The organism is Kitasatospora sp. NPDC057692, assembly GCF_042799475.1.
In the GTDB taxonomy this organism is placed as follows: domain Bacteria; phylum Actinomycetota; class Actinomycetes; order Streptomycetales; family Streptomycetaceae; genus Kitasatospora.
In genome coordinates this window covers 1-55,698 of the sequence record NZ_JBHVIV010000062.1, presented here as the reverse complement: position 1 = coordinate 55,698, position 55,698 = coordinate 1, and the positions used below count along the sequence as shown (strand labels likewise).

General features: G+C 73.1%; 52 protein-coding genes, 1 tRNA gene and 1 pseudogene. 43 read left to right on the top strand and 11 right to left on the bottom strand.

Features of this window, described 5'->3' with window-relative positions; translation table 11 throughout:
• The 9 genes from ACFVFS_RS28950 to ACFVFS_RS28910 form a co-directional block, all read left to right on the top strand.
• Positions 1-96, top strand: a 96-nt coding sequence (locus ACFVFS_RS28950) for an acyl-CoA dehydrogenase family protein (RefSeq protein ID WP_360021341.1), incomplete at its 5' end; no start/stop codon positions are given.
• A gap of 78 nt (positions 97-174) precedes the next feature.
• Positions 175-933: a TetR family transcriptional regulator gene (locus ACFVFS_RS28945; RefSeq protein ID WP_380627660.1), complete on the top strand. Its 759-nt coding sequence runs from the start codon at positions 175-177 to the stop codon at positions 931-933.
• Between the two features lie 165 nt (positions 934-1,098).
• On the top strand, positions 1,099-2,619 hold the full coding sequence (locus tag ACFVFS_RS28940) for a chloride channel protein (RefSeq protein WP_380627659.1): 1,521 nt from the start codon (positions 1,099-1,101) through the stop codon (positions 2,617-2,619).
• A gap of 379 nt (positions 2,620-2,998) precedes the next feature.
• Positions 2,999-4,258, top strand: coding sequence for an ATP-binding protein (locus ACFVFS_RS28935; RefSeq protein WP_380627658.1), 1,260 nt, complete (start codon positions 2,999-3,001; stop codon positions 4,256-4,258).
• Positions 4,255-4,656: a roadblock/LC7 domain-containing protein gene (locus ACFVFS_RS28930; RefSeq protein ID WP_380627657.1), complete on the top strand. Its 402-nt coding sequence runs from the start codon at positions 4,255-4,257 to the stop codon at positions 4,654-4,656. Before ACFVFS_RS28935 ends, ACFVFS_RS28930 begins: the two co-directional genes overlap by 4 nt.
• On the top strand, positions 4,653-5,036 hold the full coding sequence (locus ACFVFS_RS28925) for a DUF742 domain-containing protein (protein WP_380627656.1): 384 nt from the start codon (positions 4,653-4,655) through the stop codon (positions 5,034-5,036). Before ACFVFS_RS28930 ends, ACFVFS_RS28925 begins: the two co-directional genes overlap by 4 nt.
• Positions 5,011-5,604 carry an ATP/GTP-binding protein gene (locus tag ACFVFS_RS28920; protein WP_380627655.1) on the top strand — a complete coding sequence of 198 codons (594 nt, stop codon included), beginning with the start codon at positions 5,011-5,013 and terminating at the stop codon, positions 5,602-5,604. Before ACFVFS_RS28925 ends, ACFVFS_RS28920 begins: the two co-directional genes overlap by 26 nt.
• Positions 5,605-5,612: 8 nt before the next feature.
• The gene (locus ACFVFS_RS28915; RefSeq protein WP_380627654.1) at positions 5,613-6,935 is read left to right on the top strand and encodes a cytochrome P450; all 1,323 of its coding nucleotides are present in this window, start codon (positions 5,613-5,615) and stop codon (positions 6,933-6,935) included.
• Positions 6,902-8,020 (top strand): tryptophan dimethylallyltransferase family protein, encoded by a 1,119-nt coding sequence (locus tag ACFVFS_RS28910; protein WP_380627653.1) that lies wholly within the window; start codon positions 6,902-6,904, stop codon positions 8,018-8,020. Before ACFVFS_RS28915 ends, ACFVFS_RS28910 begins: the two co-directional genes overlap by 34 nt.
• A gap of 18 nt (positions 8,021-8,038) precedes the next feature.
• Here the strand turns inward: ACFVFS_RS28910 and ACFVFS_RS28905 are convergent, their stop codons facing one another.
• Positions 8,039-9,340: a flavin-containing monooxygenase gene (locus tag ACFVFS_RS28905; RefSeq protein WP_380627652.1), complete on the bottom strand. Its 1,302-nt coding sequence runs from the start codon at positions 9,338-9,340 to the stop codon at positions 8,039-8,041.
• A gap of 258 nt (positions 9,341-9,598) precedes the next feature.
• Positions 9,599-9,683 (bottom strand) — tRNA-Leu (locus ACFVFS_RS28900).
• Positions 9,684-9,936: 253 nt separating this feature from the next.
• Here ACFVFS_RS28900 and ACFVFS_RS28895 point away from each other — a divergent pair.
• The 3 genes from ACFVFS_RS28895 (at position 9,937) to ACFVFS_RS28885 (ending at position 12,911) form a co-directional block, all read left to right on the top strand.
• Entirely contained in the window at positions 9,937-11,280 is a 1,344-nt protein-coding gene (locus tag ACFVFS_RS28895) for a M20/M25/M40 family metallo-hydrolase (protein WP_380627651.1), read from the top strand.
• A gap of 186 nt (positions 11,281-11,466) precedes the next feature.
• Positions 11,467-11,706: a chaplin gene (locus ACFVFS_RS28890; protein WP_380627650.1), complete on the top strand. Its 240-nt coding sequence runs from the start codon at positions 11,467-11,469 to the stop codon at positions 11,704-11,706.
• A gap of 242 nt (positions 11,707-11,948) precedes the next feature.
• Complete coding sequence (locus tag ACFVFS_RS28885; protein WP_380627649.1) at positions 11,949-12,911, top strand: chaplin; 963 nt, start codon at positions 11,949-11,951, stop codon at positions 12,909-12,911.
• A 69-nt stretch (positions 12,912-12,980) separates the two neighbouring features.
• Here the strand turns inward: ACFVFS_RS28885 and ACFVFS_RS28880 are convergent, their stop codons facing one another.
• Positions 12,981-13,190, bottom strand: a complete 210-nt coding sequence (locus ACFVFS_RS28880) for a DUF5703 family protein (RefSeq protein WP_037846781.1) — start codon at positions 13,188-13,190, stop codon at positions 12,981-12,983.
• Between the two features lie 331 nt (positions 13,191-13,521).
• On the opposite strand from ACFVFS_RS28880, the gene ACFVFS_RS28875 reads away from it, so the two are divergent.
• Positions 13,522-14,130, top strand: coding sequence for a hypothetical protein (locus tag ACFVFS_RS28875; protein WP_380627648.1), 609 nt, complete (start codon positions 13,522-13,524; stop codon positions 14,128-14,130).
• Positions 14,131-14,456: 326 nt separating this feature from the next.
• Here ACFVFS_RS28875 and ACFVFS_RS28870 read toward each other — a convergent pair whose 3' ends face one another.
• The gene (locus ACFVFS_RS28870) at positions 14,457-16,592 is read right to left on the bottom strand and encodes a helix-hairpin-helix domain-containing protein (RefSeq protein WP_380627647.1); all 2,136 of its coding nucleotides are present in this window, start codon (positions 16,590-16,592) and stop codon (positions 14,457-14,459) included.
• A gap of 154 nt (positions 16,593-16,746) precedes the next feature.
• Complete coding sequence (locus tag ACFVFS_RS28865; RefSeq protein ID WP_380627646.1) at positions 16,747-17,727, bottom strand: aldo/keto reductase; 981 nt, start codon at positions 17,725-17,727, stop codon at positions 16,747-16,749.
• Positions 17,728-18,015: 288 nt separating this feature from the next.
• Here ACFVFS_RS28865 and ACFVFS_RS28860 point away from each other — a divergent pair, with 288 nt between their 5' ends.
• The gene (locus tag ACFVFS_RS28860; RefSeq protein WP_380627645.1) at positions 18,016-19,074 is read left to right on the top strand and encodes an LLM class F420-dependent oxidoreductase; all 1,059 of its coding nucleotides are present in this window, start codon (positions 18,016-18,018) and stop codon (positions 19,072-19,074) included.
• A 91-nt stretch (positions 19,075-19,165) separates the two neighbouring features.
• Here ACFVFS_RS28860 and ACFVFS_RS28855 read toward each other — a convergent pair whose 3' ends face one another.
• Positions 19,166-20,158, bottom strand: coding sequence for a magnesium and cobalt transport protein CorA (locus ACFVFS_RS28855; protein WP_380627644.1), 993 nt, complete (start codon positions 20,156-20,158; stop codon positions 19,166-19,168).
• Positions 20,159-20,286: 128 nt separating this feature from the next.
• On the opposite strand from ACFVFS_RS28855, the gene ACFVFS_RS28850 reads away from it, so the two are divergent.
• From ACFVFS_RS28850 to mshC, 6 genes are all read left to right on the top strand, one after another.
• Complete coding sequence (locus ACFVFS_RS28850; protein WP_380627643.1) at positions 20,287-20,994, top strand: histidine phosphatase family protein; 708 nt, start codon at positions 20,287-20,289, stop codon at positions 20,992-20,994.
• Between the two features lie 195 nt (positions 20,995-21,189).
• A complete protein-coding gene (locus ACFVFS_RS28845; protein WP_380627642.1) occupies positions 21,190-21,759 on the top strand; it encodes a DUF3090 domain-containing protein in 570 nt (189 codons plus the stop codon).
• A 92-nt stretch (positions 21,760-21,851) separates the two neighbouring features.
• Entirely contained in the window at positions 21,852-22,628 is a 777-nt protein-coding gene (locus tag ACFVFS_RS28840; RefSeq protein WP_380627663.1) for an SCO1664 family protein, read from the top strand.
• A gap of 123 nt (positions 22,629-22,751) precedes the next feature.
• A complete protein-coding gene (locus ACFVFS_RS28835; RefSeq protein WP_380627641.1) occupies positions 22,752-23,669 on the top strand; it encodes a helix-turn-helix domain-containing protein in 918 nt (305 codons plus the stop codon).
• Between the two features lie 147 nt (positions 23,670-23,816).
• Positions 23,817-24,689: a carbohydrate-binding protein gene (locus ACFVFS_RS28830; protein ID WP_380627640.1), complete on the top strand. Its 873-nt coding sequence runs from the start codon at positions 23,817-23,819 to the stop codon at positions 24,687-24,689.
• A 242-nt stretch (positions 24,690-24,931) separates the two neighbouring features.
• Positions 24,932-26,161 (top strand): cysteine--1-D-myo-inosityl 2-amino-2-deoxy-alpha-D-glucopyranoside ligase, encoded by a 1,230-nt coding sequence (gene mshC, locus ACFVFS_RS28825; RefSeq protein WP_380627639.1) that lies wholly within the window; start codon positions 24,932-24,934, stop codon positions 26,159-26,161.
• 84 nt (positions 26,162-26,245) lie between these two features.
• Here mshC and ACFVFS_RS28820 read toward each other — a convergent pair whose 3' ends face one another.
• Entirely contained in the window at positions 26,246-27,196 is a 951-nt protein-coding gene (locus tag ACFVFS_RS28820) for a PAC2 family protein (RefSeq protein WP_380627638.1), read from the bottom strand.
• Between the two features lie 318 nt (positions 27,197-27,514).
• On the opposite strand from ACFVFS_RS28820, the gene ACFVFS_RS28815 reads away from it, so the two are divergent.
• Positions 27,515-28,042, top strand: coding sequence for an SRPBCC domain-containing protein (locus tag ACFVFS_RS28815; protein ID WP_380627637.1), 528 nt, complete (start codon positions 27,515-27,517; stop codon positions 28,040-28,042).
• Between the two features lie 45 nt (positions 28,043-28,087).
• Here ACFVFS_RS28815 and ACFVFS_RS28810 read toward each other — a convergent pair whose 3' ends face one another.
• On the bottom strand, positions 28,088-29,188 hold the full coding sequence (locus ACFVFS_RS28810) for a glycoside hydrolase family 18 protein (RefSeq protein ID WP_380627636.1): 1,101 nt from the start codon (positions 29,186-29,188) through the stop codon (positions 28,088-28,090).
• Positions 29,189-29,333: 145 nt separating this feature from the next.
• Here ACFVFS_RS28810 and metH point away from each other — a divergent pair, with 145 nt between their 5' ends.
• From metH to ACFVFS_RS28795, 3 genes are all read left to right on the top strand, one after another.
• Entirely contained in the window at positions 29,334-32,843 is a 3,510-nt protein-coding gene (gene metH, locus ACFVFS_RS28805) for a methionine synthase (protein ID WP_380627635.1), read from the top strand.
• A gap of 140 nt (positions 32,844-32,983) precedes the next feature.
• Complete coding sequence (locus ACFVFS_RS28800; protein ID WP_380627634.1) at positions 32,984-33,685, top strand: HAD family hydrolase; 702 nt, start codon at positions 32,984-32,986, stop codon at positions 33,683-33,685.
• A 290-nt stretch (positions 33,686-33,975) separates the two neighbouring features.
• Entirely contained in the window at positions 33,976-35,577 is a 1,602-nt protein-coding gene (locus ACFVFS_RS28795; RefSeq protein ID WP_380627633.1) for an ABC transporter substrate-binding protein, read from the top strand.
• Between the two features lie 95 nt (positions 35,578-35,672).
• Here ACFVFS_RS28795 and ACFVFS_RS28790 read toward each other — a convergent pair whose 3' ends face one another.
• Entirely contained in the window at positions 35,673-36,344 is a 672-nt protein-coding gene (locus ACFVFS_RS28790) for a response regulator transcription factor (RefSeq protein ID WP_030299918.1), read from the bottom strand.
• A gap of 1 nt (position 36,345) precedes the next feature.
• Complete coding sequence (locus ACFVFS_RS28785; RefSeq protein ID WP_380627632.1) at positions 36,346-37,254, bottom strand: RecB family exonuclease; 909 nt, start codon at positions 37,252-37,254, stop codon at positions 36,346-36,348.
• A gap of 181 nt (positions 37,255-37,435) precedes the next feature.
• Here ACFVFS_RS28785 and ACFVFS_RS28780 point away from each other — a divergent pair, with 181 nt between their 5' ends.
• The 3 genes from ACFVFS_RS28780 to ACFVFS_RS28770 all read left to right on the top strand — a co-directional run bounded on the left by ACFVFS_RS28780 (position 37,436) and on the right by ACFVFS_RS28770 (position 40,401).
• Positions 37,436-38,656 carry a site-2 protease family protein gene (locus ACFVFS_RS28780; protein WP_380627631.1) on the top strand — a complete coding sequence of 407 codons (1,221 nt, stop codon included), beginning with the start codon at positions 37,436-37,438 and terminating at the stop codon, positions 38,654-38,656.
• A gap of 49 nt (positions 38,657-38,705) precedes the next feature.
• Positions 38,706-39,665: a tRNA (adenine-N1)-methyltransferase gene (locus tag ACFVFS_RS28775; protein ID WP_380627630.1), complete on the top strand. Its 960-nt coding sequence runs from the start codon at positions 38,706-38,708 to the stop codon at positions 39,663-39,665.
• Between the two features lie 94 nt (positions 39,666-39,759).
• Positions 39,760-40,401 (top strand): hypothetical protein, encoded by a 642-nt coding sequence (locus ACFVFS_RS28770; protein WP_380627629.1) that lies wholly within the window; start codon positions 39,760-39,762, stop codon positions 40,399-40,401.
• A 14-nt stretch (positions 40,402-40,415) separates the two neighbouring features.
• Here ACFVFS_RS28770 and ACFVFS_RS28765 read toward each other — a convergent pair whose 3' ends face one another.
• A complete protein-coding gene (locus tag ACFVFS_RS28765; RefSeq protein WP_344321798.1) occupies positions 40,416-40,718 on the bottom strand; it encodes a ferredoxin in 303 nt (100 codons plus the stop codon).
• A gap of 287 nt (positions 40,719-41,005) precedes the next feature.
• On the opposite strand from ACFVFS_RS28765, the gene arc reads away from it, so the two are divergent.
• From arc to tatC, 16 genes and pseudogenes are all read left to right on the top strand, one after another.
• Positions 41,006-42,772 (top strand): proteasome ATPase, encoded by a 1,767-nt coding sequence (arc, locus tag ACFVFS_RS28760; RefSeq protein ID WP_380627628.1) that lies wholly within the window; start codon positions 41,006-41,008, stop codon positions 42,770-42,772.
• Positions 42,773-42,987: 215 nt separating this feature from the next.
• Positions 42,988-44,499: a depupylase/deamidase Dop gene (dop, locus tag ACFVFS_RS28755; RefSeq protein WP_380627627.1), complete on the top strand. Its 1,512-nt coding sequence runs from the start codon at positions 42,988-42,990 to the stop codon at positions 44,497-44,499.
• Between the two features lie 182 nt (positions 44,500-44,681).
• A complete protein-coding gene (locus ACFVFS_RS28750; protein WP_344321819.1) occupies positions 44,682-44,900 on the top strand; it encodes a ubiquitin-like protein Pup in 219 nt (72 codons plus the stop codon).
• A gap of 155 nt (positions 44,901-45,055) precedes the next feature.
• Positions 45,056-45,133: pseudogene (locus tag ACFVFS_RS28745) on the top strand (recombination endonuclease VII); the annotation flags it as partial.
• Positions 45,130-45,924 (top strand): proteasome subunit beta, encoded by a 795-nt coding sequence (gene prcB / locus ACFVFS_RS28740; protein ID WP_380627662.1) that lies wholly within the window; start codon positions 45,130-45,132, stop codon positions 45,922-45,924. The pseudogene ACFVFS_RS28745 and the gene prcB, both read left to right, overlap by 4 nt.
• Positions 45,925-45,956: 32 nt before the next feature.
• Entirely contained in the window at positions 45,957-46,742 is a 786-nt protein-coding gene (prcA, locus tag ACFVFS_RS28735; protein WP_380627626.1) for a proteasome subunit alpha, read from the top strand.
• A 126-nt stretch (positions 46,743-46,868) separates the two neighbouring features.
• Complete coding sequence (pafA, locus tag ACFVFS_RS28730) at positions 46,869-48,230, top strand: Pup--protein ligase (protein WP_380627625.1); 1,362 nt, start codon at positions 46,869-46,871, stop codon at positions 48,228-48,230.
• Positions 48,231-48,384: 154 nt separating this feature from the next.
• A complete protein-coding gene (locus ACFVFS_RS28725) occupies positions 48,385-49,377 on the top strand; it encodes an FKBP-type peptidyl-prolyl cis-trans isomerase (RefSeq protein ID WP_380627624.1) in 993 nt (330 codons plus the stop codon).
• A gap of 302 nt (positions 49,378-49,679) precedes the next feature.
• Positions 49,680-50,993, top strand: a complete 1,314-nt coding sequence (locus ACFVFS_RS28720; protein WP_380627623.1) for an FKBP-type peptidyl-prolyl cis-trans isomerase — start codon at positions 49,680-49,682, stop codon at positions 50,991-50,993.
• 161 nt (positions 50,994-51,154) lie between these two features.
• Positions 51,155-51,520, top strand: a complete 366-nt coding sequence (locus ACFVFS_RS28715; RefSeq protein WP_350570767.1) for an FKBP-type peptidyl-prolyl cis-trans isomerase — start codon at positions 51,155-51,157, stop codon at positions 51,518-51,520.
• A gap of 171 nt (positions 51,521-51,691) precedes the next feature.
• Entirely contained in the window at positions 51,692-52,672 is a 981-nt protein-coding gene (locus ACFVFS_RS28710) for a helix-turn-helix transcriptional regulator (RefSeq protein WP_380627622.1), read from the top strand.
• A gap of 100 nt (positions 52,673-52,772) precedes the next feature.
• Positions 52,773-53,729 (top strand): helix-turn-helix transcriptional regulator, encoded by a 957-nt coding sequence (locus tag ACFVFS_RS28705; protein ID WP_380627621.1) that lies wholly within the window; start codon positions 52,773-52,775, stop codon positions 53,727-53,729.
• A 3-nt stretch (positions 53,730-53,732) separates the two neighbouring features.
• A complete protein-coding gene (locus ACFVFS_RS28700; protein ID WP_380627620.1) occupies positions 53,733-53,963 on the top strand; it encodes a hypothetical protein in 231 nt (76 codons plus the stop codon).
• Between the two features lie 29 nt (positions 53,964-53,992).
• On the top strand, positions 53,993-54,169 hold the full coding sequence (locus tag ACFVFS_RS28695; RefSeq protein ID WP_380627619.1) for a hypothetical protein: 177 nt from the start codon (positions 53,993-53,995) through the stop codon (positions 54,167-54,169).
• Positions 54,170-54,389: 220 nt separating this feature from the next.
• A complete protein-coding gene (gene tatA, locus ACFVFS_RS28690) occupies positions 54,390-54,674 on the top strand; it encodes a Sec-independent protein translocase subunit TatA (protein WP_380627618.1) in 285 nt (94 codons plus the stop codon).
• Positions 54,675-54,795: 121 nt separating this feature from the next.
• A complete protein-coding gene (tatC, locus tag ACFVFS_RS28685) occupies positions 54,796-55,686 on the top strand; it encodes a twin-arginine translocase subunit TatC (protein WP_380627661.1) in 891 nt (296 codons plus the stop codon).
• Positions 55,687-55,698 lie beyond the last annotated feature (12 nt).

Here is a 55,698-nt window from a genome sequence, read left to right as displayed (position 1 = left end):
CCGCTGGAGCGGATGATGCGGGACGCGAAGATCACGCAGATCTACGAGGGCACCAACCAGATCCAGCGCATCGTGATGGCCCGCAACCTGCCGTAGTCCGCCGCCGCCCCGGGCACCCGGGCCGGCCGTCCGCGGCCCGGTCCGGGTGTTCGAGGCCGATGCTATGTTCCGGGAATGAGCGAGAAGGAAGAACAGGACCAGCCCATGAACGACGGGCACCCGAAGCCCGCGATGCGCGAGGCCCTGGTTGCCGCCGCCTTCGAGCTCTTCCTGGAACGCGGCTTCGAGCAGACCACGATCGACGACATCGTCTCGCTCGCCGGAGTCGGCCGGCGCTCCTTCTTCCGCTACTTCCCGGCCAAGGAGGACGTGGTCTTCCCCGACCACGAACGCGGCCTCGCCGACATGACGGAGTTCCTCGAATCCGGCAGCGGGGAGGAGGACCCGGTCCGGCACGCCGGCGACGCCGCCCGGCTCGTCCTGCGGATGTACGCCGAGCAGCCGTCCTTCTCCGTCCAGCGCTACCGGCTCACCCGCAAGGTCCCCGGCCTGCGCGCGTACGAGCTGTCGGTCGTCTGGCGCTACGAGCACACCCTCGCGCACTACCTGCGCGGGCGCTTCGCCGGGCGCCCGGACGGGCCGCTGCGGGCCGACGTGGTCGCCGCCGCGGTGGTCGCGGCGCACAACCACGCCCTGCGCGCCTGGCTGCGGTCGGGCGGCGAGAGCGACTGGGTGGCCGAGGTGGACCGGGCGATGTCCTTCGTCACCGACACCTGGGGCGAGCGCCCCGGTGGCGGCGCGTCCGAGGGCGCCGGGCCGGGGGAGCAGGACGACGTCGTGGTGCTGGTCGCCAGCCGCCGGGCGCCGCTGTGGCGGATGGTGCAGGGCATCGAGAGCGCCCTCGGGGACTCCCGGCAGATCCGCCAGGACTGACCCGCACGCGTCCCGCCGCCGGACGCCCCGCCCGCACTCACCCCGAAGGCGCAATCGGGGCGCGGCCCACCGGCGGTTACGTGCGGGCCCCCCGGGCGCGGGCGAGACTCGGTCGCAGGACGCGGCCGGAGCGGGACCGGCGCGGGAACGCGACGGAGGCGGACGATGCCCGAGCCGAGCGCTGGTCCGAGCGGCGGCGGCGACCCGACGCCGACGGCCGGGCCCGTCCCGACGACCGGGTCCGCCCCCGGGACGGAGCCCGCCCCCGAGCCGGAGCCCGCCCCGACGACCGGCGCCGGCCCCGTCGCGGGAGCGGCCCCCGGGCAGGCGCCCGCCCCGGGCCTGCGCCAGGTCCTGCTGACCAAGGGCTACCTGGGCCTGCTGCTGGTCTCCGCCCTGGTCGGCGTCCCGGTCTCGCTGGCCGCCTTCTGGTTCGTCGGCCTGGAGCACGAACTCCAGCACTGGGTCTGGGAGAGCCTGCCCGACGCCCTCGGCCACGACCGCGCGCCCTGGTGGTGGCCGCTGCCCGCGCTGCTGCTGGCCGGCCTGCTGCTGGCCCCGATCGTCACCCGGCTGCCCGGCCGCGGCGGCCATGTCCCGGTGGACGGCATGGGCGGTCCGCCGACCCCGCCGAAGGCCGTGCCGGGAGTCGTCCTCGCCGCCCTCGCCTGCCTGCCGCTCGGCGTGGTGCTCGGCCCGGAGGCGCCGCTGATGGCGATGGGCGGCGGGCTGGCGCTGCTCGCCGTCCGCCCGGCCCGCCGGGCGGCCCGCCCGCAGCTGGCCCCGGTGCTCGGCGCGGCGGGTTCGACGGCGGCGATCTCCACCATCTTCGGCAGTCCGCTGGTGGCCGCCGTGCTGATGATCGAGGCGGCCGGCCTCGGCGGGCCGCAGCTCCTGCTGCTGATCATGCCGTGCCTGCTGGCCAGCGGCGTCGGCGCACTGGTCTTCACCGGCTTCGGCCACTGGACCGGGCTGTCGATCGGTGCGCTCTCACTGCCCTCGGTGCCGCACAGCGGGGTCCCGGACGCGGGCGACTTCCTGTGGGGCGTGCCGGTCGCCGCCGCCGTCACCGCGGTCTGCGTGGCGGCGCAGACGCTGGGCCGCCGGGTCAAGGTGTTCACCACCGGCGATCCCGCGCGCGCCGCGGCGCCCCCGACCGCGCGGCGGATCGCGGTGCGCACCGTGCTGTGCGCCGTCGCGGTCGGTGCCTGCATCGCCGCGTACGCGCTGCTGACCGGCCGTTCGCCGCAGGAGGCGGCGCTCTCCGGCCAGGCGACGCTGGGGACGCTCGCCGCGGACCCGGCGGCCTGGTCGGTGTTCGCGCTGCTGATGCTGACGCTCTGCAAGGCGGCGGCCTGGGGTGTCGCTCTGGGCAGCCTGCGCGGCGGTCCGATCTTCCCGGCGGTGCTGATCGGCGCCGCCCTCGGGCTGGCCTGCGCCCCGCTGCCGGGCCTCGGCACGGCGTCGGGCCTGGCGGTCGGCCTCGCCGCGTCCGCCACGGCGGTCACCCGGCTGCCGGTCACCAGCACGGTGCTGGCGACGGTCCTGCTCGGGGCCGAGGCGCCCAATCTGCTCCCGTTGCTGCTGGTGACCGCGGTGACGGCGTTCGTCGTCGGCGAGCTGGTGCGCGGCCTCAGCGAACGGCGGGCCTCCCGCCGGCCGGCCCCGGCGGTCACGCCCCGCTGAACCCGCTGAACCCCCTGAACCCTACGATCGTCCCGTCGCGCTGAACCCGAGCGCGGGCGTGCCGCGTTCCATCAGCAGCGGGAGCAGGGCGTTTGCCCGCGGTGACATGGTCTGGTCGAATGGGCGCCGCAGCGCTCGGCGCGCGGTGTTCGTTGCGGAGCGAACTGAGCGCACGTCAACTAGACGGCCCTGGTAGCGGGCTGCGGAGGGGCGTTTCATCCGATGATATGATCACGGCGCTTGCCGGGGGGATCGGGCGGGTGTGAGACGGAATGTTCACCGGACAGTCCGGGCGGCGACCCCGACGCGGACGTCCGCCGGTCCACCCCGCTTTGACGGTAATTCAGCAGCTGGCCTCCACTCTCCCGAAGAGAGTCCTATGACGCATTCCCTGCAGAATCCCATTCTTTGGGCTCTTCTCGTTGTCCTCCTCGGCGCAATCGCCGTCATTGTCCTCCAGCGCCGGGCGGCAGCCTCGGTACGTGAGGAGGCCGAGGGGCTCAGAGCCCACTACGCCGCCTTGGAGAGCGACTTCGCGCAATCCGTCGAGGCGGCTCACGTGCGTGCCGACGAGGAGACCAAAACCGTCCTCAAGTCCGCCATGCGAACCCTTCAGGGCCTCGCCGCCGAACAGCAGCTGGTCGTGTCCCGGCTGCAGACCAAGTACGGCGACTCGGTCATCCTTGAGGACCTCCTGGAGATCGACCACACGAATTCGCAGTTCGGGCGGCGTGCCCAGTCGATCGCGGTCCTGTGCGACGGCTGGCTCGGCCGGCAGCGCGAGGTGGCGTCGATCTACGACGTGGTCCGCAGCGCGCAGGGCCGCATCCGGCACTTCCGGCGGGTGGAGATTCTCTCCCAGGTCAATTACGGAATCACCAGCCGGGCCGTCGAACCGGTGGCGCTGGCGCTCGCCGAACTCCTCGACAATGCTACCAGTTATTCCAGCCCCGACACGATGGTGGAAATCAATATCCGCACCGTGCCGAAGGGTATTTGCATCGTCGTCGACGACGCCGGTATCGGCATGAACGACGAGGAGCGCACCCGGGCGGAAAAGCTGCTGTCGAGCGAGCGGGTCTCCGGCGTCTCCTCGCTCGGAAATCCGCCGCAGTTCGGTTTCGCGGTGGCCGGTGTCCTCAGTGAGCGCTTCGGCTTCGAGACCTCGGTGGATTCCTCCTCGCCCTACGGCGGTGTCCGCGCGGTGCTCCTCCTGCCGCACGAACTCCTCACCGCCATGCCGGAGCAGAAGCCGGCCCCGGCCGACCCCGTCGGCGGCGAGGCGGTCCGCAACCCGTTCGAGGCCGCTCCGGTGGCGGCCGCGACCGGAGCCGACGGCCTGCCGAAGCGGCGCCGCAAGCGGCCGATGTCCGTCGTGCCGGCCGAGCCGGTCCCGGTCGGCGCCCAGGCTCCCGTCGCCCAGGACTTCGGTGCTCAGGGGCTGGGTGCCCAGGGCTTCGGCGCGCCGGCCCCCGGTGCTCCGGCCCCGGCGGCACCGGCCCGCTCCGGCGCGGAGACGGCGGCGATCATGGGCGCCTTCCAGCGGGGCACCCAGTCCGGCCGGGCGACGAATCCGGCCGCCGCCGAAACGACGAGCAGCCCAACCGCTGCGAGCAGTGAAGGACATGAGTACCCGTGAACAACGATCTGTCATGGATGCTTGACAGCGCCCTGGAGATCCCCGGCGCCCTGCACGCGGTCCTGATATCCGCCGACGGCCTGCTGATGGCCCGGACGAAGGAGATCGGCAAGGACGACGCGGACCGGGTCGCCGCCGGGATGAGCGGGGTGCAGTCGCTGAGCCGTTCGCTCGCGTTCTTCTGCAACGGCTCGCAGCAGCAGTGGCGGCAGACCCTGGTCGAGTTCGACGGCGGGTGGGTCTTCCTCATCTCGGCCGGCCAGGGCGCCTACCTCGGTGTCTCGGCCTCCCCGGACGTCGACATGGCGGACATCACCTTCCGGATGCAGCAGCTCGTCGGCCAGCTCGGCAAGGCGCTCATGGCGCCCCCGCGCGAGAGCCTGGGCGCGCGCCCATGACCACCCCCGGTGAGCAGGCGCACGACGCCGCCCCGCCCCTGGTGAGACCGTACGTCATCACCAAGGGGCGGGGGCTGCCCGACGACGAGCAGCTCTCCCTGGTCACCCTGGTCACGGCGGCGGGCGACGAACAGCAGCGTCCGACCCGCCGGCTCTCCCCCGAGGAGCAGGGCCTGCTCGAGTTATGTGCCGCGGGCTACCTCACGGTGGCCGAGATCGCCGGACACACCCGGCTGCCCCTGGGCGTGGTGAGGATCCTCCTCTCCGCCCTCACCGAGGGCGGCTACCTTCTCGTCCGCCCGCCCGTCGCGCGTGCCGTCCAGGTGGACACGCGAATCCTCCAGGAGGTGCTGAATGGACTTGAGGCCAAGTTTGGATGAGCGGGCCTACGTTCGCGACGGAGCCAATCAGACCGCCGTGAAGATCCTGGTCGTCGGGCACTTCGCGGTGGGCAAGACCACCTTCATCGGCTCGATCTCCGAGATCACCCCGCTCTCCACCGAGGAGACCATGACGCGGGCCGGGGAGGCGGTCGACGACCTCAAGGGGGTCCGGAGCAAGACCACCACGACGGTCGCCATGGACTTCGGCCGCCTGACCCTGAGCGACCGCGTCGTGCTGTACCTGTTCGGCACCCCCGGGCAGTTGCGCTTCGTGCAGATGTGGGAGGACATGGCACGCGGCGCGCTCGGCGCGCTGGTGCTGGTCGACCCCGACCGACTGGCGGACTCCTTCGCCGTGATCGACTTGATCGAGCAGTACGGGCTCGACTACGCGATCGCCGTCAACCGCTTCGACGGCACGCCGGTCTACCAGGAGGCCGCCCTGCGGGAGGCGTTGGACCTGTTGGACGACACCCCCGTGGTCACCTGCGACGCCCGCGACGAGAAGTCCTCCGCCGACGCATTGATCAGACTGGTCCGTCACTTGCTGGACCGTGTCCACTAGGAGCAGACATGGACGCTGAGTCCACCACCCTCGTACCCCCGCCGGGGTGCCCCGCCCACGGCACCGGCGAGCGGATACCCCTGTACGGGTCGCAGTTCGCCGCCGACCCGCAGGCCTACTACGCCTACATGCGCCACTTCGGCGCGACCACCCCGGTCGAACTCGCCCCGGGCGTCGAGGCCACCCTCGTCACCGACTACACCTCCGCGCTGCAGCTGCTGCAGGACCCGGCCTCGTTCCGGAAGGACTCCCGCCGCTGGCGGGACCTCAACGAGGGCCGGATCCCCGCCGACAGCCCGGTCCTGCCGCTGCTGGCCTACCGGCCCAACTGCATGTTCAGCGACGGGGTCGAGCACCTGCGGCTGCGCCAGGCCGTCACCGACAGCCTCGCCCGGATCGACACCCGCCGGCTCACCCAGCGGATCGGGCAGATCTCCGACTACCTCATCGCCCAGTTCAGCTCCCGCGGCTCGGCCGACCTGGTCGGTGAGTACGCCAAGCAGCTGCCGCTGTTCGTCTTCAACGAGCTCTTCGGCTGCCCGGCCGACATCGGCGACCGGGTGATGTTCGGGATCTCCGGCATGTTCGACGGCGTCAACGCCGCCCGGGCGGCCGACGTCCTGCTGCAGGCCGCCGCCGACCTGGTGATCCTCAAGCGGAGCAGGCCCGGCGACGACGTCACCTCGTGGCTGATGCAGCACGAGGCGGGCCTGGACAACGAGGAGATGGTCCACCAGCTGGCCCTGCTCCTGGGCGCGGGCGCCGAGCCGCTGCGCAACCTCATCGGCAACACCCTGCACCGGCTGCTCACCCAGGACCAGTACGCCCACAAGGGCGGGCTGATCGCCGAGGCGCTGGACGACACGCTGTGGGGCAACCCGCCGCTGACCAACTACGCGCCGCACTACGCCGCGGCCGACATGGAGTTCGCCGGGGCGAAGCTGGAGGCCGGTGAGCTGGTGCTGGTCAGCATCGCGGCCGCCAACGCCGGCGGAGCCGGCAGCAACCGGGCCCACCTGGCCTGGAGCGCGGGCCCGCACGCCTGCCCCTCCAAGGAGCCCGCCCGGCACATCACCGTGACGGCCATCGAGAACCTGTTCAACCGGCTGCCCGACATCGAACTCGCGGTGCCGGCGGACAGCCTGACCTGGCGTCCGGGCCCGTTCAGCCGGGCGCTCTCGGCGCTGCCCACCCGGTTCACCCCGGTCCAGGAGGCGCCCCGGCCCGCCGCCGCGGCCCGACCCGCCGCACCCGCCCGGGAGGAGCACGCCGGGGCACCCCGCAAGGAGCGCGGACTGTGGAGCTCCTTCCTGAGCTGGCTGGCCAAGTGACCGGCGACCCGGAAAGACGGGGCGTCCCGACACTCGGGGAGTTCACCGCGGGTCAGCTGTGGCGGCTGTGCGAGGTCGCGGGCCTCGGACCGGAGGACGCGCGGACCTACGCGGACGTCCTCACGTGGGCGTTGGGACCGGAGGCCGGACGGCGGCTCGACCTGCCGCCGTCCGGCCGGACCTTCCTGTCCGACGACCACACGCCGGTGGAGTACTCGCTCGCCTTCCGGCCGGACGGCCCGCCCGACCTGCGGGTGCTGCTGGAACCCGGTTGCGGTGCCGGCACGCTGGAGGAGAACGGCCGCGCCGGACTGGAGGCCGTCCACGCCATGTCCCGGCGGTGGGGGTTCGCCACCGCCTGTCTGGACAAGCTGGAGGAGCTGTTCCTGCCGCCCTCCCCGCAGGGCCCGCTGGCCCTGTGGTGCGCGCTGGAACTGCGCCCCGGCGGCGTCCCCCGGGTCAAGGTGTACCTGAACCCGGCCGCCCGCGGCGCCGCCCGGGCCGGTGCGACGGTGCGCGAGGCGCTGGACCGGATCGGCCACCACTGGGCGTTCGAGGGCCTGCCCGAGGGGGACGGCCACCCGTTCCTCGCCCTGGACCTCGGCGACTGGGAACTGCCCCGGGTCAAGGTCTACGTCCGCCACTCCGGCCTGCCGGCCGCCGCGGCCGGCGAGCTGTCCCGGATGCCCGACGGGCCGCCGGCGGCCCTGCTCCGGGAGTTCGCCGCCACGGCGGCCGGGACCGGGCGTGCGGACGCCCGGCTCTCGGGCCTGCCCGTCCTGTCCTGCCACGCCTTCACCGACCCCGCGGCCGACCTGCCGAGCGGCTTCACCCTGCACGTCCCGGTGCGTGACTACGTCCGGCACGACGGCGAGGCCCTGGACCGGGCGGTGGACCTGCTCTCCCGGCACGGCATGGACCCGGACCCGCTCGTGCGGGCCCTGTCCGCGCTCACCGAGCGGCGGCCGCAGGACGGCGTCGGGCTGATCGCCTACCTGGCGCTCGCCCACCAGCGCGACTGTCCGCCCCGGATCACCGCGTACCTCTCCGCGGAGGCCTACACCGTCCGGCCGCCGACCGGCTGACCGCCGCTCGGGCAGGGGCTACGACGTGCGGAGGTCGCGCACGTACGGCGCCACGTCGATCTGGATCGAGGGGCCCAGCCCCTGCCCGTAGCGCGCGGCGACGCCGGCCAGGTAGTCGTCGATCTCCTTGCGCATGACGTCCTCGGCGGGAAGCCCCTCCTCGCCGCCGACGAGCCGCGCGACCCAGTCCGCCTGGGCCTCCAGGGCGCGGGTGATGGCCCCCACCGGGCGGATCAGGCCGACGAAGTACAGCCCCGGCCGCTCGGGCACCACGATCCGCCGGTACAGCTCCACCCGGCCGCTCGGGCCGACCGGGCAGTCGGCGGGCAGGTACGGGTAGGACATCCGGTAGCCGGTGCACCAGACGACCGCGTCGGCCTCCACCGCCGAGCCGTCGGTGAACCGGACCAGGTCGCCGCGGAAGGACTCGATCTCCGGTTTCGGGGTCACCGCGCCGTGCCGGATCCGGCTGAGGATCTCGTCCGAGATCGTCACGGCGGAGGAGAAGATCGGGTGGTCGGGCTCGGGCAGGCCGTAGTCCGCCAGCCGGCCCCGGGCGACCAGCAGGGCCTGCTCGATGTACTCGCGCCGCTCGGCCAGCGACATGCTCGTGAACCACGGCAGCTCGGCTATCACGTCGCACGATATGCCGTAGAGCTGTTTCGGGACGACGTGCAGCCCCCGGCGGACCGACAGCACGGTGCGCGCGGCGTGCCGGGAGAGGTCCGAGGCGACGTCCACGGCGGAGGCGCCGAGGCCCACCACGACCACCCGCTGCCCGCGGAACTCGCGGCCCTCCTGGTAGTCGACGGCGTGCAGCATGCGGCCGGTGAACGACTCGGAGCCCTCCGGTACCGGGTCCGGCAGCAGCGGCTCCGCGTTGGCGCCCGAGGCGACGACCACCCGGGCGAACCGCCGGGTGGTGGTGACCCCGTGCGCGTCCCGGCTGCCGACCAGCCAGGACCCGTCGAAGTCCGGCCGGACCGACAGCACCTCGGTGCCGAACTCGATGCGCGGCGACAGGCCCGCCCACTCGGCGAAGGCCCGCAGGTAGGCGGCCATCTCGTCGTGCCGGGGATAGGTCGGATAGGCGTCCGGCATCGGGAAGTCGGCGTAGCCGGTCAGTTCCTTGGCGGTGTTCAGGTGCAGGGACCGGTAGCCCGGCCCGCGCTCACCGGCGGCGGGCCCGCGCCAGATCCCGCCGACCTCCGGAGCCCTCTCCAGGCAGACGAAGTCGATGCCCCGCACCGCGAGCGCGTGCGCGGCGGCCAGGCCCGACAGCCCCGCGCCGATGACGCAGACCCGCTCGGCTCCACGCACGTCAACGGCATACGACCCACCCGGGAAGTTCCCCACGGAACACCCGCCCTTCCCCTAAACCGGCATGGACACCCCCGTTGGCACCACCCCTCGGCGGGGCGGCGCCGACAAAGTAAACCTCAGGTCACGGCGGGCGAACAGTGACCAACGGCGTACAAAAGGTGCGCCGACGGGAAACAGTCAGGGCAAAAGCGGACGGAAACGGGCGGAAGGGCAACACGAAAAGCGGGCCAGGATTTCTCCTGGCCCGCTCAGCGGTGTCCGAGGGGGGACTTGAACCCCCACGCCCGATAAAGGGCACTAGCACCTCAAGCTAGCGCGTCTGCCATTCCGCCACCCGGACGGGGTGTTGTCCTCGCGGCTTCCTTCTGTTCGTCGGCCGCGCTGACAGATGTAACTGTAGCAGTGATCGGCTTCCGGCCCCAAAACGGCTCCGGACGGGGGACCGCAGGTTGCGGCGGTGTGTCGGCCCGTTTCGTGGGGGTGGATCCGGGTCGGGGGCTGGGAGAGGATGGTCGGACGTGCTCGTGCGACCCGGGTGGAGGTCCCGGGGGTGGCGCTGGGGCGCCGGTGCGGGCTGGAGACGAGGAGTGACCGTGAGCGAGCGGAGCGAGTCGGCGGAGCGTGCGGCGGCGCCGGGGGTGACGGGCGAGTCCGAGGTCGCCGACCTCTGTCGCGACCTGATCCGGATCGACACCAGCAACTACGGCGACGGCTCCGGTCCGGGGGAGCGCAAGGCGGCCGAGTACGTCGCCGAACAGCTCGCCGAGTTCGGCCTCGAACCGCAGATCATCGAGTCGGCCAAGGGGCGGGCGTCCACCGTGGTCCGGATCGAGGGCGAGGACCGCTCGCGTCCGGGCCTGCTGATCCACGGGCACACCGACGTCGTGCCGGCCAACGCCGCGGACTGGACGTACGACCCGTTCTCCGGCGAGATCGCCGACGGCTGCGTCTGGGGACGCGGCGCAGTCGACATGAAGGACATGGACGCGATGACCCTCGCGGTCGTCCGCGACCGGCTGCGCACCGGCCGCAAGCCCCCGCGCGACCTGGTGCTGGCCTTCCTGGCCGACGAGGAGGCGGGCGGCACCTACGGCGCCCGGTACCTGGTGGACAAGCACCCGGGCCTCTTCGAGGGCGTGACCGAGGCGATCGGCGAGGTCGGCGGCTTCTCCTTCACCGTCAACGACCGCACCCGGCTCTACCTGGTGGAGACGGCCGAGAAGGGCATGCACTGGATGCGGCTCACGGTCGAGGGCCGGGCCGGGCACGGCTCGATGGAGAACGACGACAACGCCATCACCGAGCTGTGCGAGGCGGTCGCCCGCCTCGGGCGCCACCAGTTCCCGCTGCGGATCACCAAGACCGTGCGGGCCTTCCTGGACGAGCTGTCGGACGCGCTCGGCGTCGAGCTCGACCCGGAGAACATGGACGAGACGCTGCGGGTGCTCGGCGGCATCGCCAAGATGATCGGCACCACGCTGCGCAACACCGCCCAGCCGACCATGCTCGGCGCCGGCTACAAGGTCAACGTGATCCCCGGCCAGGCCACCGCGCACGTGGACGGCCGCTTCCTGCCCGGCTACGAGGAGGAGTTCCTGGCCGAGCTGGACAGTGTGCTCGGCCCGCGCGTGAAGCGCGAGAGCCTGCACTCGGACAAGGCGATCGAGACGAGCTTCGACGGCGCCCTGGTCGAGGCGATGCAGACCGCGCTGCGCGCCGAGGACCCGATCGCCCGCGCCGTGCCGTACTGCCTCTCCGGCGGGACGGACGCCAAGTCGTTCCAAGACCTCGGGATCCGCTGCTTCGGCTTCGCCCCGCTGCAGCTGCCGCCGGAGCTGGACTTCGCCGGGATGTTCCACGGCGTGGACGAGCGGGTGCCGGTGGACGGCCTGAAGTTCGGTGTGCGGGTGCTGGACCGGTTCATCGACGCCTGCTGAGCGCCCGGCGACGGCCCGCTCCCGGACGGTCCGGGAGCGGGCCGTCGCCGTTCCGACAGATCGATTTCCTGTTCGTCGTATCACCGGTCTGGGTGAAGGCGGGCTTCCCTCCGTACCCCGTTCGCCGCAACGTCGTTGCTTCCTCCGAGGGCCCGGAACCGATATCCGGGTGTTCATACAGGAGGAATGATGAAGGTCAAGAAGATCGCCGCCGTGACCGCCGCCGCCGGCGGCCTGGTGCTCGCCGTTTCGGGTGTCGCCTCCGCCCACAGCGGCGCCGAGGGCGTGGCCGCCGGCTCCCCGGGCGTCCTCTCCGGCAACCAGATCCAGATCCCGGTGCACATCCCGGTCAACGCGTGCGGCAACACCGTCAGCGTGATCGGCGTGCTGAACCCGACGTTCGGCAACACCTGCTTCAACGTCTGAGCCCAGATCGGTCGTTGGGCCGGCCCCCGGGCGGCGTGCGCGCCGTACCGGGGGCGCCTGTTTTTCCGGCGCGCCCTGCGCCCGGTCCATGGGCCCACTCGAAAGGGTGAATGGGGGATCCGTCGGCCAACCTCCCGGCGGATTCCTTCGTTTTCTCCCATGCAGCCGAGGACCTCTCCACCCAATCGGTAATTCCGACTTTCGGAGGGTCGTCACGTCGTCTCAAAATGTCAGGGGAAAATATGAGGAACGCAGCCAAGAAGGGGCTCCTCACGGCCGTGGCCACCGGCAGTGTGCTGGCCTCGACCGCCGGTTACGCCTACGCGGGCGCCGGCGCGGAGGGTGTCGCGGCAGGCTCGCCGGGTGTCGCCTCCGGCAACTCGGTGCAGGTGCCGATCGAGGTGCCGATCAACGCCTGCGGTAACACGGTCGACGTGATCGGCTTGCTGAACCCGTCCTACGGCAACACCTGTGCCAACGCCTCCGGGCGTCCCGGCGGCGGCGCCCACACGGGCGGCGCGCACACCGGCGGCGGCCAGTCGGGCGGTGCCCACACCGGTGGCGGCCAGCCGGGCGGAAGCCAGGCCGGAGGCGGCCAGGCCGGTGGAGGCCAGTCGGGCGCGGGCCAGTCGGGCGCCGGTCAGGCGGGTTCGGCCGCGTCGGGTGCGGCCGCGGCGGCCGCCGCCACCTCGGGGGCCGCGGCCGCCGGCACGGCGACCGGCTCACCCGGCGTGATCTCCGGCAACAGCGTCCAGGCCCCGGTGCACGTCCCGGTCAACGCCTGCGGCAACTCCGTGGACGTGGTCGGCGCGCTCAACCCGGCGTACGGCAACACCTGTGTCAACGCGGCCGCGCCGGCACCCGCCAAGCCCGCCGCGCCGGAGGAGGACTGCCCGGAGGAGCACGCCCCGCACAGCGCGCCGCCGCCCGTCGTCACCCCGCCGGTCACCCAGAGCGCGGCGGAGTCCGTGCAGGGCGCCCCGCGAGCGGGCGGTCCGGCCGAGGCCGCTCCCGTCGCGCAGAACGCCGGCCCGGCCGAGGTGAGCCAGGCCGCCGCGCGCACCGGCGGCCCGGCCGTCGCGGAGGCCGGCCACCAGCTGGCCGCCACCGGCGCCGGCAACACCGAGCTGCTCGGCGCGGCCGGCCTGGCCCTGCTGCTCGGCGGCGGCGTCCTCTACCGCCGCACCCGCGCCGGCGCCCGCTGAGCCCCTGGGCACGGCGGACATCCCGGAAGTACCGGACGCGCGGCGGGCCGACCCGCCGCGCGTCCGCGGTCACCAGCTCCGGACCTGCCGGATGATGCGCCGGCGCAGCAGCACCGTGCGGCTGCCGTCCGGGAACAGGCGGAGCCTGTCCAGTTCCCAGTGCCCGTACTCGGCGTGATCGGTGAGCAGTTGGCGTGCCGCGTTGCGGGACGTCCCGCGCGGCATGCGCAGCGACTGGTACTCGTACTCCGGCTGGCGGACCGGCTTCGGTGGGGTCAAAACGCTCCTCCTGGGGGACGCCTGCGGGCAAGCCTACGGCCTGCCTCCGACAACGGGCCCGGGGTTTTCCGGCCGCCCCGGCCCGAACCGCACTGACAGCGCATCAGTTCCGTTGCTCCTGCGGACGGCATACCCCCGGCGTGCCGCGCGAAGCGGTACCCGGACGGCCCGCGCGGACCGGGCGGGCGGGCGCCGGGCGCGCGGGGCCGGGCGGCACCCCGGGGGACAGACCCACGCGGAACGGACATCGCGGGGGAAGTTGCGGTGAAATCGCGGGTGTAGGTGACAACCGCTGTGCGTACCGGCACCGAGGGGAGATAGCGTCTGCTCCATGTCTGATGCCGCGCAGCCCACCATTGCCGAGGTACGCGCCGCCGCCGAGGCGGTCAAGGCCGCCATCGACCGTCATCTGGAAGCGGTGTCAAGCCACAGCGCAGCGGACGACGCCGCTGTGTCCACCGCCTACGAGCAGCTCGCGACGGCGGCCATCGCGTACGACCAACTCCTGTACGAGGTCTACGACGAGGTGACCCCCTTCGAGGTCCCCGGCGACGAGGGCCCGGGCGGGTACCACGGCCCGGAACAGCCCGAGGCGATCAGCGTGCTGATCCGCCGCGACTACCACGTCGTCGACCCGAAGCGGCTGCGCGCCCAGGCCGAGCGGCTGGACGATTCGCTGACCCCGGGCGGGGGCTCGGACGGCGGCGGGGTGAACGCCGCGATCGGCGTGCTGTTCGGCGAGTTCGAGCCGGACGAGATCGCCGCCCGCAGCGAGGAGTTCGGGCTGGAGGAGGCCGACTCCACGCTCTGGGTGGCGGCCACCGAGCCGAGCGAGCCGGGGGAGTGGCTGCCGGAGCCCTTCGAGCATGCGGATCCGCAGCTGCTGATCTGCCGGTTCGACGTGAGCGAGGTCTACGACGACGAGGACCCCGACGACTGACCCCGGCAGGGCCGCGCCGCCCGGGCCCCGCGCGACCCGCGCGCGGGGCCCGGGCGGTTCAGCCGGCGGCGGAGGCGGGGCGGAACGGGTGCTTCAGGCGCATGATTTCGGACGTTCCTCTCGGGGGACGACGGGCGCGGCGGTGCGCGCGGCGGGCGTCCTCCACCCTCCGCCGGGCCCCGGTCATGCGTCCAAGGCCTGCTTTCTACCGCAACCATGAGTTCTGTTCATGGCGGTCGGCCCGGAACGGCCGGAGGGCCCCCTCGGATCCGAGGGGGCCCTCCGGCCGTTCCGGCGTGCGTCGTGCGGCGCCGACCGCCGGGTCGTCAGGAGGACTCGGCCGCGTTCTCCGCGAGGATCGCCCGCAGCCGGGTGGTGCGCGGCGCGGCCGGGCGCTCGGCGACGGCCTGCGGCAGCGCCGGGCCGGCGGCGTGGACCACCGAGAGGTGGCGCTCGCCGCGGCCGAACGCCGTGTACACCCACTGCCGGGTGAGCGCCGTGCCCGCGTCCTCCGGCAGCACCACCACCGCGCCCGGCCAGCGGCGGCCGACGGCCTGGTGGACGGTCAGCGCCCAGCCGTGCCGCAGCTTCCCTGCCTCGGCGGGCGGGACGGTGCGGCGGGTTCCGTCCGCGTACTCCAGGTGCAGTCCGGTGGCGTCGCCGTCGACCACGCGGGCCGTCCGGGTGTGGCCGGGCGCGGGGGAGTCGACCACCCGGTCGCCCGGGTCGAAGCCGCCGAACCGGCCCGGGCCCGGGTTGAGCCGGGCCTTGGCGGCGGCGTTCAGCGCCCGGGTGCCGGCCCCGCCGCCGTGCCCGGGGGTGAGCAGCACGACCTGCTCGGAGGGGATGCCGAGGGCGCGCGGGATGGAGTCGGTGAGCAGCTGGATGGCGCGGTGGACGGCCTCCCCGGAGTCCTTGGCGGTCAGGATGACCACCTCCTTGTCGGGCGCCTCGACCGGCTGGAGCTCGCCGATCCCGACGCCGGAGACCAGCTCGCCGATCGGGCCGAAGTCGGGCGTGCGGGAGGCGACGGCCGGGCAGACCTTGGCGGCCAGCAGGTCGGCGAAGAACCGGCCGGGGCCGGCCGACCAGAGCTGGCCCGGGTCGCCGCTGAGCACCAGTCGGGTGCCGTCCGCCAGCGACTCCAGCAGGGTGGCGGCCAGTTCGACGTCCAGCAGCGGGGCGTCCAGCACGATCAGCAGGTCGAGCGCGAGCGTGCCGTCGCCGTCCCGGCCGGGGCCGGCCGTCCCGGCCAGCAGCTCGGCCAGCGCGGCGACCGGCGCGGGCGCGTCGGCGGGGGCGTCGGCGAGCGGAGCGAGCGCGGTGAAGGCGGCCCGGCCCTGGTCGGTCCAGGTGGCGGCCCAGGCCCGCAGGCCGAGGCCGGTGGCGGCGGCCAGCAGGGCGGCCGGTTCGGCGCGGGCGGCCTCGCCGCCGGTGTGCAGGACGAGCGCGCTCTCGGCGACGGCCCGGACCAGGGCGGTCGCGGAGGAGGACGGGGCGGCTGCCGCCGCGGCCTCCCAGGCGGTCGGCCCGGGCGCGGCGGGGGCCTCCTCGGCGGTCTCGGAGTCCTCGTCGGCCTCGGCCTCGGCGCCGCCGCCCTCGGCCTCCGCCGGGTCCCCGGTCGCGTCCTCCGCCGCGTCCTCCGCCGGGTCCTCGCCGGGGACGAAGGTGGACACCAGCCGGACCAGGCCCTCGGCGAGGCTCTCCTCGGCCAGCGCCAGCCGCTCCAGGGCGAGCAGGGTGCGGGTCGGCGGCTCGTCGTCCTCGCCGCCGCCCGCCGCGTGCGCCTCGGCACCGGTGAGCTCCTCCTGGAACGGCATCGCGTGGCCGTCGACCACGACGGCCTGCACGGCGGCCGCGCAGTCCGGCACACCGAGGCGCTCCAGCCCGGTGGTCAGCTCGCCGATCTCCACGGCCGAGTGGCCGCGCAGCGCGGCCTGCTCCAGCAGCCAGCCGACCAGCGCCTGGGCCCGCCGCTGGTCGCCGGGGCCGGCCTGCGGGCCGAGCAGGCCGCGGGCGAAGCCGTCCGCGTGCTCGGGACGGACGCCGGGCAGGGTGAGCACGGCCCACGGGTTCTCGCGCAGCTGCTCGGCTGCGCCGTCGCCGAAGGCCGCCACGGCGGCCGCGGCCAGCTGGGCCGGGGCGCCGCCCGCCGTCAGCACCTCGGTGGCGGCCTTGAGCGCCCGGGCCCGCTGCTCGTCGGTCACCGGCCGGTCGGACCGGGCCGCGGGGGCCTCGCCCCCGGCCGCCGGGCCCTCCTCGCTCCCGGCGGACCGGCCGACCGAGCGCACCCGCTCCGCCAGCGCCGCGACCGCCGCCGCCCGGTCCGCGCCCGCCGGGCCGTCCGACCCGTGCCGCTCCGGCGACCCCTGCCCGGGAACGGCGCCCGCGCCGCCGGCCGCACCGCCGCCGCCCGGGCCCGCCGAGGTCTCCTCGGGAGCGCCGTTCTCCGCGTCAGTCATCGTCCGCTCCACAAAAGCTCAACTCCACATGCTGGGCGCCGCCCGCCCCGTGCTGGGGCGGTCGGCCGGGTCGGGCCGGTCCGGGGCCGCGCGGGGCGGCCGGACCGGCGGTCGGTCGGGTCGGGAAGGCCGGGGTCGCGGGGTCGAGCGGGCGCTACAGCTCGCTCCACCCCTGGTCGGGGTAGCGGTGGACCGGCGCCGAGATGTCGTCGAGCGCACCGCGGATCTCCTCCGGAAGCGTAAGCTCCTCCACCGACAGCGCCGCCTGCAGCTGCCCCGCGGTGCGCGCCCCGACCAGCGCGCCGGCCACCCCCGGGCGGTCCCGCACCCAGGCGAGGGCGACCGCCAGCGGGCTGCTGGCGAGCCCGTCGGCGGCGGTGGCGACGGCGTCCACGATCCGCCGGGCGCGCTCGCCGAGGTAGGGCTGGACGAAACCGGACAGGTACGGCGAGGCGCCGCGGGAGTCCGGCGGCAGGCCGTGCCGGTACTTGCCGGTGAGCACACCGCGCCCCAGCGGGGAGCCGGCGAGCAGGCCCACCCCGGTGTCCCGGGCGGCCGGCAGCGCCTCGCGCTCGATCCCGCGCTGGAGCAGCGAGTACTCCAGCTGCGCCCCGGCCAGCGGCACCCGGCCGTGGTGGGCGTGCTGCCAGGTGGCCGCCCTGGCGAGCTGCCAGCCGCTGAAGTCGCAGACCCCGACGTAGCGGGCGCGGCCGGAGGAGACGGCGATGTCCAGGGCGCTCAGGGTCTCCTCGACCGGGGTCGCCGGGTCGAAGGCGTGCACCTGCCAGAGGTCGACGTAGTCGGTGCCGAGCCGGCGCAGCGAGGCGTCGAGCGCGGACAGCAGGTGGCCGCGCGAGCCGTCGAAGCGGCGGCCGGAGGCCGGGACGCTGCCCGCCTTGGTGGCGATGACCAGTTCGGAGCGGGGGACGAGGCCGTCGGTGAGCCGGGAGAGCAGGTACTCGGCGTCGCCGTCGGCGTAGACGTCGGCGGTGTCCACGAGGTTGCCGCCGGCGTCGACGAACGCCTTGAGCTGTTCGGCGGCCTCCTGCTCGTCGGTGTCGCGACCCCAGGTCATGGTGCCGAGGCCGAGCCGGGAGACCTGCAGCCCGGTGCGGCCGAGGTGACGCTTTTCCATCGGGCGGGCCCTCTCACTGGCCGAAGGTGCGGTGGCGGAACGCTGCGGGGCGGAGTGTGCGACGGGGGCAAACCCGCAGGTGGGACGCGGCGCCCCACGTCGGCTGAGCGTAGCGGCCGGTGCCCGGGCAGGTGTGCAGACCCGCAGGACGACCACCGTCGGCCGCACCGGAGCCGGGTGCGGCGGCCGGCGAGCGAAATGTGACCCGGACCACCCCTACCGGCCAGTAGCATGTCGGCCGGACGCGTCCTCGCGCTCCCGAGCAACCCGACTGGAAGGCAGTGCCCCATGCGACTCGGCATCAACCTCGGCTACTGGGGACTCGGCATGGACGCCGACAACATCGCCGTCGCCCAGGAGGCCGACCGGCTCGGCTACGCGGTCTGCTGGGCCGCCGAGGCGTACGGCTCGGACGCGGCCACCGTGCTCTCCTACGTCGCGGCCAGGACCGAGCGGATCGACGTCGGCTCGGCCATCTTCCAGATCCCGGCCCGCACCCCGGCGATGACCGCGATGACCGCCGCCACCCTGGACACCCTCTCCGGCGGCCGCTTCCGGCTCGGCCTCGGCGTCTCCGGCCCGCAGGTCTCCGAGGGCTGGTACGGCGTGAAGTTCGACAAGCCGCTGGCCCGCACCCGCGAGTACGTGGAGATCATCCGCAAGGCGATGTCCCGCGAGCGGCTGGTCCACGAGGGCGCCCACTGGACGCTGCCGCTGCCCGGCGGGCCCGGCAAGCCGATCAAGCTCACCGTGCACCCGGTGCGCGAGCACATCCCGCTGTACATCGCCGCGATCGGCCCGAAGAACCTGGAGCAGACCGGCGAGATCGCCGACGGCTGGCTCGGCATCTTCTTCGACCCGGCGCACGCCGCGCTCTCCCTCGACCCGCTGAAGGCGGGCCGAGCCAAGGCCGGCGCCGAGCCCGGCAAGGAGTTCGAGGGCTTCGACGTCTGCCCGACCGTGGCCATCGCCGTCGGCGAGGACATCGAGGCCGGGGTCGACTCCCAGCGGGCCTACACCGCGCTCTACATCGGCGGCATGGGCAGCAAGGAGAAGAACTTCTACAACCAGCTCGCCCGCCGGATGGGCTACGAGCAGGCCGCCGACGAGGTCCAGGAGCGCTACCTGGCCAAGGACTACGCGGGCGCCGCGGCCGCCGTCCCGCACCAGCTCGTCGACGCCACCTCGCTGATCGGCGACACCGCCCGGATCGCCGACCGGATGCAGGCCTACGCGGACGCGGGCGTCACCACGCTCACCCTGGCCCCGGCCGGCTTCACGCTCGACGAGCGGATCGCGGCGCTGCGCACCGGCGTCGCGGCCCTGGAGCGCGCCGGCCTGGCCTGACGGGCCCGCCGTGACGGCCGCCGCCCCCTCCCCCGGGCCTCCGGGGGAGGGGGCGCCCCGCGGGCCGGGGCGGGCCGTGCGGCCCGGGGCCCTACAGCCAGTCGTGCCGCTTGAAGACCCGGTGCAGCACCACGCAGACCACCACCATCAGCGAGACGGCCGCCGGGTAGCCCCAGGGCTGCCGAAGCTCCGGCATGTGCTCGAAGTTCATCCCGTACACGCCGGCGATCATCGTCGGCACGGCGGCCAGCGCCGCCCAGGCGGAGATCTTCCGCATGTCGTTGTTCTGCTGCACGCTCACCTGCGCCAGATTGGCCGACAGGATGTCCGACAGCAGCCGGTCCATGCCCTCGACCTGGTCGTTGGCGCGGGCCAGGTGGTCGGCGACGTCCCGCAGGTACGGCAGCGCCTCGGCCCGGACGTACGGCACGCCGCCGCGCTCCAGCCGCAGCATCGGGTCGAGCAGCGGGCCGGTGGCGCGGCGGACGGTGACCAGCTGCCGCTTGTAGCCGTAGATCCGGCTCGCGACGTCCCGGCCCACCCGGCCGGGCGCGAAGACGTCCGCCTCCAGCTCGTCGAGGTCCGCCTGGATGCCGACGGCCACGTCCACGTAGCCGTCCACCACCGTGTCGCAGACCGAGTGCAGCACCGCACTCGGGCCGTACCTGAGCACCTCCGGCTGCTGCTCCAGCTGGGAGCGCAGGCCGCCGAGCGGGCTGTCGGCGCCGTGCCGGACGGTCATCACGAAGTCCTCGCCGACGAAGATCATCACCTCGCCGCTGGTCACCGCGTGGCCGCCGGGGTGGTAGCCGAGCGTCTTGAGCGACACGAACAGCGAGTCCTGGTAGGCCTCCACCTTGGGGCGCTGGTGGGCGGCGACCGCGTCCTCGACGGCCAGCGGGTGCAGGCCGAACTCGGAGCCGACCCGGTCGAGTTCCTCGGCGGTGGGCTCGAACAGGCCTATCCAGACGAAGCCGCCCGGGCCCGCCCGCCGCGCGGCGGCCAGGCTGCCGGCCGGGTCCGCGGGCGTCGCGACCGGACGGCCGTCGCGGTAGATGGCGCAATGGACGATCATGCGGGCCATTGTCGCCCCTGCCGCCGGTCCGAAACATCCACCGCGACCGCGGTGCGCCGCGGGGCGGCACCGCCCGGCTCCCGGGCGGGCCCGGAGGACGGGCCCGGCCCGGGCCGGGAGGCCGTAGGGTAGGCCCCATGCCCACCCTGCTGCTCGTCCGCCACGGCCGCTCGACCGCGAACACCGCCGGAATCCTGGCCGGTTGGACGCCCGGGGTGGACCTCGACGACACCGGCCGCGCCCAGGCCGCCGCGCTCGCCGACCGGCTCGCCCCGGTCCCGCTGGTCCAGGCGGTCAGCAGCCCGCTGGAGCGCTGCCGGCAGAGCCTGGAACCGCTGCTCGCCGCCCGCCCCGGCCTGGCCGGGCCCGCGCTGGACGAGCGGCTCGGCGAGTGCCACTACGGCGAGTGGACCGGCCGGCCGCTGGCCGAGCTGGCCAAGGAGCCGCTGTGGCGCACCGTCCAGGACCACGCGGCGGCGGCCGTCTTCCCCGGCGGCGAGTCGCTGCGCGAGCTGAGCCACCGCACGGTGGGCGCGGTCCGCGAGTGGAACGAGAAGATCGCCGCCGAGCACGGCGAGGACGCGGTCTGGATCGCCTGCTCGCACGGCGACGTGATCAAGGCGGTGGTGGCCGACGCGCTCGGCCTGCACCTCGACCACTTCCAGCGGATCAACATCGACCCCTGCTCGGTCACCGCGATCCGCTACACCGCGCGCCGGCCCTTCGTGCTGCGGATGGGCGACACCGGCGACCTCGCCTCCCTCGCCCCGCGGCCGGCCGGCCACGGCGGCGGCAGCGCCCCGAGCGGGGACGCCGTGGTCGGCGGCTCCACCGGCGCGGCCTGAGCCGCCGGCCCGGATCCGGCCCGGAGCCCCGGCCAGGGCCTCGGCTCCCCGGCGCGGCCCCGGAGGTCGTAGGGTGACCAGTGGGTCCCCGCGCCGCGCGCCCGGGCGCCCCGGACCACCCAGCCCCGACCCCCGACCGACCCCAGCGGCGTCCGCGCGACGCCCACGACGATCGATACGACCCGGAGCGAGAGCGTGACCCGTCAGGTCTTCTTCTACGACCAGCCCGAACGGTTCGTGGCCGGTACCGTCGGCCAGCCCGGCGCCCGGGCGTTCTACCTGCAGGCCAGCGCCCGTGGGCGGATCACCAGCGTGCTGCTGGAGAAGACCCAGGTCGCGGCGCTCGCCGAGCGGATCGAGGAGGTCCTCGACGAGGCGCTGCGCCGCAGCGGCGGCGCGGCCACCATCCCGGCCACCGCCCCGCAGGACCTGCTCGACACCGCGCCGCTGGACCTGCCGCTGGAGCAGGAGTTCCGGGTCGGCACGATGGCGCTCGCCTGGGACAGCGTGGACGGCTGCCTGGTGGTCGAGGCCCAGGCGCTGGTCGAGGAGGAGGAGGGCGAGGAGGAGGGCGCCGCCGTCTTCGAGGACGACGAGAACGGTCCCGACATGCTCCGGGTGCGGCTCTCCGGCGCGATGGCCCGGGTGTTCGCCAAGCGGGCGCTGGACCTCGTCGCGGCCGGCCGCAGGCCCTGCCCGTTCTGCAACCTGCCGCTCGACCCGGAGGGCCACCTGTGCCCGCGCGCGAACGGGTACCGGCGCTGAACACGCCGGCCGCCCGGCCCGACGACCCGTCGGAGCCGCCGCGGTCCGACCCCGCCGAGGCCGCCGCCCTCGCCGCCGACCCGCCCGGTGCGCTGAGCCTGCTGCGCGAGGGCGCGCTGACCGTGCACGGCCGGCTCACCGACGCCTCCAACGCCGCCCTCTACTGCACCGTCACCGCCGCCGACGGCCGCGCGGCGCAGGCCGTCTACAAGCCGGTGGCCGGCGAGCGGCCGCTCTGGGACTTCCCCGACGGCACCCTGGCCGGCCGCGAGGTCGCCGCCTACGAGCTGTCCGCCGCCACCGGCTGGGGGCTGGTGCCGCCCACCGTGCTGCGCGAGGGTCCGCACGGCCCCGGCATGGTGCAGCTGTGGGTGGAGCCCGACCCGGACGCCGCCCCGCTGCTCGCGCTCCAGGACCCGCGCGGCCCCGAGGACGGCTGGCTGCCGATCGTCCGGGCCGAGGTCGGCGACGGGCGGACCGCGCTGCTGGTCCACCCCGACGACCGGCGGCTGCGCCGGCTCGCGGTGCTGGACGCCGTCCTCAACAACGCCGACCGCAAGGGCGGCCACCTGATCCCCGCGGCCGACGGCCGGCTCTACGGCATCGACCACGGCGTCACCTTCAACACCGAGGGCAAGCTGCGCACCCTGCTCTGGGGCTGGGCCGGGCAGCCGCTGCCCGCCGAGGCGGCCGCGGTGCTGGCCGGGCTGGCCGAGCAGCTGGACGGCGCGCTGGGGGAGCGGCTGGCCCCGCACCTGACCGCCGCGGAGCTGGACGCCGCCCGGGCCCGGGTGGCCGCGCTGCTCGCCACCGGCACCCACCCGCTGCCCTCCGAGGACTGGCCGTCCATCCCCTGGCCGCCGATCTGACGGTCCGTCAGCCCTTGGAGCGACGGTTCGAAGGCGCCCCCACCTCTCGATCAAGAGGTGTGCAGGGGCACTCATCCGGTAATGGTCTGGACCGGTGTGCGCCCCTGGCCCCACACTGCGACGATGGACGAGCGACGGACCACCCCCCACCTGGACCTGCCGCTGCACCGCCTCCAGGTCCCGCTGCCGCATCTGCTCCCGTTCGCGATCGGCAGCTTCGACGCGATCGGCCCGCTGTCCCGGGCCGGCTTCCCCCACCGGCACTCCTTCTACGAGATCGTCTTCGTCACCGGCGGGCACGGCGCCCACGTCCTGGACCTGGTCCAGCGGCCGGTGCAGCCCCCGCAGCTGTGCGTGATCGCCCCCGGCCAGGTGCACTACTGGGCGGACGCGGCCGAACTCACCGGCCAGGTCGTGCTGTTCAACGAGGACTTCCTGCTGGCCCACCCGCAGGACCTCGCCGCGCTGCGCACCCTGGCCTCCCGCCCGGCGGTGCGGCTGGGCGAGCAGGCCGCCCCGATCGCGGCGCTGCTGGCGGACATGGAGGCCGAGTACCGGGCCCGGCCGGCCGGCTACCCGGGCGTGCTGCGGGCCAGCCTGCACATCCTCATCGTGCGGGCCCTGCGGGCCTGTTCGCCCGCCGGCGGGGGCGCGCTCCCCGGCCGCACCGGGGACCTCGCGGCCGCCTTCACCCGGCTGATCGCCACCCCCGGCGGGGTGCAGCTCTCGGTGGCGTCCTGCGCGCACGAGCTCGGCGTCTCCTCGGGGCACCTCCAGGCGATGGTCAAGCAGGCGACCGGCCGCACCCCGGGCCGGCTGATCCGCCAGCAGCAGACACTGGAGGCCAAACGCCTGCTGGCCTGCACCGAACTGACGGTGCGGCAGGTGTCCCGGGAGGCCGGTTTCGGCGATCCGGCGTACTTCTGCCGCTTCTTCCGCCGGGAGACCGGAATGACGCCGGGGGAGTTCCGCACCAGGGTCGGAGGAAATCACCACGATCCCCGGATCACGTCCATCGCGGCGGCCCCGGACGGCCCGTAGTTTGACTGCTGGCCACCGGCGGACCGCCCGGCGCGAGCGGGCGGCCCGCCGGCCCGGTCCTTGTCATGCCCCCACCATGGCAAGGGCCGCCCCCGGACAGCACCAGCACCACCAGATCCCCCACACTCACACCGAAGGAGTCGGCGCATGCCCGCGTCCGAAGAGCCCCTCACCGGGACGGACGGTCCGACCGACCGCCGGATCAGCCGCAAGTCCGTCCTCAGGGCCGCCGCCGTGCTCGGCACCGCACCGCTGCTGGTCGGCGGAGGTGTCGCGCTGGCCCGCGACCGCGTCGGCACCGGCGAGATGCCGGAGTTCACCCCTGAGTGCCACGACGGCGACGCCCCGACCATCGAGCAGACCGAGGGCCCCTACTTCAAGCCCAACTCCCCGCTGCGCACCTCGCTCATCACCGACAGCACCCCGGGCACCCGGCTCACCGTCAGCGGCTACGTCTTCGGCCGCGCCTGCCTGCCGCTGAACAACGTCCTGATGGACTTCTGGCAGGCCGACGTGAACGGCAACTACGACAACGCCGGCTACACCTTCCGCGGCCACCAGTTCACCAACGCCCAGGGCGCGTTCAGCCTCACCACGATCGTGCCCGGCCTCTACCCTGGCCGCACCCGGCACATCCACGTCAAGCTGCAGGCGCCCAACCGGCCGGTGATCACCACCCAGCTGTACTTCCCGAACGAGCCGCGCAACAGCACCGACACCATCTACGACGCGCGGCTGCTGATGAACGTCCGCCAGGTCGGCTCGGCCAAGGAGGGCACGTACGACTTCGTGCTCAACGTGGCGCAGAACCCGACCCCGACCCCGACGGGCACGCCGACCAGCACGCCCACCTCGCCGAGGCCGACCCAGACCGGTGGCGGCACCTGGGCGGCGGGCACCTTCTACAACGCGGGCGACCGCGTGACCTACGGCGGTTCCTCCTACCAGTGCCTCCAGGGGCACACGGCCATCGTCGGGTGGGAGCCGCCGAACGTGCCGGCCCTCTGGCAGCGGTTGTAGCGGCTCCGGCCGCGGCCCCGAGGGTCGCGGGCACCCGGTCGGCGGCAGGGCCGACCGGGTGGCCCGTCCGCCCGGACCGCCCCGCGAGGCCGTGCGCGGGGCGGATCCGGGACGGCTCGCCCGGCGCTGTCAAGCGCCGGGCACCAACGGTCCGGAACCGCTCGGGCCACGAAAGGAAGCGAATCCAGTCGATCTTGCCGACTGGTTAGGCTTTCAAATGTTCTCACGGTTAAAGTCGATCCATGCATGCCTGGCCCGCCTCCGAGGTTCCCGCCCTGCCTGGTCAGGGGCTCCCCCTCCGTATCCACGACACCGCGACGGGAGGCATCCGGGAGGTCGTCCCGCAGGACGGCACCGCCCGGATCTACGTCTGCGGCATCACGCCCTACGACGCGACCCACATGGGCCACGCCGCCACCTACAACGCCTTCGACCTGGTGCAGCGGGTGTGGAAGGACGCCGGCCACGACGTCCTCTACGTGCAGAACGTCACCGACGTCGACGACCCGCTGCTGCAGCGCGCGGTCGAGACCGGCCAGGACTGGGTGGCCCTCGCCGAGCGCGAGACCGCGCTCTTCCGCGAGGACATGACCGCGCTGCGGCTGCTCCCGCCGGCCCACTACATCGGCGCCGTCGAGTCCATCCCGTGGATCGTCCCGCTGGTGCAGAAGCTGCTGGCGAGCGGCGCCGCCTACGAGCTGGACGGCGACATCTACTTCTCGGTCGAGTCCGACCCCGCCTTCGGCACGGTCTCCGGCCTCACCCGCGAGGCCATGCGCCCGGTCTTCGCCGAGCGCGGCGGCGACCCGGACCGCCCCGGCAAGCGCCACCCGCTGGACGCCCTGCTCTGGCTCGCGGCCCGCCCCGGCGAGCCCGCCTGGGACACCGAGCTCGGCCACGGCCGCCCCGGCTGGCACATCGAGTGCGTCGCCATCGCGCTGCAGTTCCTCGGGATGTCCTTCGACATCCAGGGCGGCGGCAGCGACCTCTCCTTCCCGCACCACGAGATGGGCGCCTCGCACGCCCAGGTCGCCACCGGCGACCACCCGTACGCCAGGGCGTACGTGCACGCGGGCATGGTCGGCCTGGACGGCCACAAGATGTCCAAGTCCCGCGGCAACCTGGTCTTCGTCTCGGCGCTGCGCCGCGACGGCGTCGACCCGGCCGCGATCCGCCTCGCCCTGCTCTCGCACCACTACCGCGAGGACTGGGAGTGGACCAAGGCCACCCTGGACGAGGCCGTCGAGCGGCTCGCCCGCTGGCGCGCCGCCGTCTCCCGGCCGGACGGCCCGGCCGCCGAGCAGCTGCTCGCCGAGGTCCGCGCGGCGCTCGCCGAGGACCTCGACGCGCCCGCCGCGCTGGCCGCGGTGGACCGCTGGGCCGCCGCGCAGCAGGCCGGCGGCGGCACCGACACCGGTGCCCCCGGCCTGGTCACCCGCACCGTGGACGCGCTGCTCGGCGTCGCGCTGTAGCGGGCCCCGCCACGGCGAAGGGGCGCCGGGACCGCATGGTCCCGGCGCCCCTTTCCCGCATCGGCGCCCGCGCGCCGGGCGGACTCACTCGTCCTCGGCGCCGTCCTGGCTCTCCCGGGTGGCCGGCGGCTCCGGATCGGCGGGCCGCTCGGCGGTGGCGTGCCCGGCGACCGGCTTCTCCCCGGTCGGCCCGACGTTCTCCCGGCGCCGCAGGTAGCGCTCGAACTCCCGGGCGATCGCGTCGCCCGAGGCCTCCGGCAGCTCCGCGGTGTCCTGCGCCTCCTCCAGCTGCTGGACGTACTCGGCGACCTCGCTGTCCTCGGCGGCCAGCTGGTCCACGCCCAGCTGCCAGGCCCGGGCGTCCTCGCCGAGGTCGCCCGGCGGGATGCGCAGGTCCAGCAGGTCCTCCAGCTTGTTGATCAGCGCCAGGGTGGCCTTGGGGTTCGGCGGCTGCGCGACGTAGTGCGGCACCGCCGCCCAGAGCGTCACCGCCGGGACCCCGGCGTGCGTGCAGGCCTCCTGGAGCACCCCGACGATCCCGGTCGGGCCCTCGTAGCGGCTCTCCTCCAGGTCCAGCCGGCGGGCCAGCTCGGGGTCGGAGGTGACACCGCTGACCGGCACCGGGCGGCTGTGCGGGGTGTCGCCGAGCAGCGCGCCCAGGATCACCACCAGCTCGACGCCCAGCTCGTGCGCGAAGCCCAGCAGCTCGTTGCAGAACGAGCGCCAGCGCATGCTCGGTTCGATGCCGCGCACCAGGACGACGTCCCGGGTGGTCGGCTCGGTCACCCGGATCACCGAGAGCCTGGTGGTGGGCCAGGTGATCCGGCGCACCCCGCCGTCCAGCCAGACGGTCGGCCGGTTGACCTGGAAGTCGTAGTAGTCCTCCGCGTCGAGCGCGGCGAACACCTTGCCGCCCCAGGTCTCGTCCAGATGCGCCAGGGCCGCGGAGGCGGCGTCGCCCGCGTCGTTCCACCCCTCGAAGGCGCAGACCATCACCGGGTCGATCAACTCGGGAACTTCTTCCAGCTCGATCACCCAGCGTCTCCCTCCGGTCGGCCGCCTCCGCCCCGCCCGGCCGGGACTGCCCGGGCGCCGGCGGGCCGGATGCCGACGGTCGAACCTCTCGTCACCCATGGAACGCCTCGCTCCATGGTTCCCTACCTGCCCAGCCTACGGGCTTTGAAGCCCCGTTCCGCCGGGGCACCGGGACAGTCTGGGGGAGGGGGCGGCCGCGATCCACCGGTTATCCGGGCGCACCCGCACAGTCCGCCGCGGTCCGGGCGCGCCGCGGCGCGGCGGCGGCGCGATGATGGGAGGCGGGGGCCGGGCGGCGCGGTGGCGAGGAGCCGGCGGATGAACGGATGGCGGTGGGCGGGCGCCGCGGCGGCGGCACTGGCGGCCGGTGCGGCCGGGGCGTCGGCGGCGGCGTGGGCCGCCGGGCGGCGGCTGCCGGTGGAGCACCTCAGTGGGGGCGGCCTGGAGCTGGCGCGGCCGCCCGGGGCGGTCTGGGACGTGCTGACCGACGTCGACCTCTTCCCGGCCTGGCGCCCGGACGTGGCGCATGTCGAAAGGCTGCCCGCCACCGCCGCCGGCCGCCCGCGCTGGCGCGAGGACGGCCGGCACGGGCACACCGTCTACGAGGTGGTGGAGAGCGAGCCGCCGCACCGCCTGGTGACCGGCATCGCCGACCCCGACCTGCCGTACGGCGGCACCTGGACGTTCGTGCTCACCCCGGCCGGCGGCGGCTGCACGCTCACCGTCACCGAGCGCGGCGAGGTGTACCAGCCGCTGTACCGGGCCGTCTCGCACTACGTGACCGGCGAGGGCGCCGCCGTGCACCGCTTCCTGGCCGCGCTGGCCCGCCGGACGGCCCCGGCCTGAGGGTCCCGGCCTGAGGGCCCGGGACCGGTCCGCCCCGGGGCGGACCTACCGCACCCACTCGCGGCGGTAGTCGGTCCAGTTCTGCTCGGTGGCGGCGAAGTCCACGTACAGCCCGACGCCGAAGTTCCGCCGCTGGAGGTCGTGGCGCCCCAGGCCCAGCCGGATCCCGCGGATCCCGGCGTTCACCGTCTCGGCGCGGCCCCAGTGGCCCCACCGGTCCTCCCAGTAGAACGGCAGGCCCATCAGCAGGTCGACGTCCTCCGGCGTGGCCTCCAGGGCGAGCTCGGTCTGGTAGGCGTTGTAGCCGCCGTAGAGGGCCTCGGTGGGCATGTTGGAGTCGTAGGTCATCACCGCGACCTGGTCGACCCGGCGGGCGGTGGCGGCGAAGTACGCCTGGTCCCACCACTTGCCGTGGCCGGTGAGCGCGATGCCGACGTCGTGCTGGTACGGCAGCGGGTCGATCTGCGGGACGGCCACCGACAGCACGGCGCCGCGTCCGGCGGTGACCGGGCGGACCCGCTCCAGCAGGTCGAGCCAGCCCTTCGAGCCGGGCCGGATCGGCTCCATGTCGAAGTGCACGCCGTCGAAGCCCTGGTCCAGCACCTGGCGGGCGGAGGCGGTGACCCGCTCGCGGGTGGCGGTGTCCTCCAGGTCGAGGCCGTCCTTCTCCGGCTTCACCTCGTCGCCGAGCCAGCTCTGCACCCGGATCCCGGGCAGTGAGCGGTGCACGGCGTCGGTGAACCACCGCGCGCGGGGGTGCACGGCGGGCGGCAGCGAGCCGTCGTGCTCCAGGGGGCCGGTGTGCACGTAGAGGTCGCGGACGCCGGTGCCGGCCAGCCGCCGGGCGAGCTCGGCAACCTCGGCGTCACCCTTCCGGCCGTCGACCCAGGCGTGGCCCAGCCAGACGGCGTCGCGGCCCCGGGTGCGGGCCTCGGGGGAGGGGTCGCCGACGTACTGCAGGCGCAGCGCGAGCGCCGCCGAGCCGATCGGCACGGCCACCACGGCGAGCAGCGCACCCGCCGCCACCAGGGCCTTCCGCCACCGGGACCAGCCGCGCCAGCGGGCCCGCAGCGCCCCCGCGCGGGCTCCCGTGCGGCGTACCGCCCCGCGTGCCCCGTCTCGAATGCGCGTCCGGAATGTGGTCATGCCGTGGGCTCCCCCCTCATGGCCGAACGCTCAGGATACGGAACAGGTGCTCACGCCCGGGCGGGGGCCGGATACCCTGGCCACGTGCGTCCCCGATTCAGCGGGTTCGCAAAGCCGACAGCCGTCGCACCCAGGGAGAAGCCCCATGGCCACTGCAGCCGCCCCGTCCGTCACCCAGCAGAGCCGCGCGAACGCGCTGCGCGAGGCCCTCGCCACCCGTGTGGTGGTCGCCGACGGGGCGATGGGCACCATGCTCCAGGCACAGGACCCGACGCTGGAGGACTTCCAGAACCTGGAGGGCTGCAACGAGGTCCTCAATCTCACCCGGCCCGACATCGTCCGCTCCGTGCACGACGCCTACTTCGCGGTGGGCGTGGACTGCGTGGAGACCAACACCTTCGGCGCCAACTTCTCCGCGCTCGGCGAGTACGAGATCTCCGAGCGCGTCTTCGAGCTCTCCGAGGCCGGTGCCCGACTGGCCCGCGAGGCCGCCGACGCGCACGGCGCCGAGGACGGCCGGCTGCGCTGGGTGCTCGGCTCGATCGGCCCCGGCACCAAGCTGCCGACCCTCGGCCACGCGCCCTACGAGACGCTGCGCGAGGGCTTCCGGCAGAACGCGGCCGGCCTGATCGCCGGCGGCGCGGACGCCCTGCTGGTGGAGACCAGCCAGGACCTGCTGCAGACCAAGGCCGCGATCCTGGGCTCCAAGCAGGCGCTGGCCGAGGCGGGCCTGGACCTGCCGGTGCTGGTCCAGGTGACCGTGGAGACCACCGGCACCATGCTGCTCGGCTCCGAGATCGGCGCCGCGCTGACCGCCCTGGAGCCGCTGGGCGTCGACTACATCGGCCTGAACTGCGCCACCGGCCCGGCCGAGATGAGCGAGCACCTGCGCTACCTGGCGAAGAACGCCCGGATCGGCCTGTCCTGCATGCCGAACGCCGGTCTGCCGGTGCTGGGCAAGGACGGCGCGCACTACCCGCTGAGCCCGGCCGAGCTGGCCGACGCGCACGACGTCTTCACCCGCGAGTACGGGCTGTCGCTGGTCGGCGGCTGCTGCGGCACCACCCCCGAGCACCTGCGCCAGGTGGTCGAGCGGGTCCAGGGCCGCCCGGTGGCCGCGCGCGACCCGCGCCCGGAGCCGGCCGCCGCCTCGCTCTACCAGTCGGTGCCGTTCCGCCAGGACACCTCGTACCTGGCGATCGGCGAGCGCACCAACGCCAACGGCTCGAAGAAGTTCCGCGAGTCGATGCTGGCCGGCGACTGGCAGGCCTGCGTGGAGATCGCCCGCGACCAGATCCGCGACGGCTCCCACCTGCTGGACCTGTGCGTGGACTACGTCGGCCGCGACGGCGTCGCCGACATGAAGGAGATCGCCGGCCGGCTGGCCACCGCCTCGACCCTGCCGATCGTGCTGGACTCCACCGAGCCGGAGGTGCTGCGGGCGGGCCTGGAGGCGCTCGGCGGCCGCGCGGTGCTCAACTCGGTCAACTACGAGGACGGCAACGCCCCGGAGTCGCGGTTCGGCCGGATCGCCTCGCTGGCCCGCGAGCACGGCGCCGGCCTGATCGCGCTCACCATCGACGAGGAGGGCCAGGCCCGCACCGCCGACAAGAAGGTGGAGATCGCCGAGCGGCTGATCGCCGAGCTCACCGCCGACTACGGCATCGACGAGGGCTCGATCCTGGTCGACTGCCTGACCTTCACCCTGGCCACCGGCCAGGAGGAGTCCCGCCGGGACGGTATCGAGACCATCGGGGCGATCCGCGAGCTGAAGCGCCGCCGCCCGGCGGTGCAGACCACGCTGGGCCTGTCCAACATCTCCTTCGGCCTCAACCCGGCCGCCCGGGTCGTCCTCAACTCGGTCTTCCTGCACGAGTGCGTGGAGGCCGGCCTGGACTCGGCCATCGTGCACGCCTCCAAGATCCTGCCGATCTCGCGGATCCCGGAGGAGCAGCGCGAGGCCGCGCTCGACCTGGTGTACGACCGCCGCCGGGAGGGCTACGACCCGCTGCAGCGCCTGCTGGAGCTGTTCGAGGGCGTCTCCTCGGCCTCGGTCAAGGCGTCCAAGGCGGAGGAGTTGGCCGCGCTGCCGCTGGAGGAGCGCCTCCAGCGCCGGATCATCGACGGCGAGCGGAACGGCCTGGAGGCCGACCTGGACGAGGCGCTGACCGCCCGCCCGGCGCTGGAGATCATCAACGACACCCTGCTGTCCGGCATGAAGGTGGTCGGCGAGCTGTTCGGCTCCGGCCAGATGCAGCTGCCGTTCGTGCTCCAGTCCGCCGAGGTGATGAAGACCGCGGTGGCCCACCTGGAGCCGCACATGGAGAAGTCCGACTCGGAGGGCAAGGGCACCATCGTGCTGGCCACCGTGAAGGGCGACGTCCACGACATCGGCAAGAACCTGGTCGACATCATCCTGTCCAACAACGGCTACAACGTCGTCAACCTGGGCATCAAGCAGCCGGTCTCGGCGATCCTGGACGCCGCGCAGGAGCACAACGCGGACGTCATCGGGATGTCCGGCCTGCTGGTCAAGTCCACCGTGATCATGAAGGAGAACCTGGAGGAGCTGAACCAGCGCAAGCTGGCGGCCCAGTTCCCGGTGATCCTCGGCGGCGCCGCGCTGACCCGCGCCTACGTCGAGCAGGACCTGCACGAGATCTACGAGGGCGAGGTCCGCTACGCCCGGGACGCCTTCGAGGGCCTGCGGCTGATGGACGCGCTGGTCGCGGTCAAGCGCGGGGTGCCGGGCGCCGCGCTGCCGGAGCTCAAGCAGCGCCGGCACGCCCGGGTGGAGGTCGAGGAGCCGGAGGAGGTCAACCTCGGCCAGATCCGCTCCGACGTGACGGTGGACAACCGGGTGCCGGCCCCGCCGTTCTGGGGCGAGCGGATCGTCAAGGGCGTGCCGTTCGCGGACTACGCCTCCTGGCTGGACGAGGACGCGCTGTTCAAGGGCCAGTGGGGCCTGAAGGCGGCCCGGACCGGCGAGGGGCCGTCCTACGAGGAGCTGGTGGAGACCGAGGGCCGGCCGCGGCTGCGGATGTGGCTGGACCGGCTGCAGACCGAGGGCTGGCTGGAGGCGGCCGTGGTCTACGGCTACTTCCCGGCGAACTCCAAGGGCGACGACCTGATCGTCTTCCACGAGGACGGCACCGAGCGGACCCGCTTCACCTTCCCGCGCCAGCGGCGCGGGCGGCGGCTGTGCCTGGCGGACTTCTTCCGCCCGGAGGAGTCCGGGGTGCGCGACGTGGTCGGCCTGCAGGTGGTCACGATGGGCAACCGGATCTCCGAGGCGGCCAACGAGCTGTTCGCGAACAACTCCTACCGCGACTACCTGGAGCTGCACGGCCTGTCCGTCCAGCTGGCCGAGGCGCTGGCCGAGTTCTGGCACGCCCGGGTCCGCTACGAGCTGGGCTTCGGCGACGAGGACCCGCAGGACGTCAAGGACATGTTCGCGCTCAAGTACCGCGGCGCCCGCTTCTCGCTGGGCTACGGCGCCTGCCCGGAGCTGGAGGACCGCGCCAAGATCGCCGAGCTGCTGAAGCCCGAGCGGATCGGCGTGGTGCTCTCCGAGGAGTTCCAGCTGCACCCGGAGCAGTCCACCGACGCGATCGTGATCCACCACCCGGAGGCGAAGTACTTCAACGCCCGGTAACGCCCGTGTTGCGCATCGTTCGCCCGATCCGGGCGACCCGGGCGTAGTCTTGATGACCCTGAACGGGCCGGTCCGCTCACCAGCGGGCCGGCCCGTGCCATCCCCGGGACCGATCCGGGCACGGACGGAAGGATCCCGCCATGACCACCATCTCCACCGCCACCCAGATCCTCGGCGGCGACGACCGGGGCCTCCAGGCGGTGCTGCTGGACATGGACGGGACGCTGGTCGACACCGAGGACTTCTGGTGGCAGGCCGAGGCCTCGCTCTTCGCCGACCTGGGCCACCAGCTGACCGCCGAGGACCGCGCCCACGTGGTCGGCGGTCCGATGACCCGGGTGATCGACCACCTGCTGAGCCGCACCGGGGTGGACCTGTCGCCGGCCGACCTGACCGTACTGATCAACCAGCGCTTCGTCGACCTGCTGGGCGGCGGGGTGCCGCTGATGCCGGGCGCCGAGCGGCTGCTCAACACGCTGGCCGCGCACGGGGTGCCGGCCGCGCTGGTGTCCGCCTCGCACCGGCACATCATCGACATCGTGCTCCGCTCGCTGGGCGCCGAGCACTTCGCGTTCTCGGTCGCCGGGGACGAGGTGCCGCGCACCAAGCCGCACCCGGACCCGTACCTGGAGGCGGCCCGCCGGCTGGGCGCCGACCCGGCCCGCTGCGTGGTGGTGGAGGACGCGCCGACCGGGGTGCGGGCCGCCGAGGCGGCCGGCTGCCCGGTGATCGCGGTGCCCTCGGTGACGCCGATCGAGCCGGCGCCGGGGCGCCTGGTGCTCTCCTCGCTGGAGCAGGTCGACCTGGAGCTGCTGCGCTCCCTGGTGGCCTCGCGAGTGTGATTGTCGTCTCATTGCGGAGTGGCGGTACCCGCCGGTAAGCGGACGGACCCGGCCGGTCCGGGGGAGCGTCCCGGGAGAAAACGGGCATTGCCTGACAACTCGTCGGACAGCGCTGACCAGAGCCCCGCCGCCGTGTCCCAACCGTCACCTTTGCGGGTGTCGGGGGGGCGTGTTCGATATGGCACGCTACTCGGGTTCGTTCCACCCCCGAGCCCAGGCACCGCCGCTGACGGGCACCCCCGTCGTGCCCGCGATCGCAGCCGGACCGCACCCCCAGAAGGACGCGACCCGTGAAGACTTCAGCTGAACGACTGGCCGTGCTCGGCTGTGCCGGAATCGTCGCCGCCACGGTGGCCGGCTGCGGCTCGGTCACCGACGCCGTCAAGGGGGACGGCGACAAGGCCATCACGATGGGCACCACCGCGCTGACCGGCTCCCTGGACCCGGCCATCGCCTACGACGCCGGCTCCTGGCTGCTGATGCGCAACACCTTCCAGTCGCTGCTCAGCTACCCGGCCGCCTCCAGCGCGCCCAGCCCGGACGCCGCGCAGTCCTGCGAGTTCACCGCGGGCGACGCCACCCAGTACCACTGCACGCTCAGGAGCGGGCTGAAGTTCTCCAACGGCCACGCGCTCACCGCCGCCGACGTCGTCTACTCGGTCCAGCGGACCCTGAAGATCAACGACCCGAACGGCCCGGCCGGCCTGCTGTCGTCGATCAAGTCCGTCGAGGCGACCAACGACAGTGAGGTGGTCTTCCACCTCGGCCAGCCCGACGCGACCCTCCCGGCCAAGCTGGCCGGCCCGGCCGGCGCCATCGTCGACCAGGAGGTCTACCCGGCCGACAAGGCGCTGCCCAACGACAAGCAGGTCGGCTCCGGCCCGTACAAGATCGACTCGGTCGAGGCGATGGCCAAGGGCGGCCCGGCGAAGGTCGTGCTCTCGCCGAACGACAAGTACACCGGCGACGCCAAGCTGCGGAACAAGAAGTTCACGCTGCGCTACTTCGACAAGCCGGCCGACCTCAAGTCCGCGCTGGACAGCGGCGAGGTCGACCTCGCCGACAACTCCCTGGAGCCGAACACCGCGGCCCAGATCCTCTCCGACCAGCAGGGCGGCAAGACCGACCTGCGCGTCGTCGAGGGCGACAGCAACGACACCCGCTACCTGGTCTTCAACACCAAGGACGCCACCGCCGGCAACCTCGCAGTCCGCCAGGCCGCCGCCCAGCTGATCGACCGCAAGACGCTGGCCCGCGAGGTCTTCGCGCGCACCGTCCAGCCGCTGTACTCGATGGTCCCGGCCGGCGTCACCGGCCACAACACGGCCTTCTTCGACCGCTACGGCGACCAGGACACCGCCAAGGCCAAGGCGATCCTCACCGCCGCCAAGGTGCCGACCCCGGTCAAGCTGACCCTCACCTGGTCGCGCTCGCGCGCCGAGTCCGCCGAGGCCGAGATGCTGAAGAAGCAGCTGGAGGCCGGCGGCCTGTTCCAGATCACGGTCCAGCAGGAGCCCGACTGGGACACCTACAAGAAGGGCTGGAACGAGGGCAAGTACCAGCTCTACACGATCGGCTGGTTCGCGGACTACCCGGACCCGGACAACTACGTCGCCCCGCTGATCGTCGACGGCGGTTCCTACCACCACGGCTGGGACGACCCGCAGATCAGCCAGAAGCTGGTGCCCGACACCCTCAAGCAGACCGACCGGGCCGCCGCGACCGGCGCCTACGCCCAGATCCAGGGCATCGTGGCCACCAACGCCCCGCTCGTCCCGCTGTTCCAGAACAAGGCGTTCTTCACCTCGCGCTCCAACATCACCGGCGTGGAGTCCACCGTCGACACCACCGGCTTCTTCCGCTTCTGGGAGATCGGCCGCAGCGGCAAGTAGACCGCCGCCCGCCCCGGCGCGCACGACACCGCGGCCCGCCCGCCCCACCCGGTTCCGACCGGGGGGAGCGGACGGGCCGCCGTCCGTCCACGGGCCTACAGCGCGCCCGGGCGCACCAGACCGCTCTCGTAGGCGTACACCGCCGCCTGCACCCGGTCCCGCAGCTGCAGCTTGGTCAGCACGTGGCCGACGTGCGTCTTCACCGTCGTCTCGCTGACGAACAGCTCCGCCGCGATCTCCGCGTTCGACAGCCCGCGCGCCACCAGCTTCAGCACCTCCAGCTCCCGCTCGGTCAGCGCGTTCAGCGCCTGCGGCGGCGCCTCCTCGCCCGACGGCAGCTTGGTGGCGTACATGTCCAGCAGCCGCCGGGTGATCGAGGGCGCCAGCATCGCCGCGCCGTCCGCCACCACCCGGATCGCCTGCACCAGCTCCTCGGCCGGCACGTCCTTCAGCAGGAAGCCGCTCGCCCCCGCGCGCAGCGCCTCCACCACGTACTCGTCCAGGTCGAAGGTGGTGAGCACCAGCACCTTCGCCGGGCCGTCCCGCCCCGGACCGGCGATCCGGCGGGTCGCCTCCACACCGTCCATCCGGGGCATCCGGATGTCCATCAGCACCACGTCGGGCTGCAGCGCCCGCACCTGGTCCAGCGCCTGCTGGCCGTCGCCGGCCTCGCCGACCACCACCAGGTCGGACTCGGCCTCCAGGATCATCCGGAAACCGGTGCGCAGCAGCGGCTGGTCGTCGACCAGCAGCACTCGGATCGTCACCCTACGACTCCTTGCTCGTCGGATCCCCCGTGGGATCGACCTCGTCGGACGTTCGCGCCAGCGGCAGCGGGTACGGCGGGGGCGTGCCGCCGAACTCCGGACAGCTGGCCTGGTGGTCGCACCAGTCGCAGAGCCGGTTGCGGGTCGCCGGGAAGTCGCCGGTGGCCACCGCCCGCCCGATCCGCTCCCACAGCGCCAGCAGCTTGCGCTCCACCGCGAGCAGGTCGGCCTCGTCCGGGTCGTAGCTGACCACGTCCCCGCCGCCGCCCAGGTAGACCAGCTGCAGCCGCTTGGGGATCACGCCCTTCCAGCGCCAGACCACCAGCGCGTAGAACTTCATCTGGAACATCGCCTTGCCCTCGAAGTCCCGCGAGGGCGCCCGGCCGGTCTTGTAGTCCACCAGCCGGACCTCACCGGTCGGAGCGACGTCCACCCGGTCGATGTAGCCGCGCAGCAGCAGCCCCGACTCCAGCGCCGTCTCCACGTACAGCTCGCGCTCCACCGGGTGCAGCCGGGTCGGGTCCTCCAGCCGGAACCACTGGCCGACCAGCTTCTCGGCGTCCGCCAGCCAGCGGGTCAGCGCCGCGCCGTCGGGATCCTCCGGGAACAGTCCGGCCAGCTCCGGGCGCTCGCCCAGCAGCCGCTCCCACTGCGGGCGCAGCAGCCCCAGCGCCCGCTCCGGCGTCCGGTCGGCCGCCGGGGAGTCGAACAGCCGCTCCAGCACCGCGTGCACCAGCGTGCCCCGGGTCGCCGCCGCGCTCGGCGGCTCCGGCAGCCGGTCGATCACCCGCAGCCGGTACAACAGCGGGCAGGTCAGGAAGTCGCCCGCACGCGACGGGGACAGCCCGGTCGGGGCCGCCGCCGGACGGGGCGGGGCCGCGGCGGGACTGCTGGTCTCGGTCTGCTGCATACCCGAGACCCTATTGCCCTGCGCTGTCATCCCGCTGCCACGGTGCTGCCGGAAAGCGGTCGCCACGGGGTATGAACGCAGTGGGAAGGCGAGGGGCGGGCGCCGGACGGCGGCCGCGATCACGTAGCGTGGGCGCACCGGCGCGCGGCGCGCGGCGGGGGCGACGGAGGAAGGGAACACGGTGAGCGACTCCAGGGGGCAGCAGACCTCCGACCAGCCGCCGCACGGCGGCGGCGACCGGCCCGGGACCCCGCCGCCCCGTGAGCCGGAGCCCCGCGGCGGCATCCTGATGGGCCGCCCCTTCGGCGTGCCGATCTACGTCACACCGTCCTGGTTCATCATCGCGGCCCTGATCACCTGGGTCTTCGGCGGCCAGCTCGACCGGGTGCTGCCCGACCTCGGCGCCGCCCGCTACCTGGTCGCGTTCTCCTTCGCCGTCGTCTTCTACGGCTCGGTGCTGGTCCACGAGCTCGCCCACACCCTGGTCGCGCTGCGCTACAAGCTCGGCGTGCGCCGCATCCAGCTCCAGTTCTTCGGCGGCGTCTCGGAGATCGAGAAGGAGGCCGAACGCCCCTGGCGGGAGTTCTGGCTGGCCTTCGTCGGCCCGCTGCTCTCCCTCGTCCTCGGCGGCGTCTTCTACCTCGCCCTCCAGGCCGTCGAGGTCGCCACCGTCCCCGGCGTGCTGCTCACCGGCCTGATGGTCTCCAACCTCGTCGTCGCCGCCTTCAACCTGCTGCCCGGCCTGCCGCTGGACGGCGGCCGGATGCTGCGCGCCGTCGTCTGGGCCGCCACCGGACGGCCGATGGCCGGCACCGTCGCCGCCGCCTGGGCCGGCCGCGCGCTCGCCATCGCCGTCCTGATCGGCCTGCCGCTGATCAGCTCCGCCCGGGCCCTGGAGCGCAGCCGCACCGACACCCTGGTCGACGCCGTGCTGGCGGCCGTCCTCGCCGCGATCATCTGGAACGGCGCCACCGGCGCGCTGCGCAACGCCCGGCTCAAGGAGGTGCTGCCCGGCCTGCGGCTGCGCGACGTCGCCCGCCGGGCCGTCGAGGTCACCGCCGACACCCCGCTCGGCGAGGCCATGCGGCGCGCCCACGAGGCCCGGGCCGGCGCGGTCGTGGTCGTCGACGGCCGCGGCGAGCCGATCGCCATCCTCCGGGAGGCCGCCGTCCGCTCCGTCCCCGAGCACCGCCGCCCCTGGGTCGCCGTCGGCCCGCTCGCCCGCGACCTCGAACCCGGGCTGCTGCTCTCCGCCGACCTCGCCGGCGAGGACCTGCTGCGCGCCGTCCGGGCCACCCCCGCCGGGGAGTACCTCGTCGTCGAGGAGGACGGCCGCACCTACGGGGTCGCCGCGCTCACCGACATCGAACAGCGGCTGACCGCCGCCGTCACCGGCCGCTGAAACGATCACCTGGTCAGCCGGACGGTCCGCTTCCCTTAGGATTGTCCGCATGTCCGAACCGACCGGTGCCGCCCGCCGACGAGGGCCCTTCCAGGTCGGGGACCAGGTCCAGCTGACCGACCCCAAGGGCCGCCACTACACGTTCACGCTCCAGGCCGGGAACCAGTTCCACACCCACAAGGGTGCGTTCCCCCACGACGAGCTGATCGGCGCCCCCGAGGGCACGGTCGTGCGCACCACGGGGAACGTCCCGTACCTCGCGCTGCGCCCCCTGCTCCCCGACTACGTCCTGTCCATGCCGCGCGGCGCCGCCGTGATCTACCCGAAGGACGCGGGGCAGATCCTGGCGATGGCCGACATCTTCGCCGGCGCCCGCGTGGTCGAGGCCGGCGTCGGCTCCGGCGCGCTCTCCACCTACCTGCTGCGCGCCGTCGGCGACACCGGCATGCTCGCCTCCTACGAGCGCCGCCAGGACTTCGCCGACATCGCGCAGGGCAACGTCGAGCGCTACTTCGGCGGGCCGCACCCGGCGTGGAAGCTCACCGTGGGCGACCTCCAGGACAACCTGGTCGAGACCGACGTCGACCGCGTGATCCTCGACATGCTCGCCCCCTGGGAGTGCCTGGACGTCGCCTCCGAGGCACTCGTCCCCGGCGGCCTCATCTGCTGCTACGTGGCCACCACCACGCAGATGTCCAAGACCGTCGAGGCGCTGCGCGACCACGGCACCTTCACCGAGCCGCAGGCCTGGGAGACCATGGTCCGCACCTGGCACCTGGAGGGCCTGGCCGTCCGCCCGGACCACCGGATGATCGGCCACACCGGCTTCCTGCTCACCGCCCGCCGGCTCGCCGACGGCGTCGAGCCGCCGCTGCGCCGCCGCCGCCCGGCCAAGGGCGCCTACGGCGAGGACTACGACAACGGGTCCCCCGAGCCCACCCTGCAGGAGCGCGCGGCCGCCCGGGCGGCCGCCCGCGCCGAGGCCGCCGACCAGGCCGGCCTCGACTGAGACACCTCCCGGAGGGGTGGTACGGCGGCGCCGTACCACCCCTCCCGCGTTCCCGCACACCCGCGCCACCGCGCCGTCGCCCCAGTGTGGGACGATGCTCGCTCACACAGACCACTGGAGGGGACGCCTGGTGGAGAGCGCGGTCGGGACGACGGCTGGACAGCAGACGGCAACGGGCCGTGGCGGCCCCCGGCACGGGCGCACCGCCCCCTGGCACTGGGCCGTGACGGTGGCCGGCTGCGCCGCCGTGGTGGCCGCCGGTCTCGCCGCGGGCCCCGCGAGCGGCGCACCCGGGCCCGCCCGCACCGCCCCCAGGGCCCTCCCCGCAGCGGCCGCCCCGGACCCCGCGAAGGCCCAACTCCCGCTCGACTGCGGGCCGTTCCCGGTGACCGTGTCCGTCAGCTTCGCCGCCGACCTCGGCGACGGCCGCCCCGGTACCGTCGCCGCCGCGCACTGCGCCGCGGAGAACGGCACCCCGCCCGACGCCGTCTACCTGCTCGGCGCCGGGCCGGGCGGGCGGCCCGCCGTGCTGGCCACCCTGCTCTCCGAGCGCGAGAACCTCACCGTCGGCCGCCTGGCGCTGCGCTCCGACGGCGCCATCACCGCCCACGCGCGCGGCTACTCCGGCGACGACGTGCCGCGGTTCGCGCCCGACATCTCGCTCGACCTCACCTGGACGCACAGGAGCGGCGGCTGGGACCGCTCCCAGACCGCCGCCCCGATCAGCCGGACCTGAGCGCTACCGGCGCTTCACTCGGCGTCAGGCCCGTACACCTCGACGCCGTCCGCGGCCCGGCGCACGTGGATGCAGTCGCCCGGGCAGTCCTTCACCGAGTCCACCACGTCCTGAAGCAGCGTCAGCGGCACCGGGACCGTCTCGCCGGGCTGCTGGCGCAACTCGTCGTCCTCGCCCTTGACATACGCGAGGCCGTCGATGTCCAGCTCGAAGACCTCCGGCGCGTACTGCGCGCAGATGCCGTCGCCGGTGCACAGATCCTGGTCGATCCACACCTCCAGCGGCTCGGCCGCCGCCGTCGACTCGCTCACCGACATGATGATTGTCCGCCGTTTCTGTCCCGGGACGCCCCGTCCTGGGGCATTCCCGCCATTCGTACAACGATCGGACCCCGTGTGCCGGGTCGCGATCGGATATCGACTCGATCGACGATACATCTGGTCCGCTTTGGCCCGTGCGCGGTGGGTATCCCCCTAGCAGAGGGGAAGCACGCGAGGGCGAAGATCGGACACGCCCGTTCCATCTTTCTTGATCTAGGGGTTTACGGACCCCTGGTCCCAGGTAGGGTCTGGAAGCGTCCAGCTCCCCGGAGGAGGTGAGGACCGTGGCAGCCCACGATGACGACTACAACCGCAGCACCGGCAGGCCCGCTCGTGGTTCCGACGAGGCCGCTCAGGTCTCGTACCTTGAGCAGGAAATCGCCGTCCTGCGCCGCAAGCTCGCCGACTCGCCGCGCAATTCGAGAATCCTCGAAGAGCGGATCGTCGAGCTCCAGACCAACCTGGCCGGCGTGACCGCCCAGAACGAACGGCTCGCCTCCACCCTGCGCGAGGCCCGCGACCAGATCGTGGCCCTCAAGGAGGAAGTGGACCGGCTGGCACAGCCCCCGGCCGGATTCGGGGTCTTCCTCAGCGCCAACGAGGACGACACCGCCGACATCTTCACCGGCGGCCGCAAGCTCCGCGTGAACGTCAGCCCCAACGTCGCCCTCGACGAGCTGCGGCGCGGCCAGGAAGTGATGCTCAACGAGGCCCTCAACATCGTGGACGCGATGGCCTTCGAGCGCATCGGCGACCTCGTCACCCTCAAGGAGGTCCTGGAGGACGGCGAGCGCGCCCTGGTCATCGGCCACACCGACGAGGAGCGGGTGGTCCGCCTCGCCGAACCGCTGCGCGAGATCACCCTCCGGGCGGGGGACGCCCTGCTGCTGGAACCGCGTTCCGGCTACGTGTACGAGGTCGTGCCGAAGGCCGAGGTCGAGGAGCTGGTCCTCGAGGAGGTCCCGGACATCGACTACCGCCAGATCGGCGGCCTGGCCAACCAGATCGAGCTGATCCGCGACGCGGTCGAGCTGCCCTACCTGCACGCCGAGCTCTTCAAGGAGTACGAGCTGCGCCCGCCCAAGGGCGTGCTGCTGTACGGCCCGCCCGGCTGCGGCAAGACGCTGATCGCCAAGGCGGTGGCGAACTCGCTGGCCAAGAAGGTCGCCGAGGTCACCGGCCGGCCCCAGGGGAAGAGCTACTTCCTCAACATCAAGGGCCCCGAGCTGCTCAACAAGTACGTCGGCGAGACCGAGCGGCAGATCCGCCTGGTCTTCCAGCGGGCCCGGGAGAAGGCCGGCGAGGGTACCCCCGTCATCGTCTTCTTCGACGAGATGGAGTCGCTCTTCCGCACCCGCGGCTCCGGCGTGAGCTCGGACGTCGAGAACACCATCGTCCCCCAGCTGCTCGCCGAGATCGACGGCGTGGAGGGCCTGGAGAACGTCATCGTCATCGGCGCCTCGAACCGCGAGGACATGATCGACCCGGCGATCCTGCGGCCCGGCCGCCTGGACGTCAAGATCAAGATCGAGCGGCCGGACGCCGAGGCGGCCAAGGACATCTTCTCCAAGTACCTCAAGGACTCGCTGCCCTTCCACCCGGACGACGTCAAGGAGCACGACGGCTCCGTCGAGGCCACGGTGGCCGCGATGATCCAGTCGGTGGTGGAGCGGATGTACTCCGAGACCGAGGAGAACCGCTTCCTGGAGGTCACCTACGCCAACGGTGACAAGGAGGTCCTGTACTTCAAGGACTTCAACTCCGGCGCGATGATCCAGAACATCGTCGACCGGGCCAAGAAGATGGCCATCAAGGACTACCTCGACCACGGCCAGCGGGGCCTGCGGGTCTCGCACCTGCTGAACGCCTGCGTGGACGAGTTCAAGGAGAACGAGGACCTGCCGAACACCACCAACCCGGACGACTGGGCCCGGATCTCCGGCAAGAAGGGCGAGCGGATCGTCTTCATCCGCACCCTGGTCACGGGGAAGCAGGGCGCCGAGTCCGGCCGCTCCATCGACACTGTCGCCAACACCGGGCAGTACCTGTAACCGAACCGGTCCGGGCCTCCCGGAACGCACGCACCCCGTCCGGCTGTGGCGCCTCGCGGCCCCGCAGCCGGACGGCGCGTCTCGGGGCCCGCCGGTCGGTGCCGCGTTCTAGGCTCGATCCACCGTTCGCGGGCAACGGCCGGCGTCGGTGTCGTTGAGCGGTACGTCAGTGTGGACCGCCCGCCGGGGGCGGCGCACCGGGCAAGGAGGGCCGCATGACCGTACGGCGCGTGATGGGCATCGAGACCGAGTACGGGATCTCCGTGCCCGGGCACCCCAACGCCAACGCCATGCTCACCTCGTCCCAGATCGTCAACGCGTACGCGGCGGCGATGCACCGGGCACGGCGGGCCCGCTGGGACTTCGAGGAGGAGAATCCGCTGCGCGACGCCCGGGGCTTCGACCTCGCACGGGACGTCGCCGACGCCAGCCAGCTGACCGACGAGGACATCGGCCTCGCCAACGTCATCCTCACCAACGGCGCGCGGTTCTACGTGGACCACGCGCACCCCGAGTACAGCTCGCCCGAGGTGACCAACCCGCGCGACGCCGTGCTCTGGGACAAGGCCGGCGAACGGATCATGGCGGCCGCCGCACAGCGCGCGCTGGAGCTGCCCAACGGGCAGAACATCCACCTGTACAAGAACAACACCGACAACAAGGGCGCCTCCTACGGCACCCACGAGAACTACCTGATGAAGCGGGCGACGCCGTTCGCCGACATCGTCCGCCACCTCACCCCGTTCTTCGTCTCGCGCCAGGTGGTCACCGGCGCAGGCCGGGTCGGCATCGGGCAGGACGGCTCCGCCCACGGCTTCCAGATCAGCCAGCGCGCGGACTTCTTCGAGGTCGAGGTCGGTCTGGAGACCACCCTCAAACGGCCGATCATCAACACCCGGGACGAGCCGCACGCCGACGCGGAGAAGTACCGCCGGCTGCACGTGATCATCGGCGACGCCAACCTCTCCGAGATCTCCACCTACCTCAAGCTCGGCACCACCTCGCTGGTCCTGGCCATGATCGAGGACGCCTTCATCACCTCCGACCTGGCCGTCGACCAGCCGGTCCGCACCCTGCACCGGATCTCCCACGACCCCACCCTGAAGCACCTGGTCACCCTGCGCAGCGGCCGCCGGCTCACCGCCGTCCAGCTCCAGCTGGAGTACTTCGAGCTGGCCCGCAAGTACGTCGAGGACCGCTTCGGCACCGACGCCGACGAGCAGACCGTGGACGTGCTGGCCCGCTGGGAGGACGTGCTGGGCCGCCTGGAGCGGGACCCGATGTCGCTCTCCCGCCAGCTGGACTGGATCGCCAAGCGGGAGATCCTGGAGGGCTACCGCAGCCGGGACGCCCTGGAGTGGGACAACCCGAGGCTGCAGCTGGTCGACCTCCAGTACAGCGACGTGCGGCCCGAGAAGGGCCTCTACAACCGCCTGGTGGCCCGCGGCCGGTTCGATCGGCTGGTGAGCGAGGAGGAGGTCGCCAGGGCCGCCACCAAGCCTCCGGAGGACACCCGGGCGTACTTCCGCGGGCGCTGCCTGGAACAGTACGCCGAGCACGTCGCGGCGGCCTCCTGGGACTCGGTGATCTTCGACCTGCCGGGCCGGGACTCGCTCCAGCGGGTGCCCACCCTGGAACCGCTGCGCGGCACCCGCAACCACGTCAAGGAGCTGCTGGACCGCTGCCGCACGGCGGAGGACCTGCTCCGGGTGCTCTCCGGCGGATGACCGGGTCACTTTTCGATCACCATGGGTGAACGCCGGGCAAATGGGAATCATCCGGGGTGACGGCGGACGTTGGACAGGAAGTGCCACCGGCAAACCGGAAGCGGGTTGTCGCACCTTGTGTATAGGGTCGGTGCAGCAAGCAGCGACCAAACCGTGCCAGACGATCGAGCGGGGTGAGGTAAATGGCGAGCAAGGACACCGGCGGCGGCCAGCAGCGGGCGAACCGCTCCTCCGAGGAGGTCGAGGAGCAGGCCGCGGAAGCGCAGAATTCTGATGACCTCAAGGAGCGCCAGGAAAAGCTGAGCGACGACGTCGACGCGGTTCTGGACGAAATCGACGAGGTCCTGGAATCGAACGCCGAGGATTTCGTGCGGCAGTTCGTGCAAAAGGGCGGGCAGTAGTCCCGGTAGGAATCCGGGCGGTTGCCCGGCGGCATTCCGGGAATTCACGGTTGCGACCGATGACGGCGGGCGGGCGGCGGGAGCCGTCCGTCCACCCGGTCCGGCCCTCCGCCGTGCTGGACAGTGATCGTCCGGCGGGTAGGGTGCGGGCAGTGCGCGCTTCAAGCTACCTGGAAGGAATCGTGTGGAAGCCAACACTCGTGGCACCGGGCGTCTACCGGCTGCCTTCCTGACCCCGGGGTCCTCGTCGTTCCTCGACTTCCTGGAGGCCCACCGGCCCGAGCTGATCCCCGGCCGGCGCCGCCTGCCCGAGGGCGTCATCGAGGCCCCGCACGGCACGACCATCGTCGCCGCGGTCTTCGACGGCGGCGTGGTCCTCGCCGGCGACCGCCGCGCGACCATGGGCAACGTGATCGCCCAGCGGGACATGGAGAAGGTCTTCCCGGCGGACGAGTACAGCGCGGTCGGCGTCGCCGGCACCGCGGGCCTCGCGATCGAGATGGTCCGGATGTTCCAGCTGGAGCTGGAGCACTACGAGAAGATCGAGGGGACCGTGCTCTCCCTGGAGGGCAAGGCCAACCGGCTCACCACCATGATCCGCGGCAACCTCGGCATGGCGATGCAGGGCCTCGCGGTGGTGCCGATGTTCGCCGGCTACGACGTCGACCTCGGCCGCGGCCGGATCTTCACCTACGACGTCACCGGCGGCCGGTCCGAGGAGCGCGGCTTCGCCGCCACCGGCTCCGGCTCGGTCTTCGCCCGCGGCTCGATGAAGAAGCTGCACCGCGAGGACCTGACCGCCCAGCAGGCCTCCACCATGGTCGTCCAGGCCCTCTACGACGCGGCCGACGACGACTCCGCCACCGGCGGCCCCGACCTCGCCCGCAAGATCTTCCCGATCGTCTCGCTGATCACCGAGGACGGCTTCCGCCGGCTCACCGAGGCCGAGGTCGCCGAGATCGCCGTCTCCATCACCGACCAGCGCCTGTCGCACCCCAACGGGCCGCAGGCCCCGCTGCTCTAGCCGTCAACCGAGGAAGGAAGGGACGACCGCCGGTGTCGACACCGTTCTACGTCTCCCCCCAGCAGGCCATGGCGGACCGCGCGGAGTACGCCCGCAAGGGCATCGCGCGCGGTCGCAGCGTGGTCGTGCTCACCTACGCCGACGGCATCGTCTTCGTCGCGGAGAACACCTCCCGGGCGCTCCACAAGGTGTCCGAGATCTACGACAAGATCGCCTTCGCCGCGGTCGGCCGGTACAACGAGTTCGAGAACCTGCGCATCGGCGGCGTGCGCTACGCCGACCTGCGCGGTTACACCTACGACCGGGCCGACGTCACCGCCCGGGGCCTGGCCAACGTCTACGCCCAGACCCTCGGCACCATCTTCTCCTCGGTCGGCGAGAAGCCCTACGAGGTCGAGCTGATCGTGGCCGAGGTCGGCCGCGAGAGCGCCGACGACCAGATCTACCGGCTCACCCCGGACGGCTCGGTCGTCGACGAGAAGAACTACGTCGTGGTCGGCGGCAACGCCGACTCGATCGGCAACTACCTGGGCCAGCGGCACCGCAGCGGGTTCTCGCTGACCGAGGCCGTCAGGCTCGCGGTGGACTCGCTGGCCCGCGACCCCAACGGCGGCAGCCCGCGCACCCTCACCCCCGACCAGCTGGAGGTGGCGGTCCTGGACCGCCAGCGCTTCCAGCAGCGCAAGTTCAAGCGGATCCTGGGCGGCCAGCTCGCCCGGCTGCTGGACGGCGACGAATCCGCCGAGTCGGAGGACTCGGACGACACGGACGGCACGGAGAAGCCGGCGGCCACCCCGCCCGGCGAATCCGACCAGTAGTGCCCACGGGGTCCCGCACGGCGGCCGGAGACGGCGGCCGGACGGGACCCCGGTGCCCCTGCGGCGGCCCGGACGGGCTTTCGCGGAGGCGGTTTCGGACAGCTCCCATCAGAGAATGGATGGCCCATGGACCGCCGAATTTTCGGGTTGGAGAACGAGTACGGCGTCACCTGCACGTTCCGCGGACAGCGCAGGCTGTCCCCGGACGAGGTCGCCCGCTACCTCTTCCGCCGCGTAGTCTCCTGGGGCCGCAGCAGCAACGTGTTCCTGCGCAACGGTGCCCGCCTCTACCTCGACGTCGGCTCGCACCCCGAGTACGCCACCCCCGAGTGCGACGACGTCGTCGAGCTGGTGACGCACGACAAGGCGGGCGAGCGCATCCTCGAAGGCCTGCTGGTCGACGCCGAGCGGCGGCTGCACGAGGAGGGCATCGCCGGGGACGTCTACCTCTTCAAGAACAACACCGACTCGGCCGGCAACTCCTACGGCTGCCACGAGAACTACCTGGTGGCCCGGCACGGCGAGTTCTCCCGGCTGGCCGACGTGCTCATCCCGTTCCTGGTGACCCGGCAGCTGATCTGCGGGGCCGGCAAGGTGCTGCAGACCCCGCGCGGCGCGGTCTACTGCGTCAGCCAGCGCGCCGAGCACATCTGGGAGGGCGTCAGCTCGGCGACCACCCGCTCCCGCCCGATCATCAACACCCGCGACGAGCCGCACGCCGACGCCGAGCGCTACCGCCGGCTGCACGTGATCGTCGGCGACTCCAACATGTCGGAGACCACCACCCTGCTGAAGGTGGGCTCCACCGACCTGGTGCTGCGGCTCATCGAGGCCGGCGTGGTGATGCGCGACCTCACCCTGGAGAACCCGATCCGGGCGATCCGCGAGGTCAGCCACGACCTCACCGGCACCCACCAGGTCCGGCTCGCCAACGGGCGGGAGGCCAGCGCGCTCGACATCCAGGAGGAGTACTACACCAAGGCCCTGGAGTTCGCCGACCGCAAGGGCATCAACACCGGCACCATCGCGCGCGTCCTCGACCTGTGGGGCCGCACCCTGGAGGCGGTCCGCAGCGAACGCCTCGACGGGGTCGCCACCGAGATCGACTGGATCATGAAGTACAAGCTCATCGAGCGCTACCGCGAGAAGCACCAGATGAGCATGAGCAACCCCCGGGTCGCCCAGATCGACCTCGCCTACCACGACATCCACCGCCGCCGCGGCCTGTTCTACCTGCTCCAGGCGAAGAACCAGGCGCAGCGGGTGACCACCGACCTCAAGACCTTCGAGGCCAAGTCGATCCCGCCGCAGACCACCCGGGCCCGGCTGCGCGGCGACTTCATCCGCCGGGCGCAGGAGCAGCGCCGAGACTTCACCGTCGACTGGGTGCACCTCAAGCTGAACGACCAGGCGCAGCGCACGGTGCTCTGCAAGGACCCGTTCCGGTCCGTCGACGAGCGGGTGGAGAAGCTCATCGCCGGCATGTGACCGGCGCACGGGCCGGGTCCTCCGTCGGTGTGATCTTCGCGGCGCCCGGTCCCGGTGGTGTCTACCGGGGCCGGGCGCCGTCTGCGCATACGCTGTCCGTCGAGTCCGGAGCCGGAGTCCGGAGAGCCGACTTTGACCGACAGTTAGGAACGCCGTGCGCCGCACCGCCGGGTTGCTTCTCACCCTGCCCCTGTTGCTGGCGGTGGCCTGCAGCAGCTCCACCAAGCCGGCCGGCGAGGCCACGCCCACGGCGTCGCCGACCGCCGCGCCCACCGTGCCCGCCCCGGTGAACGAGGCCTCGCCGATGCCGACGCTGTCCGGCGGCGGCTTCGGGAGCAAGGCCACCATCACCCTTCCCGAGGGCCAGCAGCCCAGCGGGCAGTTCGTGGTGAACACCGTCAGCGAGGGGGACCGCCCGGCGGTCAACAAGGGCGACTGGGTGACGGTCAACTACACCGCCAAGGACTGGACGACCGGCAAGGACCTGCCCAGTTCCTACGACTCCGGCGGCAAGCCGCAGCTCTACCAGGCGGGCAGCGGGCAGCTGGTGCCGGCCTTCGACCAGAGCGTGATCGGCAAGAAGGTCGGCAGCCGGCTGCTGGTCGTCGCGCCGCCGGCCGCCGCGTTCGGCACCCAGGGGTCCACCCAGCTGGGCGTCGGCCCCGGTGACACGGTGGTGTTCGTGCTCGACATCATGGAGAGCCTGCCGCCGGACTCCACGCTCTCCGGCACCATGACGCAGGCGCCGGCCAACCTGCCGCAGGTCAAGGACAACGGCAAGGCCGCCGTGACCATCACCGTGCCGGCCGGGCAGGCCCCGCCGAACGACCTGGAGCAGGCCGTGCTGATCAAGGGCGAGGGCAAGCAGGTCAAGTCCGGGCAGACCCTGGTCGTGCAGTACACCGGGGTGCTGTGGAGCAACGGCCAGCAGTTCGACTCCTCCTGGAGCCACGGCGGCGCGCAGGCGCTGCAGATCGGCACCGGCAGCGTCATCGAGGGCTGGGACAAGGGCCTGGTCGGCCAGAACGTCGGCAGCCGGGTCCTGCTGGTCGTGCCGCCGGCGCTCGGCTACAAGGACCAGGCGCAGGGCTCCGTGCCGCCGAACTCGACCCTGGTGTTCGTCGTGGACATCCTGGAGGCCGTGTAGCGCCCCGGCGGATCCGCACGGAGCCGCGACGGAGCCGCGCGGATCCGGGCGGCTCCGAGGAGATCTGTGGAGATCCGCGGAGATCCTTTCCGCGGGGTGGTTCGAGCCCGGGGGGATTCCGTACGCTTGGGCGGGCGCTCGCACGGGCAAGCGCCCGCCCTCATCCTGACCTGTCATACTGCCCTCGCACTGTGGTAGGCGCCGCCGGCGCCCGGGGTCCGGGCGGGCAGTGCGACAGCATCGCGGCGCCACCACGCCGGCCGTAGACCTCGAAGACCTCGTGGCGAGATGGATGGGGAGTCATGTCTGAGAAAGCGTCGAGCCCGGGCGGGTCCGGTACCGCGCACGGTAACTCCGCCGGAGACCCGGCCGACTCGCGGCCCGGCGGCCCGCTCCCGGGCGACGGTGAGTCGATCATCGTCCCCCCGGCGATCCTGAAGCAGCAGGCCGGGTGGGGCGGGTCCGGGGAAGCGCCGCGGACCGCGGGGACGAAGACCGAGGACGAGGTCCCGCAGATCTTCGCCTCCACCGTCCGCCGCCAGGACAGCTCGGAGGCCGGGTACGACGAGAACCCGGGCAAGGTCGGCCGGCTCGGCGTGATCCTCGGCACGGTCCTGGGCGTCCTGCTCATCGGCAGCGCCGTCACCCTGTACCTGGTGAACAAGGACGGCTCGTCCGACGACACCGCCGCCCCCAAGCCGGACGCCGCCAAGTCGGCCCCGGCCACGCCGACCCCCGACCCGGTCCCGCCGATCAAGGACAGCGCCAAGGTGCTGCCCAACGTCACCGGTGACTTCGGGACCAAGGCGAACATCGAGGTGCCGGCCGACCAGTCCGACGGCAGCTTCGTCGTCAAGGTGCTCTCCGAGGGCAGCGGCCCCAAGGTCGAGAAGAACTCCTGGACCTCGGTCGACTACACCGGCAAGGACTGGAACACCGGCAAGGACATCCCCTCCTCGTACGACGACAAGGGCAAGCCGCAGATCTTCCAGGCCGGTACCGACGCGCTGATCCCGGCGCTCGACCAGGCCGTCGTCGGCAAGAAGGCCGGCTCCCGGCTGCTCGTCGTGGCCCCGCCGGCCGCCGCCTTCGGCGCCCAGGGCAACCCGGGCATGTCCATCGGGGCGAAGGACAACCTGATCTTCGTCATCGACATCCGCAACACCAACGCCCCCGACGCCGTCGTCAGCGGCACCGTGACCCCGCCGCCCGCGGACTTCCCGCAGGTCAAGGACAACGGCAAGAAGCCCGCCGAGATCACCCCGGTGGCCGGCGCCGCCGACCCGACCGAGCTCAAGAGCCACGTCCTGATCAAGGGCGAGGGCCGCAAGGTCGAGAAGGGCGAGAAGATCCTCGTCCAGTACACCGGCGCGCTGTTCAAGGACGGCAAGGTCTTCGACTCCTCGCTGAGCAAGGGCCAGGCGTTCTCCTTCCCGCTCGGCGGCGGCCAGGTCATCGCCGGCTGGGACCAGGGCCTGGAGGGCCAGACCATCGGCAGCCGGGTCGAGCTCGTCATCCCGGCCTCGCTCGGCTACAAGGACCAGGCCCAGGGAGAGATCCCGGCCAACTCCACCCTGGTCTTCGTCGTCGACATCCTCGACGCCGGTCAGGGCTGATCCACTTTCGGGTGACAATGGTGTGCGTGTGACCTTCGGGTCCGGCCGCGTGGCCGGGCCCGGGCGGGCGGCGGGCGCCCGTACCGTGGTCCGGGAACGGACCGTGGTGCGGGCGCCCGCCGCTTGGTCATGGAACGAACCAACCGTGAGATGAGGCACTAGTGAGCAAGCCCGAGATCGACTTCCCCGTCGGCGACGCGCCGACCGAGCTGAAGATCCGCGACATCACCGTCGGCACCGGCGAGGAGGCCAAGCCGGGCCAGGTCGTCGAGGTCCACTACGTCGGCGTGACCTTCGCGACCGGCGAGGAGTTCGACGCCAGCTGGAACCGCGGCTCGACCTTCAAGTTCCCGCTCGGCGGCGGCCGGGTCATCAAGGGCTGGGACCAGGGCGTCGCCGGCATGAAGGTCGGCGGCCGCCGCGAGCTGGTCATCCCGCCGCACCTGGCCTACGGCAACCAGTCGCCCAGCCCGCTCATCCCGGCGGGCTCGACCCTGATCTTCGTGGTCGACCTGATCTCCGTCTGAGGACGCTGATCACCCAGGGCCGCACCCCGTCCGCGGGGTGCGGCCCCACGTGTTCGCGGACTCGGCTTTTGCCGTGCGTACCGCTACCGGTACGGTCGGTCCCGCCGGGTCAGCGACGACGCCCCGGCGGGCGCACCCCGCGCGCGGCGCGGCACACCGGAAGGGTCAGCGATGGCGATCGCCAAGGCAGAGCGGCTGATGAATCTCGCCCTGTGCCTGATGAACACCAGACGTCCGCTCTCCAAGAAGGAGCTGCGGGAGTCCATCGAGGCCTACCGCGAAGCCTGGCAGAACAGCAGCGAGGAAGCCTTCAACCGGATGTTCGAGCGGGACAAGGACGACCTGCGCGAACTCGGACTGGTCATCGACGTCGACGAGAACGCCCTCGACGGCGAGCTCGGCTACCTCGCCCGCGCCGACCGCAACCGCCTGCCGGAGATCGCCCTCGACGCCGAGGAGGCCGCCGCGCTCACCCTCGCCGCCCGGGTCTGGCAGCAGGCCAAGATGAGCGGCGCCGCCAGCGGCGCCCTCCAGAAGCTGCGCGCCGCCGGCGTCCCGTTCACCGAGACCGAGCGCCGCCCCGCCCTCGAACCGCGCATCCCCGCCCGCGAGGCCGCGTTCGAACCGCTGCTCACCGCCGCCCGCGACCGCCGCCCGGTCACCTTCGACTACCGCAAGGCCGGCGCCGCCGCCGCCGAGCAGCGCAGCGTCGAGCCCTGGGCCCTGGAGTGCTGGCGCGGCCACTGGTACCTGGCCGGCTGGGACCGCGACCGCGCGGACGCCCGGGTCTTCCGGCTCAGCCGGATCACCGGCAAGGTCCGCGCCCGCTCCGGCGCCTTCCTCGGCACCGTGCCCGAGCACGTGGACGTCCGCGCCACCGTCGCCAAGTTCGCCGGCGAGGGCGCCACCGCCACCGCCGTGGTCCGGGTCCGCCGCGGCGCGGGCTTCCCGCTGCGCACCAAGGCGCTCACCACCCGCCGGGCCGACGACAGCTGGGACGAGCTGGAGATCCCGTACGGCAACGGGCTCGGCGCCGACCTCGCCGAGTTCGGGCCGGACGTGCTGGTGGTCGGCCCCGAGGAGCTGCGGGCCGACGTCATCGACCGGCTGCGTGCGGTGGCCGGCCCCGAGATGGAGGGTGTGCGGGCATGAGTGAGCGGAGCCCGGGGGGCACCCCGGCGGACGGCCGGGGGAGAATCATCGGAAGGTGCGCGCCGTGCGAAGCGCCCGCCGAGCGCACCGAGGTGGACGCATGAGCAACGCGATCGACCAGACCCGGCGGATGCTCTCGCTGGTCACCTATCTGCGCGAGCGCCCCGGCGCCGAGGTCGCCGAGGTCGCCCGCGCCTTCGGCATCAGCGAGCGCGAACTGATCGGCGACCTCAACGTGCTGCCGATGTGCGGGACCAGCTTCCGCGGCGGCGACCTGCTCGACATCGACACCGACGGCGAGCGGATCTGGTGGCACAACGTCGACGACGTCGCCCAGCCGCTGCGGCTGGCCGCCGACGAGGCGACCGCGCTGCTGGTCGCCGCCCGCGCCGTCGCCGGCCTGCCCGGCCTGCGGGCGGGCGACCGGGAGGCGCTCACCCGGGCCGTCGCCAAGATCGAGAACGCGGCGGGGGAGAGCGCCGAGGGCAGCGCCCGGGTCGGCGTCACCTTCGAGGCCGAGAGCCACGTCTTCGCCGACATCGACCGCGCCCTGAGCGAGGGCCGCCGGCTCTGGCTGCGCTACTACTCGCACGGCCGCGGCGGTATGACCGAGCGCGAGGTCGACCCGATCCGGCTGCTGACCGAGGGCCACACCTACCTGGAGGCCTGGTGCCGGACCTCCGAGGACCACCGGATGTTCCGGCTCGACCGGGTCGCCGAGATCAAGGTCCTGGACGTCCCCGCCGACCCGCCCAAGCGCGAGCCGCGCGACCTCTCCGGCGGCCTGGTCAACCCCTCCGCCGACGACCCCGAGGTGGTCGTCGAGGTCTCCTCCGGCGGCCGCTGGGTCGCCGAGTACTACACCCACGACCGGGCCGAGGAACTGCCCGACGGCGGACTGCGGATCACCCTGCGCAGCGCCGACCCCTCGCAGCTGCGCCCGCTGGCGCTGCGGCTGGGCCGCGACGGGCGGATCGTCTCGCCGCCGCAGCTGGTGGAGCAGGCGCGGGCGGCGGCGCTGGAGGCGCTGGCGCACTACGGGGAGGGGCTGGTCTGAGCCGTGGAGCCCGGTACCAGATTCAAGGTGTACTGCTCGGAGTGCCGGGAGAAGGTGGAGCTGCCGGTCGAGGCGTTCCGCCTGACGTTCGGCCGCACGGAGGCGCAGGCGCACTACAGCTTCGGGTGCCCGTTGTGCGGGGCGGCGGTGCGCAAGCCGGCCGGGGAGAAGATCGTCGCGGCGCTGACGGGGGCCGGGGTGCGGACCATGCGGCTGGTGCCGGCCGAGGGGTGAGCGGGGCCGGGGCCGATAGGGTGGGGGACATGTCCTGGATGCTCGTCGCCGCCGTCCTCCTCGCCACCGCCGGCCTGCTGGTGCTCGGCGTCCTCGCGGTCCGGCTCTGGCTGGACGTGCGCGTGCTGGCGAAGGGTGTGGACGAGGCCTCCCGGGCGCTGGCCGAGGCGGCCGGGGACCTCGCGGCCTCGGCGCCGGGCCGCTGAGGCGCACCGACGACCGCCGGGGACCTGCCCGGAACGTCGAACGGTGGGTACCGGGGGCTGCTGCTAGGGGGCGGCGGCGCGTTACGCTCTCAGTTGGCTCCTGAGCGCGAACGGGGGCCGCTGTCCTGTTCGGGCGGCCGTCGTCAGAGCGTCACCCGCAGCGGTTACCATCCCCGCAACGGGCGGCCGGCGGCGCCGCCAAGACTGAAGGTGGTCGAGCATGCGGGTCTCGTTCACCGCGATCCTCCTGGTCGCGGTCATTGCCATTGTGCTCTTCGGTGCCAAGCGGCTGCCGGAGCTGGCGCGTTCGCTCGGCCAGTCGGCGCGGATCCTCAAGAGCGAGGCCAAGGCGATGCGCACCGACGGAAAGGCCGACACCCCGGCGCCGCCCGCCCCGGCGGTGGCCGACGGCGTCGCGGCGAAGACCATCCAGTCCGCCCCGGGTGCGTCCGCGACCGCCCGTCCGGTGAACGAGCAGTCCGCTCCGGACGCCGGGGCTCGCTGAACGCGCGGCACGCGCGACCACTGGAGGCCCGTCGACCGGCGGGCCTCGACGCACGAGTTGAGGACCGGGGTTGAGCAAGCTCACCAAGGCGTCGAAGACGCCCAAGGATCCCGAGGGGCGGATGGCCCTCGCCGACCACCTGCGGGAACTGCGGAACCGGGTGGTCAAGTCGGTCCTGGCGATCGTGGTGTTCACGATCATCGCGCTGATCTTCCACAAGCAGATCGAGACGCTGCTGCTCAAGCCGATCCAGCGGTGTACACCGGAGTTCCTCGCGGCGCCCACGGGCCGCTGTGCGGAGGTCTCGACCATCGGTCTGACCGCGGGGTTCAACTGGATGCTCAAGGTCGCTCTGACGGCCGGTGTGGTCGCCACGGTCCCGGTCTGGCTGTACCAGCTGTGGGCCTTCGTGGCGCCGGGCCTGCACCGGCACGAGCGCAAGTACACGGTCATCTTCATGACCTGCGGCGCGCCGTTGTTCCTGGCTGGTGTGGGGCTGGCGATCCTGCTGCTGCCGCTGACCGTCGACGTGCTGCTCTCGTTCACCCCGGAGGACACCACACCGATCCTGCCGCCCGCGGACTACTTCGACATCGCCACCCGGCTGGTCCTGGTCTTCGGTCTGGCCTTCGAGTTCCCGCTGCTGCTGGTCATGCTGAACATGACCGGCATCGTCAGCGGCAAGCGGCTGCTGGGCTGGTGGCGCGGCATGGTGATGGGCATCACCGTGTTCGCCGCCTTCGCGACCCCCAGCGCCGACCCGCTCAGCATGCTGGCGCTGGCCGCGCCGATCTGGGGGCTGTACTTCGTCGCGGTCGGCATCGCGATGCTCAACGACCGGCGCAGGGCCCGGCGCAACCCGGACCTCGCGCTGAGCGACGAGGAGGCCTCGCAGGTCGACCTCTCGGTGGCGCCGGTGGCGAAGTCCGAGGCGATCGAGGCCTCGGGCACGCCGAGCGCCTCCGCCCAGGTGCCGGCCGCCCGCCACGAGCAGATGGACGACATCACCTGATCCGGCCGACGG

Coding starts and splice junctions, on each gene's coding strand:
- mshC (WP_380627639.1), top strand. CDS start 24,932: ATGCATGCCTGGCCCGCCTCCGAGGTTCCCGCCCTGCCTGGTCAGGGG.
- dop (WP_380627627.1), top strand. CDS start 42,988: ATGACCGTACGGCGCGTGATGGGCATCGAGACCGAGTACGGGATCTCC.
- ACFVFS_RS28860 (WP_380627645.1), top strand. CDS start 18,016: ATGCGACTCGGCATCAACCTCGGCTACTGGGGACTCGGCATGGACGCC.
- ACFVFS_RS28810 (WP_380627636.1), bottom strand. CDS start 29,188: ATGACCACATTCCGGACGCGCATTCGAGACGGGGCACGCGGGGCGGTA.
- ACFVFS_RS28830 (WP_380627640.1), top strand. CDS start 23,817: ATGCCCGCGTCCGAAGAGCCCCTCACCGGGACGGACGGTCCGACCGAC.
- ACFVFS_RS28800 (WP_380627634.1), top strand. CDS start 32,984: ATGACCACCATCTCCACCGCCACCCAGATCCTCGGCGGCGACGACCGG.
- ACFVFS_RS28915 (WP_380627654.1), top strand. CDS start 5,613: ATGGACGCTGAGTCCACCACCCTCGTACCCCCGCCGGGGTGCCCCGCC.
- ACFVFS_RS28775 (WP_380627630.1), top strand. CDS start 38,706: ATGTCCGAACCGACCGGTGCCGCCCGCCGACGAGGGCCCTTCCAGGTC.
- ACFVFS_RS28925 (WP_380627656.1), top strand. CDS start 4,653: ATGACCACCCCCGGTGAGCAGGCGCACGACGCCGCCCCGCCCCTGGTG.
- tatA (WP_380627618.1), top strand. CDS start 54,390: ATGCGGGTCTCGTTCACCGCGATCCTCCTGGTCGCGGTCATTGCCATT.
- ACFVFS_RS28945 (WP_380627660.1), top strand. CDS start 175: ATGAGCGAGAAGGAAGAACAGGACCAGCCCATGAACGACGGGCACCCG.
- ACFVFS_RS28865 (WP_380627646.1), bottom strand. CDS start 17,727: ATGGAAAAGCGTCACCTCGGCCGCACCGGGCTGCAGGTCTCCCGGCTC.
- ACFVFS_RS28705 (WP_380627621.1), top strand. CDS start 52,773: ATGAGCAACGCGATCGACCAGACCCGGCGGATGCTCTCGCTGGTCACC.
- ACFVFS_RS28765 (WP_344321798.1), bottom strand. CDS start 40,718: ATGTCGGTGAGCGAGTCGACGGCGGCGGCCGAGCCGCTGGAGGTGTGG.
- ACFVFS_RS28885 (WP_380627649.1), top strand. CDS start 11,949: ATGAGGAACGCAGCCAAGAAGGGGCTCCTCACGGCCGTGGCCACCGGC.
- ACFVFS_RS28720 (WP_380627623.1), top strand. CDS start 49,680: ATGTCTGAGAAAGCGTCGAGCCCGGGCGGGTCCGGTACCGCGCACGGT.
- ACFVFS_RS28920 (WP_380627655.1), top strand. CDS start 5,011: ATGGACTTGAGGCCAAGTTTGGATGAGCGGGCCTACGTTCGCGACGGA.
- ACFVFS_RS28850 (WP_380627643.1), top strand. CDS start 20,287: ATGCCCACCCTGCTGCTCGTCCGCCACGGCCGCTCGACCGCGAACACC.
- ACFVFS_RS28870 (WP_380627647.1), bottom strand. CDS start 16,592: ATGACTGACGCGGAGAACGGCGCTCCCGAGGAGACCTCGGCGGGCCCG.
- ACFVFS_RS28855 (WP_380627644.1), bottom strand. CDS start 20,158: ATGGCCCGCATGATCGTCCATTGCGCCATCTACCGCGACGGCCGTCCG.
- ACFVFS_RS28935 (WP_380627658.1), top strand. CDS start 2,999: ATGACGCATTCCCTGCAGAATCCCATTCTTTGGGCTCTTCTCGTTGTC.
- ACFVFS_RS28770 (WP_380627629.1), top strand. CDS start 39,760: ATGCTCGCTCACACAGACCACTGGAGGGGACGCCTGGTGGAGAGCGCG.
- ACFVFS_RS28750 (WP_344321819.1), top strand. CDS start 44,682: ATGGCGAGCAAGGACACCGGCGGCGGCCAGCAGCGGGCGAACCGCTCC.
- ACFVFS_RS28890 (WP_380627650.1), top strand. CDS start 11,467: ATGATGAAGGTCAAGAAGATCGCCGCCGTGACCGCCGCCGCCGGCGGC.
- ACFVFS_RS28710 (WP_380627622.1), top strand. CDS start 51,692: ATGGCGATCGCCAAGGCAGAGCGGCTGATGAATCTCGCCCTGTGCCTG.
- ACFVFS_RS28815 (WP_380627637.1), top strand. CDS start 27,515: ATGAACGGATGGCGGTGGGCGGGCGCCGCGGCGGCGGCACTGGCGGCC.
- ACFVFS_RS28940 (WP_380627659.1), top strand. CDS start 1,099: ATGCCCGAGCCGAGCGCTGGTCCGAGCGGCGGCGGCGACCCGACGCCG.
- metH (WP_380627635.1), top strand. CDS start 29,334: ATGGCCACTGCAGCCGCCCCGTCCGTCACCCAGCAGAGCCGCGCGAAC.
- pafA (WP_380627625.1), top strand. CDS start 46,869: ATGGACCGCCGAATTTTCGGGTTGGAGAACGAGTACGGCGTCACCTGC.
- tatC (WP_380627661.1), top strand. CDS start 54,796: ATGGCCCTCGCCGACCACCTGCGGGAACTGCGGAACCGGGTGGTCAAG.
- ACFVFS_RS28835 (WP_380627641.1), top strand. CDS start 22,752: ATGGACGAGCGACGGACCACCCCCCACCTGGACCTGCCGCTGCACCGC.
- ACFVFS_RS28785 (WP_380627632.1), bottom strand. CDS start 37,254: ATGCAGCAGACCGAGACCAGCAGTCCCGCCGCGGCCCCGCCCCGTCCG.
- ACFVFS_RS28695 (WP_380627619.1), top strand. CDS start 53,993: ATGTCCTGGATGCTCGTCGCCGCCGTCCTCCTCGCCACCGCCGGCCTG.
- ACFVFS_RS28875 (WP_380627648.1), top strand. CDS start 13,522: ATGTCTGATGCCGCGCAGCCCACCATTGCCGAGGTACGCGCCGCCGCC.